This is a genomic window from Flavobacterium sp. LC2016-12, assembly GCF_015351595.1.
Classification (GTDB): Bacteria; Bacteroidota; Bacteroidia; order Flavobacteriales; family Flavobacteriaceae; genus Flavobacterium.
This window is the reverse complement of sequence record NZ_JADKPT010000013.1, coordinates 1-57,671: the sequence shown is the minus strand read 5'-3', so window position 1 is coordinate 57,671 and position 57,671 is coordinate 1. Positions and strand designations below refer to the sequence as shown.

Genomic DNA, 57,671 nt, shown 5'->3' with positions numbered 1-57,671 from the left:
CTCAAATATGTTTCTTGTTCGTCAACTGGAACCTGAGCAATTTCTCCCGGAAGATTTCTTGCTACAACTTTTCCGTTACTTAAAGTATCATATTTAATATTAGCAGTTGAAACGATTTCAATTTTACCGTCTTTACCAATTTTGTTTTTAGCATATTGATTTCCTCTGTAGTAGTTAAAATCATTTGCTTCATTATCAATAATAGGTCTGTAAACATCGGCTACCCATTCTGCAACGTTACCAGCCATATCGTATAATCCGAAATCATTTGGCGCATAACTTTTTACAGAGTTTGTAATATCAGCTCCATCATCAGACCAACCTGCAATTCCACCGTAATCACCGTTTCCTTGTTTAAAGTTAGCCAATTGATCTCCTTTGTTTTTACGTTTAGATGAACGAGTATAATCTCCAGACCAAGGATATTTCTTTTGCCCTTTGTAAATATTATATTCTCTTTGTCCTACATCTGCCGCAGCTGCATACTCCCATTCTGCTTCAGTAGGAAGTCTGTACTCAGGTAGAATAACTCCTGAAGAACGTTGTGCGTACACATTTTTCTCTTCTGGAACGGCACCATCTTTTCCAGCTTTAGGTCTTTTTCCGCTAGGATTTTTCTTTAAAACCAATTCTTCATTTCCACCATAAGTTGTTGATGGAGAAGCAAGATAAGCTTCTGTATTAAACAAACTTTCAGCACTAACGTCTTGCGTTTTAGCCCCTTTTTTAAGGTATCCGTCTTTTTCAAGAACAGCTTCATTTACACGATCTGTTCTCCATTTACTAAATTCAACTGCCTGAATCCAGTTTACACCAACTACAGGGTAGTTTGCATATGAAGGATGTCTCAAGTAGTTGTTAGTCATCGTTTCGTTGTAACCTAAACGATTTCTCCATACTAAAGTATCTGGCGATGCTCCTTCGTAAATATTCTTGTAATTTTCTTCTGTTGGAGGAAAAACTTTCTTCAACCACTCCAGGTATTCTAAGTACATACCATTCGTAACTTCGGTTTCATCCATGTAGAATGACTGAACGTGTTGTTGAGTCGGCGTGTTATTCCAATCGTGCATAACATCATCCTGTACTTTACCCATAGTAAATGTACCTCCTTCAACAAAAACTAAACCAGGACCAGCCTGTTGTTTTTTCCCTGCATTTCTGGCAGAAGTTCCATTCTGACTATCTACGTCCCAACCTGTTGCTCGAGAAGCGTGACTGGAACTCGATTTTTTGCTACAACTAGCCGTGCCCAACATCAATACCATTGACATCATTAATTGCAAGGCTACAATTTTGTTTACTTTCATACTCATTCTTAGGTGATAAATTTAGGTGCTGCAATATAATAATTAACATTTAATTAGCAACATCTGTTCTAATAATTTTATTTCACTGTTTTTTTACCAGAAAATAACCTATAGTTACGAACGCAAAAATATACTTTTTATTATTTACTGTAACATGAAATACTATATTTTTACTTAGTAAAATAATTTAAAAATAATCTCTACTTTTCAACTTATGAAACAGCGCCTAATCTTATATCTTTTTCTCATTCCAATTTTGACATTTTCTCAGATAAATGGGGACTTCACAATAGATTGGAAAACTAAAAAAGAAATGGGCTTTGGCGATTTAAAAATCATCATACCTTATTTTTCAGGCAATGGTTTTAGGTACGATAATTCAAAAAAAAGCATAACATTATTGCTCAATTTGAACCAAACCGAACATTCTTCCTTCTCTTCTGTTCAAATTTCTAACATTATCTATGAAGCAGTCTCGACATCAGACTTAGGTGATTTATCAATCGAAAATATACCGGCAAAACCAAATGAAACGTTAAAAATCGCTTCGTCGAGAGATAAAAAGCAACTTTTCCTTTCTCTTTCACCTCTTATCAAAGAAGGAAATAGTGTTAAACGTATTAAGTCATTTTCGTATAATTTAAACAATAACACATCAAAAAACACCAATACTTCTTTCACACAAAAATCAAATGCCATTCAAAATTCAATATTAGCAAATGGAGACTGGTACCGTTTTTATATAGAAAAATCAGGTGTATATAAAATTTCAAAAACCTTTTTACAAAGTTTAGGGTTTGATGCCTCTAAAACCGACCCAAAAAGAATCAAAATCTATGGAAATGGAGGCAAAATGCTCCCATTAATGAACAACACTTATTACCCAGATGACTTAACAGAGAATGCCATTCAAATTGTTGGTGAATCCGATGGCGCTTTCAACAACGAAGATTATATACTTTTTTATGCCGAAGGAACAGACAACTGGAGCTCTGAAAGTCAGACAAACCTCAATTTGTTTGACAACAAATCTTATTATTACATCACTGTAAACGGTGGAGATGGCAAAAGAATTTCTAACCTGAATCAGCCTTCTGCAAACACTACACTTGAACTGAACACGTTTGATGACTATCAATTTCACGAAATTGACCAAACAAACATTGCACACTTAGGCCGTCAATGGTTAGGAGAATCATTTGATATTAATCAGGAACAGGAATTTACATTCGCATTTCCAAACCTCGAAACCTCAGTACCAGTAAAAATTGAAGTCAACACCGCTTCAGCCGCTTACACTCCTACTTCATTTGCAATTGCCGCCAACGGACAAAATATCGGTACTATTAACTTCAATGCATTGGTACAAAGTTCAGAAACCAAATTTTACACCGGAAAACTACCTGCAAACACTACGTTTACCGGAGCTGAAAGCGTAAAAATAAAACTTACCTATAACAACAATGGCGTTCCAGGATCGAAAGGATATTTGGATTACATCAATATAATTGCTAAAAGAAAACTTCTGGGAACCGGAAAACAATTCAAGTTTCAATACGATTTAGCCGGCTCTACAGCTGGAATCGTAAATTATACTATTGGAAACGCTGTAGGAATTTCTCAGATTTGGGACGTTACAGACCTATATAATGTATCAAAAGTAGAAAATCCGAATCAGGCAACCTTTAGCTTTAAAGCTTCTTTAGGAGAAATTCGAAAATATATCGCTATTGATCAGGCAGATTACTATACTCCTTTAAAAGAGAACCAATCAAAAATTGCCAATCAAAACTTAAAAGGAACTCTTTTTAACAATACACAAAATAGTTTTCAGGATATAGACTATATCATTATTACTCCAAAATCTTTAGCTTCTCAAGCCGAAAAACTAGCTAATTTTCATCGTTCTTATTCTAATTTAAATACAAAAGTAATTACATTAGAAAATATCTATCAGGAATTTTCTTCCGGAAAGCAGGATATTGCTGCCGTTCGAAATTGCATAAAATACATTTATGAAAATGCATCTTCCCCGGAGAAAAGAATAAAATATGTAAATCTTTTTGGCGACGCCTCATATGATTATAAAGACCGAATTCCAAACAACACGAATATTGTACCTATATATCACTCCTTAAATAGCAATACAATTGGAGAGTCTTCGTTTGCCTCTGATGACTTTTACGGACTTATGGATCCAGATGAAGGAAATATTATCTCCTTTTTTGGAGGAATTGACATAGCCGTTGGAAGAATGCTTGTTTCAGATAATGCCCAGGCTGGAGAAATGGTCAATAAAGTATTGGAATACCATGATATAAAATCGTATGGAAACTGGAGAAATAATTTTGTTTTGATCAGTGATGATTCCGACCAAAGTTCTGATGCATCTTTACAATCGCGTCAAAATAGTCTAGCTGACAATATCGCTGCTGAAAAACCATTTTTCAATATAGATAAAATTATTTTAGACTCTTATACACAAGAAGCTTCAGCGGGAGGATCAAGATATCCAAAAGCAAGAAGTGACTTTTTTGATGCTTTTGAGAAAGGCGCTTTAGTCTTTAATTATTTAGGACATGGTGGCGAAGACGGTTTGGCGAGTGAAAGAATTTGGGAAAAATCAGATGGTCAAAACTTAAACAATCAATATAAATATCCTCTATTCATCACTATTACATGTGAGTTTTCAAGATTTGACGACCCAACAAGACCAACAGCCGGTGAATATACTTTTTGGAATCCAAAAGGAGGCGCTATTTCTATGTTAACTACGATTCGTGCAATCGGTCAGTTTAATGCTGAAAATTTCAATGATAATTTAAGTAAAAATCTGCTATCATACGGTTCAAACCAATATACAACAATTGCAGAAGCACTTCGAATTTCAAAAAATGAAAATCCAAGTTATTCAAGTAATGTAATTTTTTACATTGGAGATCCTGCTTTGATGCTAGCGATTCCTAAACCACGAATAAATTTAACAAAAGTAAACGATATTGTGATCTCACAACCAATTCCTGACCTTAAATCACTTTCAAAAGTCAAAATATCCGGAGAAATCACAGATGAAAACAACACCTTATTAAGCAATTATAATGGTGAATTAGCCACCGCTATTTTCGATAAATTAATCACGACTTCAACCTTAAATAATGATGGATATAGCCCTGCAATGTCATTTAAAACTCTTGGAGAGACTATTTTTAGAGGAAATGCAACCATTACCAACGGTCAGTTTGAATTTAGCTTTGTTGTTCCAAGGGACATTAGGATCGCTGTTGACTATGGAAAAATTAGTTTTTATTCGAAAAAAAATCAGCTTTTAGAAAACCAAGCGGGCTATAGCAGCGTAATTAAAATAGGCGGAATAAATGAAAATGCACCTCAGGACAATATTAGTCCAAAAGTGAAGTTATATATGAACGATGAAACTTTTGTTTCGGGTGGTATAACAAATAACTCCCCATTTCTTTTGGCGCTATTAGAAGATGAAAATGGTATAAATACTGCCAGTGGAATTGGTCATGACATTGTTGCGATTTTAGATGGAGATGTTAGTAATCCGTATATTTTGAATGATTATTATCAAACAAAATTAGATGATTATACAAACGGAAATCTACGATTTCCATTACGAGATTTAGCACCGGGAATGCATACGATAAGCTTCACAGCGTGGGATGTTTACAACAATCCGGTAACGAGCGAAATACAGTTTATTGTAGTGGGAGATGAATCATTAACATTAACACATGTTCTTAATTACCCAAATCCGTTTTCAACCTACACACAGTTCTGGTTTTCGCATAATAGACCTTACGAACCTTTAGATGTTCAGGTTCAGGTAATGACAATAACTGGAAAAGTAGTATGGACAAAAAATCAAATCATTACTACTGAGGGTTTTTTATCTAGAGAGATAACATGGGACGGCAAAGACGATTTTGGAGACCGAATCGGCAAGGGAGTTTATATTTACAAGCTTACAGTTAAATCTAATTTAACAAATAAAAAGGCAGAAAAATACGAAAAGCTTGTCATCTTATAATAATATATATATTTGTACAATAAATACCATTATTCCCCTAAATGAAAAAAATATCACTTTTACTAATTTGCTTTTTAATTGTTTCATACGCAAAAGCACAAGATATCAATCGACCGATTACAACCGGAGTTCCATTTTTACTGGTTGCCGCTGATGCCAGAGCAGCAGGTTTGGCAGATCAGGGCGTAGCAACTTCTGCCGACGCCTTTTCTCAGCAATGGAATCCCGCAAAATATGCTTTTTCAGAAGACAAACAAGGTCTGTCAATCAGTTATACTCCTTATTTAACAGATTTGGCCAATGATATTTCACTTGGCCAGTTAACATATTATAACAAAATCAACGACAAAAGTGCCTTTGCAGCAAGCTTTCGTTATTTTGGCTTTGGAGATATTGAATTAAGAACAACCGGAGACCCAAATGAAGCCGCAAGAATAGTATCACCTAATGAATTTGCTTTAGACGGATCCTATTCTTTGAAATTAAGTGAGAAATTCTCTATGGCTGTTGCAGGAAGATATATTCGCTCCAATTTAAAAATTGCTTCAGAAGATATTGATGCTTCTGCCGCAGGATCTTTCGCAGTAGATGTAGCCGGATTTTATCAATCAGAAGAAATTGCCTATACTGATTTTAATGGAAGATGGAGAGCAGGTTTCAATATCCAAAATCTGGGACCAAAAATCAGCTATGACAATGATGACATAAGCGCTAACTTTTTACCAGCCAACTTAAGACTTGGTGGAGGTTTTGACTTTATATTAGACGACTATAATAAAGTGAATCTTAGTGTTGAATTTACCAAATTATTAGTTCCGACACCTCCGGGACCCGGAACGCCGGTTGACACAAATGGAGATGGAGATTTTACAGATGCCGAAGATATTAGCCAGGAAGAAGCAAATACTATCAACTACAACAACTATAACGACATAGGCTGGGCTGAAGGTATTTTTAAATCTTTTACAGATGCACCAGACGGTTTTAGTGAAGAATTAAAAGAAGTTACCTACAGTGTTTCAGGAGAATATATGTATCAGGATGCTTTTGCAGTTCGTGCAGGTTATTTTCACGAAAGCCCGGAAAAAGGAGCAAGACAATTCTTTTCATTAGGAGCTGGCTTCAAATACAATATCGTAAAAATTGATGTCTCTTACTTATTCTCAACATCAAAAGTTAAAAATCCGTTAGAAAATACACTTCGTTTTTCTTTAACGTTTAACTTTGGCGACAAATACGAAACTTATTAAAAAGATAAAATAAAAAAACAATAACAATCCAAATTTCTATTTTTTTAGGAGTTTGGATTTTTTTTCCCATAAAAACAATGAAAGAAATAAGCGTTACATCATCATTTGAAGTATATGATAACTTAAAAGAACTTTCGACCGAAATTCAGGATTTAATGAATCAGGCTGTTGAAATTCGTAAAAAAGCCTATGCTCCCTATTCTCAATTTAGAGTTGGTGCTGCATTACTTTTAGATAATGGTAAAATAGTTTTAGGATCAAATCAGGAAAACGCAGCATATCCATCAGGATTATGTGCAGAGCGTGTAGCGATTTTTCATGCCGGAAGTGTTTATCCTGAAGCAAAAATTTTAAAAATGGCAATTACTGCTGCTTCAGATACTAATCAAACAAAAGCTCCAATTCCACCTTGTGGCTCTTGCCGTCAGTCAATTGCAGAATACGAAATCAAACAGGACACCCCTATAGAAATCTATTTTATGGGCGAAATAGGTGAAGTTTACAAATCAGCATCCCTAAAAAATTTACTTCCTTTTATGTTTGATAAAAAGTTCTTGTAAAAAAAAGCCAAAAAGTAGCGTTTAAATTTTAGTTCTTAAATCTAATGTCTTATTTTTGCATCCCGACCTTTCGGGCGCAAATTTGTGGGAGGAAACTATTTTGCGTTATAGGCAACAATTGATAACACAAACAACTTTAGCAAAAGAAAGAATTCAGATGAAAGAAGTTACAAAAGAAGTATATTTAAAGTGGTACGAAGACATGCTGCTTTGGAGAAAGTTTGAAGACAAACTTGCAGCATTATACATTCAACAAAAAGTTAGAGGTTTTCTACACTTATATAATGGTCAGGAAGCTGTATTAGCGGGCGCTTTGCACGCTATGGATTTGACCAAAGACAAAATGATTACTGCTTACAGAAACCACGTACAGCCAATTGGTATGGGGGTTGATCCTAGACGCGTAATGGCCGAACTTTTAGGAAAAGCAACAGGAACTTCTAAAGGTATGGGAGGTTCTATGCACATTTTCTCTAAAGAACACCGTTTTTACGGAGGTCACGGAATCGTAGGCGGACAAATTCCGGTAGGAGCTGGTTTAGCTTTTGCTGATAAATATTTTGAAACTGGCGGAGTTACCATGACTTACTTTGGTGATGGAGCTGCAAGACAAGGTTCATTACACGAAGCTTTCAACATGGCAATGCTATGGAAACTTCCAGTTGTATTTATCGTTGAAAACAACGGTTATGCAATGGGAACTTCTGTTGAAAGAACTGCAAACCACACTGATATCTGGAAACTTGGTTTAGGATACGAAATGCCTTGCGGACCAGTTGACGGAATGAATCCTGTAAAAGTTGCTGAAGCTATGACAGAAGCAATTGACAGAGCTCGTCGTGGAGACGGACCAACTTTCCTTGAAATGAAAACGTACCGTTACAGAGGACACTCTATGTCTGATGCACAATTATACCGTTCTAAAGAAGAGGTTGAAGAGTACAAAAAAATTGACCCTATTACACAAGTTTTAGATGTAATTATGGATCAAAAATATGCTACAGAAGAAGAGATTGAAGTAATTGACCAAAGAGTGAAAGATTTGGTTGAAGAGTGTGTGAAATTCGCTGAAGAATCTCCATATCCTGAATTACAACAATTATACGATGTAGTATACGCACAAGAAGACTATCCATTCACACCTCATAAACTATAATATATTATGGCGATAAAAGTAACAATGCCTCGTTTGAGCGATACTATGACGGAAGGAACGGTAGCGACTTGGTTAAAAAAAGTAGGCGACAAAATTAGCGAAGGAGATATCCTTGCTGAAATTGAAACAGACAAAGCAACAATGGAGTTCGAATCTTTTAACGAAGGAACTCTTTTACATATTGGAATTCAGGCTGGAGAAACTGCTCCTGTTGATTCATTATTAGCAATTATCGGAAACGAAGGAGAAGACATTTCAGCTTTATTGGCTGGTGGTGACGCTCCTGCTACTGAAGCTCCAAAAGCAGAAGCTGCTCCAGCTGCTGAAGCAAAAACTGAAACTGCTCCTGCAAAAACTGCAACTGAATTACCAAAAGGTGTCATAGTTGTAACTATGCCTCGTTTGAGTGATACAATGACAGAAGGAACAGTTGCAACCTGGTTGAAAAAAGTAGGTGATGCTGTTGCTGAAGGTGATATTTTAGCTGAAATTGAAACTGACAAAGCTACTATGGAGTTTGAGTCTTTCAATGCCGGAACATTATTATACATCGGAATCCAGGAAGGAAATACAGCTCCTGTTGACAGTTTATTAGCTATCATTGGGCCTGCTGGAACTGACATTTCCGGAATTGCTGAAAATTATACTGCCGGAGGTACTGCAACTGCAAGTGCTCCTGCAACTGAAGAAAAAGCTGCTCCTGCTGCTGAAAAAGCAACTGAGGCTGTTGCCGAAACTTCATCAAATGGAGGAAGAATTTTAGCTTCGCCTTTAGCGAAAAAAATCGCTTCTGACAAAGGAATCCAATTAACTCAGGTTAAAGGTTCTGGAGAAAACGGACGTATCGTGAAAAGCGATATCGAAAACTTTACTCCATCTGCACAACCTCAGCCTGCTGCAACTTCTGCTGCTAAACCACAAGAAGCTGCTGCTCCTGCTGCGCCAAAAGTATTTGTTCCTGCTGGGGAAGTTTTCACAGAAGAGATCAAAAACTCTCAAATGCGTAAAATTATCGCAAAACGTCTTGCTGAATCATTATTTACTGCACCTCACTATAACTTAGTGATCGAAGTAAGCATGGACGAAGCTATGGGCGCAAGAGCGACAATCAATACTGTTCCTGATACAAAAGTATCTTTCAACGATATGGTAATTAAAGCTTGTGCTTTAGCCTTGAAAAAACATCCAAAAATTAACTCTCAGTGGAAAGAAGATGCTATCATCATCAACCACCACGTTAATATTGGTGTTGCTGTTGCTGTTGAAGACGGATTAGTAGTTCCTGTATTGAAATTTACAGACGCTATGAGTTTATCTCAAATTGGCGCTTCAGTAAGAGATCTTGCGGGAAGAGCTAAAAACAAAAAACTTGGACCACAAGAAATGGAAGGAAGTACTTTTACAGTATCTAACCTTGGAATGTTTGGCATCACTGAATTCAATTCAATTATCAACCAACCAAACTCTGCTATCCTTTCTGTAGGTGCAATTGTTGAGAAACCAGTAGTTAAAAACGGTCAGATTGTAGTTGGAAACACAATGATGTTGTCATTAGCTTGTGACCACAGAACAATTGATGGTGCAACTGGCGCTCAGTTCTTACAAACATTAAAACAATACATCGAAAGCCCAGTTACAATGTTGGCATAATCGCTGTTAATTTTATATTTAAATCCCGTTTTGTTTATTCAAAACGGGATTTTTTATTTAATTTCATCCTCACAATTCAATACTTCATAAAATGAAAAAACTAATCCTTGTAACTTTATTCCTGACAGCAATTGCCTGCCAGAAAAAAGAGCAAACCGAAAAACCAGCAGTTGTTACAGACGAACACAGTTTCTCTAAACCAGAACTTGCTGTAGTAAAACATTTAGACCTCGACATCAAAGTTGATTTTGATACGCAAACTATTTCAGGAAAAGCGTCCTGGACAATTAACAATGTTAGTAAAGGAAATGAAATTATCTTCGATGAAAATACGTTAAATATCACTAAAGTAACTTTAGGAGACGAAGAAAAAGAAACCAAATTTGAACTGGGTACAGCAGTTGAATTCCACGGAAAACCGCTTCATGTTACTATTGAACCAAATACTACTAAAGTTAATATTTACTATAGCACAACCAAAGATGCTGTAGCATTACAATGGCTAAATCCGCAACAAACGGCTGATAAAAAGAAACCATTTGTTTTCTCTCAGGGAGAAAGTATTTGGTCACGTACGTGGATTCCGTGTCAGGATTCTCCTGGAATTCGTTTTACTTATAATGCAAAAGTTACGGTTCCTAAAGATTTAATGGCCGTAATGAGTGCTTCGGTAAATCCGCAGAAAAAGAATGATACCGGAGTTTATACATTTAAACAAGACAAAGCAATTCCGTCTTATTTAATAGCAATTGCAGTTGGAGATATTGAATTTCAAACTATTGATAACAGAACTGGTGTTTATGCAGAACCTTCTTTACTAAAAAAAGCTGCCTGGGAATTTGCTGAATTAGGAAAAATGGTTGGCGCAGCCGAAAAATTATACGGCCCATATCGTTGGGGTCGTTATGATGTTTTGGTTTTACCTCCGAGTTTTCCTTATGGCGGAATGGAAAATCCAAATCTAACTTTCTTAACTCCCGGTGTTATTGCAGGCGATCGTTCCTTAACAAGTTTATTGGCTCACGAATTAGGTCACAGCTGGAGCGGAAATTTAGTTACCAATGCCACTTGGGATGATATTTGGTTAAATGAAGGTTTTACCACTTATGTTGAACACAGAATCGGAGAAGAAATTTTCGGCAAGAAAGAAGCTGAAATGCAGGATGTTTTAACTCGCAAAGATTTAAACGATAATATCGCAGAATATGGCTCAACAAATCCTGATACAAGATTAAAAGTAAGTCTAACTAACAGAAATCCAGATGATGGAATCAGTCAAATTCCTTATGTAAAAGGATATAATTTCTTAAAAGTAATTGAAGCAGCAGTTGGACGTGAAAAATTCGATCCGTTTATTAAAAACTATTTTGATGCACATGCTTTTCAATCAATCACAACAGAAGATTTTGTAAAATATCTAAAAGAGAATCTTATTAAAGATGACAAAGCGCTGGCTGATAAAATCAAGTTAGATGATTGGATTTACAAACCAGGAGTTCCATCAAACATTACTGCTGTTTCTTCTGATGATTTTACAGCAATTGATAATATTCAGAAAAACTGGAGAACGACCGGCGTTAAAGGATTAAGTGAGAAAATAAAATCAACTACAGAAAAACAGCATTTTATAGACTATTTACCTGCTGATATTACTATTGAAGAAATGACAGCAATCGATAATGAATTCAGTTTTACTAAAAATGGAAACTTTGTTATTAAACGTCAATGGTTCATTCAGGCAATTCGTCATCAATATAAAACGGCTTATCCTGCGATCGAACAATTTATGATTGCAACGAGCAGAACCGGATCATTAATATCACTTTATAAAGAATTAGTTAAAACTCCGGAAGGAAAAGTTTGGGCTAAACAGATTTTTGAAAAAGCAAAATCTGGCTATCATGCAACAACTGTTCAGGCTGTTGAAGGTTTATTGAAATAGTTTTCAGTCACAGTGAACAGTAACAATAAACAGTTTGCATTTTTATACTTTACACCCCCGATTATCAGATAGATAATTTGGGGTTTTTTTTTATCCCATAGGGATTACATGTTGGTAGAAAAAATAACATCCATTTTGATCATTGTCCCGTTAGGGACTACACCAATATGTAATAATATGTAGTCCCTAACGGGACAAATAGCTTTAATACTTGACAATTTCTACCAACATGTAATCCTTACGGGATAAATTACAATCGGTTACTCTTTTATTCAAAAAAAACAACTCGGGAAAATTGTCCATCACATAGCGTTAATTCTCCATGTTCTAAATTCTGTAATCGTCGCACCTTTGTAATGTCAAAAGACAACAAATAAATAATAACATAAAAATTAAATAAAATGACACGATTAACAGCATTAAACCCAGAAGAAGTAACAGGAAAAACAAAAGATTTATTCAACGCTGTACAAGCTAAATTAGGAGTTGTTCCGAACATGATGAGAACAATGGGGAATTCTCCAGCAGTACTTGAAGGATATTTAAACCTAAGCGGTGCTTTGAGCCACGGAAAACTAAGCGCAAGAACAGGAGAATTAATCGCATTAGCAGTTTCAGAAAGCAATTCATGTGATTACTGTGTTGCAGCTCACACCTTCATTGGAGGAAAACTATTAAAAACTGACTCACAGGTTTTACAAGATGCAAGAACAGGAAGTTCTGCCGATGCAAAAACGGAAGCGATTCTTCAATTTGCTAAAACATTAATCAGTAAAGGCGGATTAGTAAATAACGAAGATGTAGATACATTAAAAATTGCAGGAGTTTCAGATGCTGAACTTGCAGAAACTGTTGCTCATGTAGCTTTGAATGTTTTAACCAACTATTTCAACAATACAGCCAATACAGAAATTGATTTTCCGGCAGTGCCAAGTTTAGAGTTACAAAACTAAAAATACAAAAAACAGCTTATAAAGATAGTTGTGAATTCATTCATGACTATCTTTATATTTTTAAAAACGCTACAGATTATGAGCAATCAGAATGTTTTTACACTAATAAATCCACAAACGGGAAATCTGGCTTTCAAACTTCTTCCGTTTGGCGACAACAGTCATTTTGATCATTTGCAACGCAATAATTTTTTCTCTTTAATTTGGGTTACCAAAGGAAAAGGAAAGGTAAAAGCAGATTTTGCCGAGCATCATTTTGAAGAAAACTCCCTCCTCGCCTTTTCTCCTTATCAGCCTTTTATGCTTTGCGTAAACGAACCCATCGAAGGAATTGCGATTCACTTTCATCCGGATTTTTATTGTATTCACATGCATCAAAAAGAAGTTTCCTGCAGTGGTGTTTTATTTAATAATGTTTATCAGCCACCGTTTGTCCAAATTACAAACGAGGCTTCTGCCACTTTTAAAATGGTTTTGGATCAGATGAAAGCCGAAATTCAAAACACTGATTTGGCGCAATATGAATCTTTGGTTTCTTATTTAAAGATTTTTTTAATCACAGCTTCCCGATTAAAAAATCAGCAGTTAGAAGAAATGAAATCGGTTCCAAATTCTAAAGAGCCCTTTATTCTTCAGAATCTAAAAGATGCCATTGAAGACAATTTTAAAACCAAACATTCTGCCGGGAACTATGCCGACCTGTTGAATATTTCGGCGAAAGCCTTAGCTAAAATATCCAAAAATTATTTCAACAAAACCTTAACCGATTTAATTGCGGAAAGAATAATCATTGAAGCCAAAAGAGAATTGTACATGACCAATAAAACAGTAAAAGAAATTGCTTATGAATTAGGTTATGACGACGAGCACTACTTTAGTCGATTTTTTAAAACCAATGCTGATGTTTCGCCGCAATTATACAGAGAAACCGTGGGATTTGGAAAAATGGCAGATTAATTTTTATTCTTAGCTTCAATCCATTTTGCCATGTATTTGGTGCTTTTCAAGGTGTGATGCTGAAGCAAACTTCCCATAAAATTTTGTAGACGATGGCTTTCAGAATCATTCAACAGTGAATTAATTTTTGTTATTAAAGCAGTCGAATATTTGCTTAACTGATAACATTCATTCACGATTGCAACTCCATTTTTTTGAGCTTGTTTCCATAAATTTTCATCATGATATAATGCAACCGCTTTTTTCGCAAATGTTTCAATATCATCTGAAATAAAACCATTCCAGGGTAAATTCGCATACATTGCTTCGGAACCAATTATTGTAGTCACGCTTGGAGTTCCGCATTGCATGGCTTCTAATAATTTTCCTTTTAGGCCTGCTCCAAAACGAATCGGTGCCAAAACTATTCTTGCATTTTTTACCACTTCATTTGCATCTACTGCTCTTCCCATGATAAAAAAACCATTTTTAGGCTGGTGCAATTGCAATACTTTTTGCGAAGGATAAGCGCCATAAACCTCTAAAACAGCTTCTGGAAATTGTTTTTTAATTAAAGGCCAGATCGATTCTTTTAAATATTGAACGGTATTCCAATTGGGTTCATGAAGAAAATTTCCGATGAAAACAAAATTCTTGCGTTCTTCAAACAAAGGCAATTTCAAAAGATCCAGATCAGACATTTCATAGACCAAAAATGGTAAATAATACAATAAATCCGAATCAATTTTAAAAACCTCTTTTAAAACTTTCATTTCAAATTCGGAAATAATAAAAGAGAGATCGCATCTTAAAATACTGGCAATTTCACGTTTCGCTACTTCTTCAGTTAATAAATCATTTAACGCAAAAGTTCTGTTTTCTTTGAAAGCTTTTTGCCTTGCGGTTCTTAAACAATGTAAATCTTCAGTATCTAATAATCGAATCGCTTTTGGGCAATTTTCAGCCACACGCCAGCCAAACTGCTCTTCAATCATAAAACGATCAAACAAAACAACATCCGGATTTAATTCGATTACAAAATCATCAAAACTGGAATTATTCAATTCAATTGATTTTTTCTCAACTCCAAATTCAGATAAATCAACCATAAAATCACTGTCTAAGGCCGGACTTGCAAATGTAATTTGAAATCCATTTTGCTTAAAAATAGAAATCAATTGCATCATTCTGCCACCAGCCGCAGACGAATTTGGTTCGGGCCAAACAAAACCTATAATTAAAAGTTTTTTGATCTGATTCATTTTATTTGTTTCAAGTTACAAAATAATACTATTTTGCGCGGATTTGCACCATATTTGCTGACTTTCGGTGATAAAAAAACACTAATTTTGCAGAATACTTTTTTCTATAAAATTATGTTGGGATTAAAATTAGCCACAGACCCTCGTTGGGTAAATATAGTCGAATCGAATATCGAAGAAATTTTGACGGATCATGCCTGGTGCGAGCAGAAAGCAGCTTCAAATGCAATCAGTTTAGTTACTTATAATTCTGAATTAGAGGAATTAGTAACCGAAATGTTAGTTATTGCACGGGAAGAACTGGAGCATTTGCAGATGGTTCACGACATTATTAAGAAAAGAGGACTTACACTGGGGCGCGAACGAAAAGATCATTATGTAAATGAGCTTTTTAAATTCATGAAAAAAGATGGAAGCCGAAAAGACGCACTTTGCGATCGTTTATTGTTTTCGGCAATGATTGAGGCTCGAAGCTGTGAGCGTTTTAAAGTACTTTCTGAAAATATAAAAGATGAAGAATTAGCTAAATTCTATCGCGATTTAATGATTTCTGAAGCTGGACATTATACTACCTTTTTAGGATTTGCAAGAAAGTATGCAGATAATGTTGATGTTGATAAGCGTTGGAAAGAGTGGATAGAATATGAAGGCTCAATCATTACGAATTACGGAAAAAACGAAACAGTTCACGGATAATATTTTCTTATCTGAATCTTATTCTTTATTATTAAACACCTCCATTTGTTATGACAGCAAGTAAAAAGAAATCCGTTTTATTAAAAATAGCTAAATATTTTGGAATAACTTTCGTCGTCATCTTAGGATTACTTTTCTTGCTACCCATAATTTTTGCGGACACCATTAAAGAACAGATTAAAAAAACTGCGAACGAAAAATTAAGTGCTGAACTGAATTATTCAGATGTTTCCGTTTCCTTTTTTCATCATTTCCCTTCGTTGACTTTAACTTTAAGCGATCTGAATCTTAACGGATCAGCTCCCTATAAAAACGAGAAATTCATTACTGCAAAAGAGATTTCTTTTGGAATAAATGTTGCCAGTTTAGTCTTTAGTAAAACAGTAAAAATTGATCAAATATACTTATCTGATTCTTTTATTAATGTAAAAGTCAATGCAAACGGAGAAGCAAATTACAACATTTACAAATCTTCATCCCAAGCTTCAAACCCAAAAGACACCACTGAGACAGCCTTAAAATTAGAACGAATTGAGATTCTAAACAGTAAAATAATTTACGACGATCAATCAACCAAAGTTCATTTTGACGCACTCGGATTTAATTACAAAGGAAAAGGAAATTTAGACAAAGCTGTTTTTGATTTATACTCTGTTGCCAAAATTGAAAAGTTAAATATTATTTACGAAGGCGAACCTTATTTAATGAACAAAAAAGTTGATGCCGATTTAATTACTAAAGTAAATGTAAATTCCTTATCCTTCTTCTTCCAACAAAACAACCTTAAAATCAACCAACTTTTGGTCGATTTTAAAGGGAAATTTGACTTCCTGAAAGATGGCTATAATATGGATTTTGTTATAAAATCGACCAACAGCCACCTGAATGATGTATTTACGGCTTTTCCTCCAAAATATGTAACCTGGCTATCTAAAACCGAATTAAAAGGAAACACCAACTTACTTTTGACTTTAAAAGGAGACTACATTGCTTCGCAAAAAATAGCACCAGACCTTAATTTAGACGTCAAAATTGATAGCGGGTTTGTGAATTATAATAAAAGCGCTTTTCCTGTTTCGAACTTATATCTGGATATAAAAACAAAAGTTCCTTCTTTAAATCCGGATCTTGTAATCGTTGACGCGAGAAATTTGTCTTTAAACATAAATAAAGATTATTTAAAATCTAAATTTCACGTACAAGGCGTAAACAGGCCAGATATTAACGGAGAATTTAAAGCTCAAATTGATCTTGAAAAATTAATGAAAGCACTTGGAATTCCAAATGTAGAGTTAAAAGGAAATTTAGCTGGTGATATAAAAACAAACGGAAAATTTGATACTAAAAACAGACTTTTTCCAGTTACAAAAGGAAGTATTGATTTAGAAAATGGTTATTTAAAAACGCCTTATTATCCAAATCCAATTACCAATATTACCATTAAATCTAAAATTGAAAACAACAAAGGAACTTTTGATGATTTGAAAGTAAGCCTAAAGCCTACTCAATTTACATTTGAAGGAAAACCGGTTTTCGTAGAAGCTGATTTAAGCAACTTTGATGATTTAACATATGATATCAAAGCAAAAGGAGAATTGGATGTCAACAAAATCTATAAAGTTTTCTCTCAGAAAGGACTGGATTTAGATGGTTTTGTAAAAGCCGATTTGGTTTTGAAAGGAAAACAGAGTGACGCCGAAAAAGGAAACTACAGCAAATTACACAACAAAGGAACTCTTGAACTAAGAAATATTGGTATTACATCAGAGTATCTTCCAAAGAAATTCATCATTAAAGAAGGAATTTTCAAAATCAATCAGGATAAAATGTCGTTCAATAACTTCTTGGCTGCGTACGGCCAATCTGATTTTAGAATGAATGGTTATTTACAGAATGTTTTCAATTATGCAACCACAAATACAGGCGTTTTAAGAGGCTCTTTTAAAGTTACGGCAAAATACATCAACATAGATGAATTCATGTCGAGCACACCGGCTAACACATCAGTTACACAAACAAAAACAGAAACTCCAGCTCCAACCGAAGCAAAACAAACAGGAGTCATTATCATTCCGTCTAATTTGAATTTACAATTGATAGCAAATGCACAAAAAGTGTATTTTGACAAATTGATCCTTCAAAACGCGACAGGAAACTTAAACATGAACAAAGGCAAGCTGAGCATGCAGAATACCGGATTCAATTTAATAGGATGCAATGTGGTTATGAATGCCAATTATCAAGCAGTGACGACTCAAAAAGCAAATTTCGACTACAATATTAAGGCCTCTGATTTTGATATTAAAAGAGCTTATAATGAAATTGAAGTTTTCAGAAAAATGGCCAGTGCCGCTGAAAAAGCACAAGGTATTGTTTCTCTGGATTATCAATTAAAAGGTCGTTTAAACGGAAATATGGAACCCGTTTATCCATCATTAACTGGTGGCGGAACACTTTCTGTAAAAGATGTAAAAGTTAGAGGATTAAAAATGTTCAATGCCGTGAGTAAGGAAACAAGCTCTGAAGCCATGAAAAATCCTGATCTTTCTAAAGTTGACATTAAAACAACCATCAAAAACAATATTATGACGGTTGACCGTTTTAAATTTAAGTTTGCCGGCTTTAGACCAAGAATTGAAGGCACAACAAGTTTAGACGGAAAATTGAACTTAAAAATGCGTTTAGGACTTCCTCCTCTTGGCATCTTTGGAATTCCGCTGACCGTTACCGGAACACAGGATAATCCGAAAATTAAAGTGGGACGAAAATCGCAAGATTTAGAAGAAACAAAAGATACCGAAGAATAAAATTATAAAAATCTGCTTATTCTAAGCAGTTTTTTTTATTGCAAACTATAACATATAGGAAACGAATTTATAATTTTCGACAGTCATTCCTTTGGCAATAATTATCATTCAAAAACTTGCAATAAGTTTATTTATGAAACTCCTCAAGTCGAAAAAATAGCAATTGCTCATACATCCTCAATAATAAATCAATAAATTTTACCGTTTATTAGTTTATATACGCCGATAAATCATTTCAATTTTATAGTAAAACAAAAAACCCGATCTTTTCAGAACGGGTTTTTTATAATAAGTAATCTAATGATTATGCTTCGAATGGAAGAATAGATACATAAGATTTGTTATCTTTTTTCTTTTGGAACTTAACAACTCCAGCTACTCTTGCGTGTAGTGTGTGATCTTTACTGATGTAAACGTTCTCACCTGGATTATGTTTTGAACCTCTTTGTCTAACGATGATGTTCCCAGCAATAGCAGCTTGTCCACCAAAAATCTTAACGCCTAGACGTTTTGATTCTGATTCTCTACCATTCTTCGAACTACCGACACCTTTCTTGTGAGCCATGACGTATGAGTTTAAATATTGTTATTATTCTTTAGTAGCTTCTTTTTTTGCTTTTGGAGCTGCTTTTTTAGCTTTAGGAGCTTCTACTTCTTCAGTAGCTACTTCTTCTGCCACAACCGCTTTTTTAGCTGCTGCTTTTTTAGTTCCTCCTGCTGCAGTAATACCTTCAATTACAATTTGAGTAAGATATTGTCTGTGACCATTTCTCTTTTTGTATCCTTTTCTTCTTTTCTTTTTGAAAACGATAACTTTGTCTCCTTTTAAGTGTTGTAACACTTTAGCTTCTACTGAAGCACCTTCTATAGCTGGGGCGCCTAAAGTTACATTTCCATTATCGTCTAATAAAAGAACTTTGTCAAAAGAAACTTTTGAACCTTCTTCATTAGTCAAACGGTTAACATAAACCTTTAAGTCTTTGCTTACTTTAAATTGTTGCCCTGCTATCTCTACGATTGCATACATACCAAATTGATTTATTGATTTTTAAGGTTGCAAATATACAATTAATAATTTACTGTGCAATCTCTTATTTCAAAAATATTTATTTAACCTTAAAGTCTGTTTTTCAAGGTGTTTTAGCCGCATTAAAAACCAATTTTAAAGTAAAAGACTGTTAAAGTATTATGAAAACAGGAACAGATTTCCATTTCATAATTAAAAAAACTTATTTTTGATGTAACTATAAACAAGTCTTGGCTACCTATTATTTAGGTAAATATAAATTATTAATCTCTATGAAAAATTCAATAATGATGTTAAGTGCTGCATTAATGCTCGGCGGAGTTGCTCATGCCCAAAAAGTAGCTTTTGAAGAATATAATCTGGATAACGGCATGCACGTAATATTGCATAACGATCCTTCTGCTCCTGTTGTCATTACATCGGTAATGTATCATGTTGGCTCAAAAGACGAACGCCCTGACCGAACGGGTTTTGCACATTTCTTTGAACATTTATTATTTGAAGGAACTCAAAATATAAAACGTGGCGAATGGATGAAAATTGTTACCGCAAATGGTGGAGTCAACAATGCAAATACATCAGATGACAGAACTTATTATTACGAAGTTTTTCCATCAAACAGTTTAGAATTGGGTCTATGGATGGAATCTGAAAGATTAATGCATCCAATTATCAATAAAATCGGCGTTGATACTCAGAATGAAGTTGTTAAGGAAGAAAAAAGAATGCGTTACGACAATCAGCCTTATGGAAACATTTTGCCGGTTGTTAAAGAGAATATGTTCAAAAATCATCCTTATCGCTGGACAACTATCGGTTCTATGAAAGATTTGGATGCTGCAACTTTAGAAGAATTCCAGGCTTTTAATAAAAAATTCTATACGCCAAACAATGCCGTTTTAGTAGTTGCCGGAGATTTTGACAAAACCAAAACAAAAGAATGGATTCAGAAATATTTTGGGCCAATTCCGAAAGGCGAGGTAGTTAAAAAACAAACTTTTACCGAAGAACCTATCAATAAAACAATAAAAGCAACTTACGAAGATCCAAATATTCAGATTCCGATGGTAGTTGCCTCTTACAGAACCCCATCAATGAAAACAAGAGATGCAAGAGTTTTAGATTTGATCTCTTCTTATTTAAGTGATGGAAAAAGTTCAAAATTGTACAAAAAAATAGTTGATGATAAAAAAATGGCGCTTCAAATTGGCGCTGTAGGTTTTAGTCAGGAAGATTACGGAATGTACATTTTATATGGCTTACCAATGGGAACGTATACAATGGATGACATTTTAAAAGAAATGGATGAAGAAATTGTAAAAATCCAAACCGATTTGATTTCTGAAAAAGACTATGAAAAATTGCAGAATAAATTCGATAATAACTTTGTAAATGCAAATGCAACCGTTGAAGGAATTGCTGAAAATCTGGCTTCTTATTACCTACTTTATGGAGATGTAAATTTGATAAATACAGAAATTGATTTATATCATTCTATTACAAGAGAAGAAATCAGAGAAGTTGCTAAGAAGTATCTAAACCCAAATCAACGTTTAGTTTTAGAATATATTCCTTCAACAAAAGTTCAAAATTAAGAGCCGCCAAGTCATGAAAAAAATACATACAGTTTTAATCCTTTTATTCCTAACTGGAATTATGCAAGCACAAGATCGTCCACAACCAAAACCAGGCAATTCACCAGTAGTCAATATCAAAAAACCGCAAACTTTTGTTTTGGCAAACGGCATGAAGGTCCTGATAGTTGAAAATCATAAATTGCCAAGAGTAAGTTTCAATCTTACTTTAGACAATGCTCCTTTTACAGAAGGAAATAAAAAAGGTGTTGACGAATTAACAAGCAGCTTAATTGGAAATGGCACTAAAAAAACAGCCAAAGAAGCTTTTAATGAGGAAATTGATTTTTATGGTGCTAACATCAATTTCACCTCTCAAGGCGCTTATGCAAGTTCGCTTTCTAAATATTCAGGACGTGTTTTAGAGCTTTTGGCCGAAGGTGCTTTGCAACCAAATTTCACACAAGCCGAATTTGATAAAGAAAAAGCAAAATTACTTGAAGGCCTTAAAGCCGATGAAAAAAGTGTTCCTGCTATTGCCAATCGTGTTGTTGATGTTTTAGCTTTTGGAAAAAATCATCCTGCCGGTGAATATCTTTCTGAAGAAACAGTGAAAAACGTTACCCTTGCAGATGTTCAGACGAATTATGCAACTTATTTCGTCCCTGAAAATGCTTATTTAGTAATTATTGGAGACATTAAGTTTAAAGAAACAAAAGAAGCTGTGGAAAAACTTTTTGGCGGCTGGAAAAAACAAGCAGCTCCAAAAAATACTTACCCGGATCCTGTGAATGTTTCTAAACTTCAAATTGATTTTGTTGATGTTCCAAATGCGGTTCAATCTGAAATTTCATTGGTAAATACGGTAAATTTAAAAATGAGCGATCCTGATTTTTTCCCAGCTGTAATTGCAAATCAAATTTTAGGTGGTGATTTCAATAGTTATTTAAACATGAATTTACGTGAAAAACATGCCTGGACGTACGGTGCAAGTTCAAGTATTGGAAGCGGAAAATATGTAACCAAATTCAAAGCATCATCTGCCGTTAGAAATACCGTGACAGATAGTGCTGTTGTACAATTTGTAGAAGAAATTAAAAGAATCAGAACTCAAAAAGTTTCTGAAGATGTTTTAAAAAATGTAAAAGCAGGTTACATTGGACGCTTTGTAATGCAGGTTGAAAAACCACAAGCTGTTGCACGTTACGCATTGAACATCGAAACCGAAAAACTTCCGGCCGATTTCTACGAAAAATACATTCAGACTATAAATAATGTTACCCCGGATGATATTTATCGCGTAGCCAATAAATATTTCCTTTTGGATAATATGCGAATTATAATTGCCGGAAAAGGTTCTGATGTTATTCCTGGTTTAGAAAAACTTCAAATTCCGATTTATTATTTTGATAAATACGGAAATCCGGTTGAAAAACCAGTTACTAAAAAAGAAGCTCCAGCGGGAATTACCGCGAAAACAGTTTTTGAAAATTACCTTAAGGCTATTGGTGGAGAAAAAGCAGTTTCGACTGTAAAAACATTAGCTATGAACGGAACAACTACTGTTCCACAAGCTCCTGAACCTTTGACTTTTACATCTAAATTAGATTCAAAAGGAAAAATGATGGTTTCACTTGCTATGGGAACAATGAATTTAATGAAACAAGTGGTAAATGAAAAAGGTGCTTATATAGAACAACAAGGGCAACGAAAAAACCTTGAAGGCAATGATCTTACTGAAATGAAAGCAAACGCTGCTCCTTTTGAAGAATTGCAATTACAAAAAAGAACAGATTTAAAAGTAGATTCAATCGAACCAATTAATGGTAGCGACGCATATGCTATTAAAGACGGAAAAACTACTTATTTCTACGATGTAAAATCAGGTTTAAAAGTAGCAGAATCTAAAGTTCGCGAACAAGATGGGAAATCATCCACACAAATAACAAACTTCAATGATTATAAAGAAGTAAAAGGTATAAAAGTTCCTTTCAATTTAATTCAGAATGTTGGTTTTGAATTGGATATCAAGATGTCTGACATTAAGATCAACGAAGGAGTTTCTGATGCTGATTTTCTTTAGAAAAAAGGTGCTAAGGTGCTGAGATAATAAGATTTTTATAGGCTTTGTCAAAGTTTAAAACTTTGACAAAGCTTTTTTTATACCTAAATTTTATTAAGCCCAATCCAACATTTCACCTCTCACAAAAACCATTTCGCAGTATTACTTTTTAGCAGACAAATAAACTCCAATTAAAATAATAAATGCTCCAAAAAACTGAATTGGCGTCAGCATTTCATTATCTAATAATCCCCAGAAAAAGGCGACTATCGGAATTAAATACGTTACCGATGTTGCAAATACTGGAGATGACATTTGAATCAGTTTAAAGAATAGAACATTCGCGATTCCGGTTCCTAAAACCCCTAAAATCATTACGAAGAAAATCGAATGCTGCGTGGCATCAAAATTTATCCTTTGCGGAATATCGGTTGTACTTAAAATGATTAACGCTGGTAAAAGCAAAACCGCAAAGTTTCCAGTTGTAATACTAACCGAATTCAAATCAGACAAATATTTTTTAATTAAATTGACATTTATAGCATAACAAAGTGTTGCAATCACCACCAAAAGAACATAGTAATAATTCTGCCCCGGATGTGCGGATGCTCCGCTTAAAACCAATAACAAACAGCCAATCAAACCCACAAAAACGCCTAAAACCTGGCGCTTTTGAAATTGAATTCCAAAAATAAGAATTCCCAATACCAAAGTATTCAAAGGCGTTAAAGAATTTAAAATAGCCACAATTGAACTATCAACTTCAGTCTCTGCAATGGCAAAAAGATAAGCGGGAGTAAAAGTTCCAAAAAGTGATGTTATGGCAACAAATTTCCATTGGCGACGCGAAATCTTCTTCAGGCTTTTAAAGCCGATAATCAATAGAAATAAGGCTGCAAAAATAATTCGGAATGAACCTACCTGAACCGCCGTTAATCCAACTAATCCTCTTTTAATTAAAATGAAAGAACTTCCCCAGATTAGCGAAAGAACCAATAAATAAGCCCACTTTAATTGTTTTGCATCCATAAAATGTATTTTACTGCAAATTTGTAATAATTTTACGAACCAACCTCTTGAATTTTATTAATTTTGCAATGAACTTATTGACAAATTTAAAATCTATATAGAATGAAATTCACAAAAATAATAGCAACACTAGCAATCGCTGGTTTAGTATTGGTAAGCTGTAAAAAAGAAGAAGATAAAAATTTGGCGAATATCAAAGACATAGAAACAGCTCCAAAAAAACACAAAGCAATTGCTGCTGAAAATGTACAAACTGCCAGTTTCGAAATCGAAGGAATGACTTGCGCAATGGGATGTGCAAAAACAATCGAAAAAGAACTAACAAATCTTGACGGAGTAGAAAAAGCTACTGTAGATTTTGATAAAAAAACAGCTACTGTTGTATTTGACAAAACGGTTCAAAACCAGAAAAACTTAACAAAAGTTGTACAGGCAACCGGAGACGGAAAAACTTATAAAGTTTCAAATATTAAATCGTAAGGATTAAAAATTCAACATTTAAAAAGGCGTTCAAATTTGAACGCCTTTTTAAATTATATTTGTTGAGAAGCACTTACCCACACAAGCGCGACGTAAAAAATAAATGAAGAATAATGGATTTAATAGAAATAATAGCAGGACGATATCTCATTGAGTTTCTTGGAGCATGCATAAGATTCACTTATTTAAATACCATGGTTCTTTTCAAAGAAGATGACTTTATTATCTTCTCAGAAATATGGTCTCCTAAAGGGAATAACAATAAAAAAAATGCTAATAGCGAAAGAAATCACATGATAGGGGTAATTTTCTTAGGAGTAACCGTCTTTCTTTTGATAATCTTTACAACATAAAAAAGGAGTTCAATTGAACTCCTTTTTTATGTTTTTTTTTATTTCCACTTTAGTGTCTCCATCAATCGCTGCATATCATTTTTAATATAACTCGCAGCTGGCATAACCGAATCAAAATTAGGTTTAGCATAAAAATAAACCGATCCTGTTATAAAGTGTTTTGTACTATCCGTCACATAAAATTGCGAGTTTGTTGCAGCGTTTCCATCAACCTGATAAAACATCCCGTAAACCTTTTTATGCGGATTTAAATACGGTTGTTCTAAAATATCATCTGCTTTAATAACATGCTCATAAGTTAGCTTCTGAGCATCTTTCAGTAATTTTTCGATATCACCATTTACCGGTTTATAGGTCAGGTAAATAGTGGCTTTCATTTTTGGATATGTAATGGCAAAACCACAATTTTTTTCAGCCTTTATAATAGCCGCTTCATTCATTTCAAAAGAAAAAGGGCAATTGTTTTCAAACTGTGCATAAGTTGCTTCCGGATAATCTAAACGCAAAAAACTCGCCGGTTTAGGCAACACATCGTCTTTACAGCTTACAACTGTTAATGTCAGCAAAATGGTTGTTATTAAAATTATTCTTTTAAACATTTTATTCTATTGTTACTTTTATTTGTTTTATGCGCTTCTTGTCAACCGTTTCTATTGTAAACAGACAGTTTTCAAAAGCTATTTTTTGTTCTTTTTTAGGGAAGTTACCCAGAATTTCTAAAATAAAACCAGCTAATGTTTCAGCTTCGCCTTTATGTGATTCAAAAACATCTTCATTAACATCAACAATTCTGTAAAAATCTTTCATGTTAATTTTTCCTTCAAAAAGGAAATTCTTTTCATCAATTTGTGAAAAGTTCAAATTCTCATCATCAAACTCATCACTTATATCCCCCACTATTTCCTCAATAACATCTTCTAAAGAAACTAATCCTGATGTTCCGCCGTATTCATCAACCACAATCGCCAAATGGCTTTTAAGGCTCTGAAAATCCTTTAATAAATTATCGAGTTTTTTATTCTCAGGAACAAAAAAAGCTTCTCTCATTAAAGTCGTCCAGTCAAATTCTTTTTTGTCAATATGCGGCAATAAATCTTTAACAAACAAAACGCCTTCGATCTGATCGATATTGTCGCGATAAACAGGAATTCTCGAAAATCCTTTTTCGATTATCTTCGGATAAATAGCTTCAAATGATTCTGATATTTCCAAACCAAAAATATCAATCCTCGGACTCATAACTTGTTTTGTATCTGTATTTCCAAAGGAAACAATTCCCTCTAATATTTTTTGTTCATCTTTTGATGTCCCTTCAGAATCTGTAAGTTCAAGAGCCTGAGAAAGCTGATTTATTGAAAAACTGTTTTTCTGCTTCCCTAATTTATGCTGCAAATATAACGTAACGCTACGCATCGGCAAGCTAATTGGAGATAGTAATTTATCTAAAAAAGAAATTGGATAGGCCACCCATTTAGCGAATTTTATATTGTTTCGGCTCGCGTAAACTTTTGGTAAAACTTCAGCAAAAAATAAAATCAAAAATGTAACAAGAATAACTTCAAGAATAAATTTTAAAACCGGTGAAGTAATATTGTCAAATATATTTTGTCCGATAAAGGAGAACAGAATCACAACACCAATGTTTAAAAAGTTATTGGCGACTAATAAGGTAGCTAAAAGTTTTTTGGGCTTATCCAAAAGATTAGAAATGATTTTCCCTTTTGGAAGATTCTCTTGTAAAGTCTCATCAATATCTTTTTGAGATAAAGAAAAAAGTGCTACTTCGGCACCTGAAACAATTGCCGACAGAAACAGCAAAATAAATATTCCGACAAAACCAATAATTAAATTGATGTCTAAAGTTGTAGTAAAAAATAAACTGGGCTCTGGGTCCAAATTAAAAAAGATTAGTTAAACAATCAGAAAGGCAAGTCGTTTATAGGCAAGCTTTCGTTCGACGCATCAAAGTTAGTATTTTTTGCGGATTCCTGATCTTGATGTGGCTTATGATTTCCTGTCTCTTTTTTGGTAGTCAAGAAAGTAAACTCAGTAACCTGAATTTCGGTTGTATATTTTGTAGTACCATCTTCGGCTTGCCATTGACGGGATTTTATACGTCCTTCAACATATATTTTATCGCCTTTAGATAAATATTTCTCACAGATTTCGGCGGCTTTATTGCGCACAACTAAATTATGCCATTCTGTAGAAGTTATTTTTTCGTTGGTCGTTTTATTGATATATACTTCATTTGTAGCCAACTGAAAACGACCGATGCAGTTTCCTCCATCAAAATAATGCATTTTCACATCATCGCCCAAATGGCCAATCAGCATCACCTTATTTAAAGTTCCGTTCATAGTTTTTAGTGGTATTTATCCCAAAGATACATTTTTTTAGCAAATTATTTCCTGCTTTTCTATAAAATTATAAATCACAATTGGAAAAGGAAAAGTTTTTAAATCACTGGTATTCACACCGTTCACTATTTTTTCTTTAATTTTAACTTTCCAGAACTGAATATGAAGATGTTGATGTGAAAGTTTATGAATTACAATTGTTTCCGCACATTCCTCTATACCTATTATAGTATAGGAAGAAAAAACATCAAACTGTACCGCTTTTGAGACAAAATCAAAACCAACAATTTCGTCTGTTTCTAAAAGAGGAAATTCATATAAATTATGCCAAATTCCTTTTGAAGTCCTTTTTTGAATTAAAGTATTCCCTAAAGCATCTTCTAAAACCAAATAATTAAAGAAACGATTTGTGACTTTTACCTTTTTTGATTTCACTGGCAAAGCATCTACTTTCTTTTTTTGCAAAGCCGCACAACTTTCGTTAAAAATACAAATCATACAATTTGGACTTTTAGGAACACATTGCAAAGCACCAAACTCCATTATCGCCTGATTAAAGATTGCCGGGCTATCTTTTGGCATTATTTCATAAGCCAGTGCAGTAAACTCTTTTTTGGTTGCCGGCAAGCCAATATCCGATTCAATATCAAAATATCTCGAAAGCACTCTAAAAACATTTCCATCAACAACCGGAACCGCTTCATTATATGAAAAAGAAGCAATCGCAGCAGCGGTATATTCACCAACACCTTTCAATTTTAATAACGCTTCATAGTTTTCCGGAAAAACTCCATTTAGTTCATTTGCCACATATTGAGCCGTTTTATGCAGATTTCGGGCACGAGAATAGTATCCTAATCCCTGCCAAAGTTTCAAAACCTGTTCTTCTGACGCATTTGCCAAATCAAACACTGTAGGAAATTCTTGCGTAAAATTGAAAAAATAAGGCATTCCCTGAGCAACTCGCGTTTGCTGAAGCATAATTTCTGAGAGCCAAATTAGGTAAGGATCCGTCGTTTTTCGCCATGGCAAATCACGCTTGTTCTGTAAATACCAACTTATCAATATGTTATGAAAATCCATTGTAAAATACTTAGAAAACAAAAGTAAATGTTTATGTAATTAAAATTTAACGAATTAGCTTGATTAATTATTTTTTTAATTCCTATATTTGCAAACTCAAAAAAATAGTACATCATTTATAAAATAAAATAGGAAAGAAAATGACGAAAGCAGATATCGTAGCGAAAATTTCAGAGAAACTAGGTCTTGAAAAAGGAGATGTTCAAGCAACAGTAGAAACTTTTATGGAAGAAGTTAAAACTTCACTAGAAACTGGAGACAATGTTTACCTAAGAGGTTTTGGAAGTTTTATCGTAAAAACTAGAGCTGAAAAGACAGGAAGAAACATTTCAAAAAACACAACTATTAAAATTCCTGCACACAACATTCCTGCGTTTAAACCTGCAAAAGTATTTGTAGAAGGAGTTAAAACAAACAACGAAGCAAAATAATACTATTAATTAATCATAAAATCGACACGATATGCCAAGTGGTAAAAAAAGAAAGAGACATAAGGTAGCTACTCACAAACGTAAAAAAAGAGCGAGAGCTAACCGTCACAAAAAGAAAAAGTAGTTTTAAACTACTTTTTTCTTTTTAAACGTTCATTGAAATTGAGAATTAGTGTTTAGTCATCAGATTTTAGTATTCAGTTTACTGATTACTTACAACTGCAAACTGCCTGCTGATTTTCCCCGGGTTCAATACCTGTTAAAAATATTGTTTAATCCATCTGTAGATAAGATTTTAGACTTTAGACTTAAGATTTTAGATTTTTTTGAATCTATACTCTTCTCTCTTTTTTCTATTTTCTGAAAAAACAGATAAAAATTTACAGTGTGAATAAAGAATTAATCATTAGATCTAGTTCTGAAGCCGTAGATTTTGCCTTATTAAAAGATGGAAAACTAATTGAATTACATAAAGAAGAAGAGAAAAGCAACTTTCAGGTTGGTGATATTTTTATTGCCAAAATACGAAAACCAGTTGCCGGACTTAATGCTGCTTTTGTAAATGTAGGCTTCGAAAAAGATGCCTTTTTACATTATCACGATTTAGGACCTAACTTAGCTTCCCAACTGAAATTCATAAAACTTGTAAGCGCAGGTAAAATAAAAGATTTCTCCCTAAAAACCTTTCAGTTTGAAAAAGAGATTGACAAAGATGGCATCATTACTGATATTTTAAGTGCCAATCAATCTGTTTTAGTTCAAGTTGTTAAAGAACCTATATCGACCAAAGGTCCAAGGATAAGCGCTGAGCTTTCATTGGCAGGAAGATTTATTGTTCTCGTTCCATTTTCTGACCGCGTTTCTATTTCTCAAAAAATAGAAGACAAAAAAGAAAAGGATCGTCTAAAAAAACTTGTTCTATCGATCAAACCTAAAGGATTTGGTGTTATTGTTCGCACAGTAGCCGAAGGCAAAAACGTAGCCGAATTAGAAAAAGATTTGCAGAACCTGCTTGGCAGATGGACTGCAATGTGTAAAAAATTACCAACTGCTCATCATCCATCAAAAGTATTAGGAGAGCTTAACAGAGCTTCTTCGATATTAAGAGATGTATTTAATGATACCTTCAGCGGTATTCAGATAGATGACGAAGAGTTGTACCATCAAACGAAGGAATATCTGCAAGAAATTGCACCTTCAAAACAATCGATTGTAAAGTTTTATCAATCAAACGACACTCCAATTTTCGAGAAATACAATATAGAGAGACAAATCAAAACTTCATTTGGACGTACCGTTTCCATGAGTAAAGGCGCGTATCTTATTATTGAACATACTGAAGCTCTTCACGTTATAGACGTAAATAGCGGAAATCGTTCAAATAAGGCGACCAACCAGGAAGATACTGCCATGGAAGTAAATATGATTGCTGCCGCTGAAATTGCCAGACAACTTCGTTTGCGTGATATGGGCGGAATAATCGTAGTTGATTTTATCGATATGTCTAATCCTGAAAACAGGAAAGTCTTGTTCGACTTCTTGCGAGAAGAAATGAGCGACGATAAAGCAAAACATAAAATCTTACCGCCTAGTAAATTTGGTTTAGTTCAAATTACCAGACAACGCGTAAGACCAGAAGTTAATATTAAAACCAGAGAAGAAGATCCAAACAATGAGCATGGCGAAATTGAAGCGCCAATTTTAATCATTGATAAAATCGCATCTGATCTGGACAGAATTTTAAAAATCCGCAAAGACGTTGTGCTTAATGTACATCCGTTTGTGGCTGCTTACCTCAGTAAAGGTTTTCCATCCTTACGTTCAAAATGGTTTTTTGAACATAAGAAATGGGTGAAAATCATACCTCGTGACGCTTACACGTACTTAGAATACCATTTCTATGATAAAAAAGGAAATGTTATTTCAGAATAAAATAAAAACCGCCTCTCGAAAGATTGGCGGTTTTTTTATGTCTTTTTTTTCAGGAGCTATTTCCTGCTGTCCTTCCAATCTTTTGTGCCGAACCCCAGCACAAAAGGATTTTCCCTCCCATCAGGGCTAGGGAACTCATTTTCATAAGACTATTATTCCCTCACAATTTCAATTTTTCTTCTAATTTCATTTCCAAAAGCATCCACAACCGTAATATAATGAGTTCCCGAAGTTGGCGTAATTGGCAATTCATGAAACGTTTTGGTGGTCGCTTTATAAACATCATCAACATACCAAAAAAGTTCTTTATCTCTTTCTGAATAAGCAACTTTCAAAATTACAGGCTGTACTTCGCTATTAAAATTCTTCGTTAAATAAATTTTACTATTCGTTTTCGGATAAATAAAATCCATTGTGGTGGTTTGCGTTCCCTGACAATCTTCCTTAAATGGCGGCAAAGGCAAATATTCAATATGCTGACTTTTGTAATACCACGCCATAACCGGAGGCAAAACAAACCAGCTTTTAGTCACAATATTATCAACGCTTTCACAACTGCTATTGACCTGGAATTGCTCCGATTTATCTAAATGAACCTTTTTATGATACGGACAAACTGCCGTAGATTTTCCTTTTTTAGAAACCCACTGTTTGATTTTTGGACAATCTTCTTTCGCCAGATAACCACTTAAACGGCAAACCTCAACTTCTTCTAAATCCTTATAAGGCGTTGCGAACCACTTTTGTCTCGGCAATAAATTAAAAACATCAAATAAAATAGGTGCCGCGCTAGTTACTCCGGTTAAAGTTGGTCTTCCTTCTCCAGTAGCATTTCCAACCCATATTCCAACTACATATTTTGAATTGGTACCAATTGCCCAGGCATCTCTATTTCCAAAACTGGTTCCCGTTTTCCAGGCAATTTTTAATGAACTGTCATAAAACTTCCAGGCTTCGTCTCCTTCTGGTCGGTTCACTTCTTCCATTGCGTTATAAGTTAGCCAAATTGCTCCCGCTCCAATTATATTCTTCTGATCCGTTTCAGATCCAAAATCGGGTTCAAAATCATTTTTATAATTTAATTCTACAAATTCCTTAGTTCGATACTTTGCCTGATTTTTAGTATAATAATTAACTGTGGACGATAATCCTGCATATGTTCGGCATAAATCCCATAAATTACTTTCGGCACCACCCAAAATAAGCGACAATCCGTAATGATCTGGTGTTTTATTAATATCTCTTAATTTGAATTTTTGCAATTCTTCATAAAACTTATTTACACCAAAATCCTGAAGCATCAAAACGGCCGGAATATTCAGTGATCGCGACAATGCGCGATGCGCCGGCACCGCTCCGTCAAATGTGAGATTAAAATTTTGCGGGGTGTAACCCGCAATTTGAGTAGGTACATCAGCCACTAAAGTATTCGGTAGCAATTCGCCGTCGTCCAGCATTCCGGCGTATAAAAGCGGTTTTAGAATACTTCCGGTACTTCTTGGTGCATCAATAATATCGACATCTTTTTGATGTTCTTTATCTGTTGGAGCATTTCCAACATAACTCATAACGTTTCTGTTCGAAACATCAATTACTAAAATCGCCAGATTATTTACTTCATTCTGTCTATACTGATTGTAATAATACTTCGCAATTTGATTGACTCTATTCTGTAGAGTATAATCAATCGTAGTTTTTACGCGAGTTCCTTCTTCATTCTTAGCCACGCGCTGCAATAAATGAGGAGCAATTTGAGGTAAATCATAAGGTTTTTGTGGTAATGGTTCTTCTATTGACAATTCGTAAGTCTGTTTATCAATAATACCTTCCTGATGTAATTTCAACAAAAGCCGGTTACGTTTATTCAATAGTTTTATTTGATTTTTCCCGGGATAAATTAAACTTGGAGCATTGGGCAAAACGGCTAAAGTTGCATTCTCCGCCCATGACAATTGATTCGATTGTACTCCAAAATAACGCCAGGAAGCCATTTCTAAGCCCACAACATTCCCACCAAATGGCGCATGAGCCGCATACATTTCCAAAATTTCATTTTTAGAATATCCTAATTCTAATCGCGTCGCAAGAATAATTTCGATTAATTTTTCAAAATAGGTTCTTCCTTTTCCTTTTCGGGATAAACGAATAACCTGCTGTGTTAATGTACTTCCACCTCGGACAACTTTTCCAGCCTTTTTATTTTGCTTAATAGCATTTACCATCGCAACGGGATTAAATCCGGGATGTTTGTAGAAGTATTCATCTTCAAAATAGACAATACATTTTTTGAATTTATCTGGTACGCTGTCTTGCGAAGGAAATCGCCATTGTCCGTCATCGGCGATTTTCGCGCCAAGCAATTCTCCTTCTTTACTTTCAATTACCGTAGAATAAGGTTCTTGAAATAATGTTCGCGGTATAGAAAAATAATAAATCAGCAAGAGCATAAATGCAATTGCCGATTTTATTTTATTCTTTTTTATCCAATTTATAATGCGTTGTGAGAACGCTATTAATTTATTTTTCAAAGTAATTCGAAAGTTTTTAGTATCCTAACAGGTTTCCAAAACCTGTTAGGTATCTTTTTAATACAACTATAAGGAAATCAACTTCCTCTCAATATAATACCTAACAGGTTTTGGAAACCTGTTAGGAGAGTAATAGTTGTCCTATCCATCACTTAAACTAACATCATTAAGCACTCCTTCATAAACAATCCTTCTTTCATCATGACAAAACTTAAAATTTCCTACATCATCAAATAAGTCAAGAATAAATTGTCTATCAATACTACTTTGTTTATCTGACAAATAGGAACGATACGATGAATGTAAATAATTCTCGAAGTGTTCAGTAAATTTATGCTTAATCGGATTCAAATGAACATAAATGATTAATTGCTTTAAATAATTTTCATTTTCAATTCTATTGCGTTGCAGATGTTCTTGAAATAGGCTCCCAGTTCTATTATATGCTTTATTGATACTTTTAGAATAGGCATTAAACAAATTCGAAAATGGTAAATGAATTTTTTCTTTAAATTTTTCCGGTATATCTTTTCTATCCTTAATTCGTAAAACTATATGAAAATGATTCTTAAGTAAACAATAGGCATAAATATCTGCAACTGGCACAATATATTTCTTTAATTTTTCTAGAAAATAACTGTAATTCTTCTCTTCAATAAAAATATTCTCTTTGTTATTTCCTCTATTATAGATATGATAATATTGTCCTTCTTCAAAAATATCCTTCTTCAACTTTTATAATTTTCTTAATTTTTTATTTTCCACTTTAATTATCCTAACAGGTTTCAAAAACCTGTTAGGTATCTTTCTTAGACCCTTAATCTTCAATATAAATACCTAACAGGTTTTGGAAACCTGTTAGGATACGAAAATATTCAAAACATTACTTCACAACCTCAACCCAAAATCCTTTTGTTCTGGCTAAGAAAGTATTATCATACATAGCCTCACATTGCAATCCAGGCAAATAATAATTTCCAAGATAAGAAGCGTTCAACAAAATTCGGAATACTTTTGTTTCTCCGGCTTTCATTCCAAAATAGAAATTAGTTCGGTCATCTCGAATATCAATACAATCAGCAATATTGTTTGTTGCGTCTCCGTAATCGGTAAAACGAGTATTTACAATTTCGAATCCTGAAGGCAGAATTTGCGACAATGCTACATTTTCAACGTGTTCATTTCTTTGATTTCTAATCGTCACTTCAGCGATAAATTCAGTTCCCTGACTAATTTTAGAAACATTAATAACACTTCCTTTTCTGTTTTTGAAAACAATAGAAGCCGAAACATCACTCGCAATTGCTTTCTCTTGTCCGATTGGCAATATTCCAGTATTCAAAACACGAACGTAAACCGTATTATTTTTAATGTTTTTCAGTGTTATGCTATTAGCCCCCGTTTGAGCAACCAAACTTCTGTCTGCGATTGTTTTTTGAGTATTTATCGTCTCGCCTTTTCCATTTTTGCTAAACTGAATATTGATTCCTTTTGGACCGTTACTTACAGCAAATTTCGACATAGCATATAAACAATAAGCCGTTGTCTGCGTACTCATCCATTGATTATTTGACATTTGTTTAGCTAATTTTGAAGCCATATCAAATGCTTTTTGTTTTTGTCCTAACAGTAACATTGTTTCCAAAGCCATTGCTCTGTTTCTTTCGCTTGAACCGTAATAATAATAATTGTAGTTACTAGATTCGTCTTCAATTTTGCTATGTAAAAACAAGTTCAGTCCAGCCGATTTTTGTCCGGCCAAAACATATGCTGCAGCCAAACGCAGTTTACTTTCGTTTGAAATTCCTTTAGTTTCTCTTAATCTGTTCATTGAAGATAAATCGGCATTTCCAGCTAAAGCCAACGTGTATAATCTGTACGCCTGAGCCAAATCATTTCCGTATTTCGCTTCAAAACGCCATTGTTTCGCTTCGCGTTGTTGATAGGAAATCCATTTTGATTTGAAATTAATTGGTAAAACGTAACCTTTTTTCTCTGCTTCAATCAGGAAATGTCCGGCATATGAAGTTCCCCAATCATCTGCAATTGTATTTCCTTGCCAGTAAGCCACACCTCCATTTGATAATTGAAAACTTCCTAATCTCGTAATTCCGGCTGTAATATTCTTTTGGATAATTCCTTTTCTCGTTGCATCTAAATCGACAACGTCATTTAAATACAATTGTGGAAAGACAGAAGAAGTTGTTTGTTCCACACAGCCATGAGGATATTGAATAAGATATTGTAATCTTCCATTCAAATTCATCGTTGGCATTGACGAAACTTCCAATCTTGCTTTATTGCTTCCTGAAACTCCAAAAGTTTTCCATGAAATCGTTTTGGTACTGTTTGGAGGCAGAATTACATCCGTAAAAGTATTCGTAACCGGATTTGGATTTGTCATATCGATTTCGACATCGTAAACCGATTTCTCTTTTCCTGAAGTCGCAACAACCTGAACTTTGGCAATTCCTGTCGTAGAACCTACAACCAAATTAAAATATGCCATTTTTTCGTCAGGCGAAGCAAAAGTCAAGGATTGTGTTGCGCTTCCCATTACTTTTAAACCATTGCTCGTTTTAATCTGAATCGAAACATTTTTGATATTATTCTCCGTTGCAAAAACCGTAACCGGAATCGTTACTTTTTCTGAAGGCGAAATTTTTCGTGGTAACGAAGCCAAAACCATCAACGGGCTTTTTACGGGAGTTGCTTTTTCGACACTTCCGTAAGCACTAGTATTCGCATCTCCCGCAACCACCATAGTTCGAACTGAACCAATATATTTTGGTAATTTTAATTGGTGTGATTTCGTTTGTCCTTTTTCTAATTTAAACGGACCATAATAAAGTACCACAGGTTTAAAACGATTTGCTTTCTTAGCTTTTCCACCGCCTAAATCCTGATCTCCACCAATACTGAAAATCTGATTTATTTTTCCGCCATACGCTCCAATTACATCATCGTAAATATCCCAGGTCTTAACACCCAAAGCTTCACGAACGTAAAAACTATCCCATGCATTTGGTGTTTTAAATCGGGTTAAATCCAATAAACCTTCATCAACAACCGCAATGGTATAAGTCATTTCTTTTCCGGTTTTTTCTCCCACTTTTACCGTAAAGGTCTGTTCTGGTTTTAATACATCCGGCATTGATAATGTTGGTGCCAAAATGGTGTTTTTATCCACCACTTCAATCGGAACAATTCCGTACATACGAATTGGCGAGTCATTTTTAGTTGACGCATGAGGCTGTAATAAGGTAATATTAAAATAGACATTTGGAGCCATTGCCGAAGTTATCGGAACCTCAACTTTAGTTTCTCCTTTTTGTGTTTTTGCCCAAATAGTCTGTACCACTTTTGATCCGTTTTCGATAGAAATCAAAGCTCTTCCGCCTTCACTTGAAGGAAAAGAAATCTGTGCTTTTTCTCCAACAGCATAGTTTTTCTTATCTGTCGAAAAAACCAACATATTGGCTGTTGAAGCATCTCTGTTACGCGTTTTTCCAGACCAAATTGGCCAGTCAATATTAACCGTTAAAGCTGTTGCATGACCGTCTGCATTATCTGAAACACGAATCAAATAACGTCCCCATTCTTCATCGGTTAAAGAAAACTGAACCGTGCCTTTTCCGCTAGAATCGGTATTGATTACAAATGTTTTATATGAAGTTGTCGCATTCGAAGAATTATAATTTGATAAATTATCACTCGAAGCGTCCCACCACCAGCGCCATTCTACTTTATATACTTTTACTTCAAGGTTTCTTACCGCTTTTGGTCTTCCATTTTCATCAACCGTTACTATATCAAAACGATTGTTGGTTCTGGTTTCCAGCATGCCGTATTTGTTAGGTTCCGGCGATTTAATTCCGACATAGGTTTTATATGGAGAATAAGTCGTTGAAATGACGTCGGTGCTAAAATCTCCACCTTCTTCATACACTTTTGTGATGAACGAAGCACGAAGCATTCCCGGGGCCTGACCTTGTAATTTTGGCTGAATATTTACTGAAGCCTTTCCGCTTTCATTTAATTTTCCGGAGAAAACATTAATTTCTTCTGTGCTGAATTGACGTACTAAATCATCAAAACTAAATTTCTCATACCCTTTAAAAGTAGTTGTTTGCTGGGAAAATTTCGCCTGCATTTCTACATTCAGATTTTTAGCAATAGCACCATGAAGCCAGGTTACCTCTAGATTATCAGTATTTGGATAAGATGATGAAAGTGTTTTTCTGGTAAATGTATTTTTGATTTTTAAACGATTGGGTTTAATCGTTTCAATTTTAATGCTCTTATAAAATTTAGCGCCACCAACGCTTACCATTGCTTCCCAGTTTCCTGTTGGTGCGTCCTGGCTTGTTGGAACGGTAAAAGCATAGTGATTCAGTTCATTTGTTTTCTGAACGGTCTGATAAACGGTTTTACCATTCGGATCATTCAATCTAAATTTGATTGGATGTGATTTCGGAAGTTTATTTGATGCGTCATTCAAGATGAAAGACAAATACAGATTATCACCCGGACGCCATACGCCACGTTCCCCATAAATAAAGCCTTTTAGACCTTTTTGAAGAGTTTCTCCCGCAACATCAAAATTACTCACAGACAACGAAAGTCCATCATCCAGCTTCACATAAGTCGATTGATTTCCTAAGGAAACGATAGCAAAATAGGCAAATTTATTCAGCTGAAAAGAAGCAATTCCTTCGCTGCTAGTAGTCGCAGTTGCTATTTTTTGCTGCTGATAGGTATATAAATCCACTCTTGCATTTGAAACTGGTTCTGTTGTTACAATATTGTTTACAGCGAATACATACGATTTATTCTCGCCTCTTTTTGCAATTACCCCTAAATCTGTCGCTAAAATGTTAGTGGCAATCTTAGCATTGTAATAATAAGAGCTGGTACAAGGATCCTGACTTTCTCTCCATTCGTAATCGTCATAATAGTAATCATCGTAAGAGTTCTCGCTATAGTTCACATCATTTTCATCGACTTCTTCTTCCTCTTCTTCATTTTGATCAGCCTCTGAAGTTTCGCATTTGTATAGAGAATATTTCTTTTTGTAGACAAATTCTACTCTGTAAATGGCGCCGGGTTCCGGTGTGATGATTTTAGATAAATCCAAAGCAAAAGTGTTCCACTTAGCCGGATTTATCAGTTTACTTTCAATTAAATTCAGTGTTGTTTTTGCAATGGGCTGAGCTACTTTCTTGAGATTTTGAGCTCCGTTTAATTCATTGTATTGAAGAAATTGCAGTATATTATTCTTGTAAATTTTATAGACTTTTACATCAACCGCACTTAAGTTTACGGCTTCGAAATTCAGTTTTAAATTATTGGAACTTGGTAAAATAGTTCCATTTTTAATAAATTTAATACTTGGTTTGATTTGGTCAAAAGAGATTTTCTCGGTGTAATTCGAGTCCATTTTTTTGCCGTACTGACTTTCGATTCCCTGAAAAACTTCAATCAATAAATCTCCGGCCAAAATTTGTTCGGGTTCAGACTGTGGTTCTTCTTCCTGAACCACTTCAACTGCATCGTCTACAACCGCCGCAGCACTATCAACTACAACTGCAGCCGAATCTACTAACGAAACCGCAGTTTCTTCTACTGGTACTGAAACCTCAACTTCTTTTTGAACTGGTGCTTTTTCATTGTTGAAATATACTTTTAGCAAATTCCCCTGAGTGGAGAATTTCAGATTATTAGTATTCTGAATTGACACTAGTCCTGCAAAATCCTGTCCTTTTTCTAAAGGCTCAGAAAAGTTAATTAAAACGGATTGATTGCTTCCATCAGGAACTTCAACTTTGACAATTTTAAATTCGTTTATATTCGTAATCGGAACATCAATTTGTCCTTTCTGGTCAATATCAAAATCGCTTCCGTCATAAATAATCTCCAGATTTGTGGCTTCAGAATAACGCTGAATACTGTCAATTATAAAATTGAATTCTTTTGCAGAACCCGATTTTGCATCAAATTTAATTTTAAGATTATTCCCTTTTTGCTTGGCCTCAACCAACTTTTTAGCAGTTTCAACATCAATATTGTCTGCTGTTTTAAGAACACAGTTCAGGTATTGGTATTCTTTACTGTACGATTGAATATCAGCCGTATTTATGGTAAAATCCTGCTTGATGGTTTTGACTGTAAAATTGAAATCAGAGAGCTCTTTTTCTTTCTCTTTTGGAAGTGTGATGATTTTATCTAAGTTTAAAGTAACCTGATATTCTGTTCCCGGTTTCAGCTTTTTTTCCGGGATAAAAGCAATGGTGTTAGGAGAAAGCGCCACCACTTTTCCGTCGACACTTGGAGAAATATCAAACAAATCGTTGTCTAAAACCTGACCGGCTTTCCAATCTTTTTTATCGAAAGCCAAAACCACCCGAATATCAGATTCCGACGAGACTATTCCCCCCGTGAAACTGACTATATACTCTTTAAATAATGAAAAATCAGAATTGAAATCGGCTGCTGATTTTCTGCCGCAAGATTGAAAAATAAAAAACACACAAAACACGAGAACTAATCCTTTTGCTTTCACTTTTATTTAGAGTTAATGGGTTACGAATTTTAAGAAATGACAGAACGTTTTAACATTTTACTATTAAAACCATAACTAGCCAAATGCCAATTATATTGTAGTAAATGTAAAGTATTTTCTGAAATATTTTAAGAGGAAAATTCGCTACTCTAACTATTTAACTTTTGTTGAAGATTTTAGAAAATGAATTAGTAAAATACTATATTTCACAACGTTTAATACTATAGAAAATGGCAGACCAAAGACATAGATATTCTACTGAAAATGAATTTTTATAATATGCTTTATTCCTTTATGGCATTTGTGCGTCTTTAAGTGACTTACTTGTTCTGATACAATAAAAACAGCTTTTTACCAGAATTTTTAAAGCTCTCTTCCAAGTTCAGACAAAACATTATCCATTTCGGCAAAATGTTCTTTTGTATTGGCGGCATAAAATAATTGATTGTCCTCTATGATTATAATTACATCGTCCTTGTAATTACCATAAAAACTTATTCCGCCAAGCCATTGCTTAAAAGAGAATCCTTTATTTTGAAAATTTTCAGCAGTAAACTTTAATTCATGTGGTTCTAATTCGTAAAATGTATTACAAGGATATTCCAATGCATAACCTGCCTGAAGAAAAGCCATTGCAGTAAAAAACTCAGTTAATGTGTCCGTCTCCAATTTCCATTCCTTTCCATCTTCACTTATGTAAACGGGCGGATTAGCTTTTGACAAATCATTTTTATGGATTCCCCAAACGCAAGCTCTCTGATTTTCAGAATAAAATATCAAATGATCAATTTGTTTATAATACTGAAAACGTTCCGGTACAATTAGTAAATCTTGTGTATGATTTAAGTTTTCAATTTTGCCCAATTCAGTATAATAATCAACAAATACCTGTGGAAGTTTGCCAAAAATATCTTTAACTATTTGAATCTCATCACTAGTAAAACCTTTAGGTTCTGTAATGTGATATAGCTCTTTTATTATTGAAAAATCAGTCATTATTTATCTTACCAAAAATTTTACTTTCGCCTTTCTATAAAAAAACGTTTCATTAAATCAGCAGCTTCATTAGCCATAATCCCTGAAGCGACGGTAGTTTTGGGATGTAGTTTTGTTCCCATAACCATAAAACCGCGTTGCTCATCTCGCGCACCAAAAACAATTTTCGAAATCTGACTCCAGTACAAAGCGCCGGCACACATTTGGCAGGGTTCGAGCGTCACATATAAGGTACAATCTTTTAGATATTTTCCACCAAGAAAATTTGCTGCAGCTGTAATGGATTGCATTTCGGCATGAGCCGTAACATCGTTCAGTAATTCGGTTAAATTATGACTGCTTGCTATTACTTTATTGGCTACTACGATTACAGCTCCAACAGGAATTTCACCTTTATCAAAGGCTATTTCAGCTTCCTGTAAAGCTTTTTTCATAAAATATTCGTCGGTGAAAGGATTTATCATAGTTGCAAAAGTACATTTTTGAAATAATTATTTCTGGGTTACAAATCAAAAAACATCAATGAAAACCTTAAATTTTTTCTCTCCTTAACTTCTTATCAAAAATTAATCGCCTCAAATAAAGCGTTTTTTTGAGGCGATTAATACAATTAATTGCCTCATTCTTTTTGAAAGTGATTTTCATATCTATTTTTTATTACATTTAAATATTGAAATTCAAACATGGAAAGAAAATACAAATTAACAATACCGGAACCTTGTACAGAGAACTGGGATAAAATGACGCCAAATGAAAATGGTCGTTATTGTATTAGTTGTTCAAAAACCGTTGTTGACTTCACATCGATGTTACCTAATGAAGTACAGCATTTTTTCATCCAAAATCAAAACAAAAAGATCTGCGGAAGATTTAAGAATTCTCAATTGGATACGATTAATATTCAAATTCCGAGTCGCATTTTGCATAATCAAACGTATTATCACAAAATGTTTTTACTGGCGTTGTTTATAGCAATGGGAACAACCTTGTTTAGCTGTCAGGATAAAAATGGAAACAAGCAAAAAATTAATAAAGTAGAAGTTGTTCAAGATGATGTTCCGGTAGAACATATTTCTGTTGGTGACCCGAAAATTAATAATTTACACGATACTATTGTACCACCACCTCCACCTCCAAAAGTTGATCAGGTTAAATTTGTAAAACCAAAAGAAAATGATAATCTAAAATCTGAGAAAACAGAAAATAAGAGAAATAGCGCTGCAAAAGTGGCAATTTATGCTAGTACTAATGGTGAAGTTTTGTCTGAAACCAATGCGGAATTTCCAGGTGGAATTGAACAGTTCTACAATTTTTTTGAAAAGGAATTTAAAAAACCTGAAAATATAAACACCAAAAATCTCAAAATCAATCTTTCTTTTGCAGTAGAAAAAAACGGATCTGTATCTTATCTTCAATGTGTTCCGTCAATTGACATTCTTATAGAAAAAGAAATCATTAGAGTTTTAAGCACATGTCCTAAATGGCTGCCTGGAGCAATTAATGGTAAAAAAGTAAAGCGACAATATTCTTTACCAATTGTATTACAATAGATGGCACAATAAAATTAAATTTAAAACCGTAAATTTGCTTTTTACCTTACAATGAAAAGCAATTTACTCTCCAACATATTCAATCCTGCAGATTTACGCTTACTTTCTGAAGAACAGCTTCCAGAAGTTGCGAAAGAATTACGTCAATTTATTATTGATGTTGTTTCTGTAAAAGAAGGCCATTTGGGCGCCAGTTTAGGTGTAATTGAATTGACAATCGCCTTGCATTATGTTTTTAATACGCCTGAAGATTTATTGGTTTGGGATGTGGGCCATCAGGCTTACGGTCATAAAATTTTGACCGAAAGAAGAGAAAATTTCCATACTAACAGACAAATCGGAGGTATTTCGGGTTTTCCGAAAAGAAGTGAAAGTGTTTACGATACTTTTGGAGTTGGACATTCTTCAACATCAATTTCTGCTGCACTCGGAATGGCGATTGCTTCCCAATTAAAAGGCGATTTTAATAAACAACATATTGCAGTTATTGGCGATGCTTCGATTGCAAGCGGAATGGCTTTTGAAGGTTTGAATCATGCTGGAGTTACCGATGCTAACTTACTGGTTATTCTGAATGACAATGCTATCGGAATTGACCCTAGCGTTGGTGCTCTTAAAAAATATCTTACCGCCGTAAAAGAAGGAAAAAATCCGAAGAAAAATAATATGATCAAGTCTCTGAATTTTGACTATTCAGGTCCAATTGATGGTCATGATCTTCCCAATTTAATAAAAGAATTAAACCGATTAAAAAACATAAAAGGCCCTAAATTCCTTCATATTGTCACTACCAAAGGAAAAGGTTTACAGCAGGCCGAAGAAAATCAGGTAAAATATCACGCTCCTGGAAAATTTGATGCTACAACAGGGGAACTGCTTTTAAAATCGGAAGAAAATTTACCTCCAAAATATCAGGATGTTTTTGGTCTGACTATTTTGGATTTAGCCAAAAAGAACGAAAAAATAATTGGAATTACGCCTGCAATGCCATCTGGTAGCTCTCTAAAGTTTATGATGGATGAAATTCCAGAACGTGCTTTTGATGTTGGAATTGCAGAACAACACGCCGTAACGCTTGCTGCCGGAATGGCGACACAAGGCATGATCGTATATTGCAATATTTATTCGACATTTTTACAGCGCGCCTACGATCAGGTTATCCACGATGTCGCTTTACAAAATCTACCCGTTATTTTTTGTTTAGACAGAGCAGGTTTGGTTGGCGAAGACGGCGCAACCCATCATGGCGTTTTTGATATTGCTTATTTGCGAGCAATTCCGAACATGATTATCTACGCACCAATCAACGAAATTGCACTTCAAAATATTCTATATACTGCTCAATTGGGATTAAATCATCCTATTGCAATTCGATATCCTCGCGGAAGAGGTGTTTTGCCAAACTGGGAAGTAGAAAATTTCGGACATTATGAGAAAATTAAAATTGGGGAGGCGAGCTGCCTAAAAAACGGCACAAAAATTGCGGTTTTGTCAACAGGAAGTATAGGTAATAATGTTATTGAAGCACTGGATGAATGTTCAAATTCTGACGAGATTGCCCACTATGACTTCCCTTTTATTAAACCATTAGACAACAATATATTACACTCTGTTTTTTCCGACTTCAACAGTATAATTACTATCGAAGAAGCTACAATAAATGGAGGATTTGGAAGTGCTGTTTTAGAGTTTGCTGCCGCAAATAAATACAAAAATAATATTCAAATTTTGGGTATTCCTGACATATTTATTGAGCATGGAACTGTAAATCAATTGCAACAATTGTGTAAAATTGACGTTAAAAGTTTGGTAAATCTTTTTTCTAACGATTCAAAATAATTATTTTGCACAACCGAAATATTAAAACCAACCTAATGAAATTATTGCGTTCTACCCTTTTGTTGCTGTTGCTTTTGTGTACTTCAAATAACTTCGCTCAAATTATTCAAACCACTTTAGATCCAAATCAATTACCAAAATTGCCTTCTAACTGGACCAAAAAAAATCAAGTAGGTTTTGACATTTCAGAAATTGCTTTTGTGAACTGGAGTGCCGGGGGAACAAGTTCTATTTCAGGTTTATTTAAGGGTGAATTTGGAAGAACTTATGTAAAAGGAAATCATAAATGGGTTAACGAACTTATTGTAAAATATGGTTTAAATAAACAGGATGGTACCGAGTTAAGAAAAACAGATGACGCATTTCAGTTAAATTCGACCTATGGATTTAGAAAGGACACCATATCAAATTGGTACTATTCAGCGAAATTTAATTTCAATACGCAGTTTTCAAACGGTTACAATTATCCAAATAAAGACATTGAGATCTCGAAACCTTTTGCACCAGCCTATATCTTTTTAGGAGCCGGAGCTGAAAATTCAAATAAGGCGAAAAACAGAACGTTTTATTTCTCACCAATCACTTTAAAGACAACTTTGGTATTAGATGATTATTTAGCTAATCAGGGATCTTTTGGTGTGAGAAAAGCAGTTTACGCACCAGACCCTCTTGATCCTACAGCTCAGATATTAGTTGAAGAAGGACAAAAAGTAAAAGCCGAATTTGGTATTTTGTTTACTGCATATATGAAAAGTGAGGTTTTTAAAAATATATTTTACGAAAACAGATTAAGCCTTTATACCGATTATTTAAACAAATTCGGAAACGTTGATGTCGATTATGACACACGTTTAGATCTTGTTGTTAATGCTTATGTAAAAGCAAATATTGGTATACATTTAGTTTATGACGATGATATCAAAACTAAAAAAGATGTTGTTGATCCAACTACCGGAGCAACATCTCAGGTTAACGATGGCCCTCGAGCACAGTTAAGACAGGTTTTAGGCGTTGGTTTAGTATATGCTTTCCAATAATAAAAATCTACTTTAATAGTAAGAAAATAAAATCACCCCGTAAAATGATCATTTTATGGGGTGATTTTTTATTAGTTAAACTGAAGATTCTAATTAATTATTTTTTCTTCCGTTGATTGTTTCAAACAATTCTAACGCATTTCCGTCAGTTAAAAGCGAAACATAATGACAAATATGAAGCAAACGCTCATATAAATTACCTTTGTCTAAATGATGCTTTTCCGGCAACATTTTCAAAATCAATTTGTCGTAGTTTGAAGCAGTTCCATCATATTTGTTGTTGAATGCTGTTATAAATTTATCCAGTAAGGTTTGAATAATTTGATAACCCACAATTTCTTTCTCAATTACTTCACGGCTTTGATAGATTTTCTCAACACTTAAATTGATAATATCATTCATCTGAGCTTTATACTTGCTTTTATCGGTTAAAGCAAATGGAAATTCTCCACGCAGAATTGCTTCTTCATTTTCAATAAAAACATCAACGGCATCATTAATTAAAGCCCCAATTGCCAAAGCACGTAAATAACTGATTCGGTCTTCTTTGGTCTCTAATAATTTATATTTAGCAACTCCGATATTGTCTTTGACCAATTTTATAAGATATTCCAAAGCATAATCTTCAGAAACCAATCCTAAATTTATTCCATCTTCAAAATCGATAATAGTGTAGCAAATATCATCTGCAGCTTCAACTAAATAAGCTAAAGGATGTCTTTCAAAGCCAATATCACCATCCTCTTTATTGGCTATCATTCCCATATCATTGGCTACTTCTTCAAAGAATGATTTATCAGTCTGAAAGAAACCGTATTTTTTGTCTGCAATATTATTTGTTGGTTTTTTAGGCAAACTTTCTTTTGGATATTTCATAAAAGCTCCCAAAGTTGCGTATGAAATTCTAAGTCCGCCCTCTATTCCAGGACGACTTGCCGTTAATACCGAAAATCCGTTGGCGTTTCCTTCAAAATCTATTAAATCCTGCCATTGTTTTGCAGTCAGTTTATCTTTGTACTTCAATCCTTTTCCTATTGAAAAATATTCTCCAATTGCTTTTTCACCTGAATGTCCAAAAGGTGGATTCCCAATATCGTGCGCCAAAGATGCTGCGGCAACAATGGCTCCAAAATCATTCATATGATACCCGTGAATTTCTTTCAAATAAGGATATTTCTCAAGAATTTTTTTTCCAACCAAACGTCCTAAAGAACGCCCAACAACCGAAACTTCTAAACTATGTGTTAATCTCGTGTGTACGAAATCAGTTTTAGAAAGTGGAATAACCTGGGTTTTATCCTGCAAAGAGCGAAACGCAGCCGAAAATATAATTCGGTCATAATCTACCTCAAAACCTAATCGTGTATCATCTTGTTCTACACGTAATCTTTTGCTAGTATCGCCTTGGCGTTTTAGTGATAAAAGTTGTTCCCAGTTCATTTCTTATTTTAGATTTGTGATTTTATATTTTAGATTGAGGATCTAAAACGTCAAAAATACATTTTATTTTATGATTTTTTAAGCATTAAAACTCCAATGCTGTGCTGTGTTTTATTTCTCCCATGACAAAAATGCTATTTGTATTTCCGATGTTTTCAATCGTTGATAATTTATTCATTACAAAATCCTGATAACTAGCCATATCCTTGACTAAAATTTTCAGCATAAAATCATAGTCGCCTGCAATGTTATAACATTCAATAATTTCAGGAAGCGCTACAATATCTTTTACAAAATTACTTCCCACATTTTTTGCGTGCTCTTTTAAACGCACATTACAAAAAACCGTCATGCCGCGATTCATTTTATTCTTGTCAAGCAAGGCAACATATTTGGTAATATATCCATCGCGTTCTAATCTTTTGATACGCTCATAAACTGGCGTAACAGTAAGAAATAATTTACTGGCAAGGTCTTTTGTGTTAATATTTGAGTTTTCCTGAAGGTGTTTCAGAATCAATAAGTCGGTTTTATCCAGGTTTTCCATAGTAATTTTTACGGCTAAAGGTTCTTTAAAAAGAGTTTTACAGTATTATAATCTTTAAAAATTCATTTTTTAAAGATTATTTACTTAAATAATGATCAAATATAAGTTATAAAATCTAATACAATAAATTTGTTCAGTAAAAAATACTGAATTAAAAATGAAAACAAATAATTTAGGTTACCCAAGAATCGGCAGCAACAGAGAATTAAAAAAAGCCTCTGAATTGTATTGGGCAGGAAAAATTTCTGCAGATGAATTAATCGAAACCGGAAAAGACATTCGCCGTAGAAACTGGCATTTGCAATTAGAAGCGGGAGTTGATTTGATTCCGTCTAATGATTTTTCTTTTTATGACCAGGTTCTGGATTTGACTTTGACTGTGGGAGCAATTCCACAACGTTATCAGGAATTTGCCAAAACAAATTCGGCTATCGATTTGTATTTTGCAATGGCAAGAGGAGCGCAAAAAGACGGTCAGGATGTTGTAGCAATGGAAATGACAAAATGGTTTGACACCAACTATCACTACATTGTTCCCGAATTCACGAAGGACCAAAAATTCGAATTGTTTTCTGAAAAAATAATCAATGAATTCAAAGAAGCAAATACCTTAAAAATTGCTACAAAACCAGTTTTAATTGGACCAATTTCTTATTTGTTATTAGGAAAAGAAAAAGAAGAAGGTTTTCACCGAATCGACCTTATTGACAAATTACTCCCTGTTTACTTGGAGATTTTCGAAAAATTACAAGCCGAAAATGTAGAGTACATTCAATTAGACGAGCCGTTTTTAGCTTTGAATTTAACGGACAAAGAACGTAATACTTTCACGGAAGTGTACAATGAAATCAACATTCGTTTTCCAAAAATTAAAATCATTTTAGCGAATTATTTTGATTGTTTTGGAGAAAATTTGGCAACTGCATTGACTTTGCCAGTTGATACTTTCCATTTAGATTTGGTACGTTGTCCTTCTCAATTAGATGATATTTTAGAATCCGGAAAATTAGCTTCAAATGTAAAGCTGTCTTTGGGGGTTGTTGACGGAAGAAATATCTGGAAAAATGATTTCAAAAAATCATTAGAATTGATCCAAAAAGCAATTGATGCTTTGGGTGAAAACAGAATTTTAGTGGCACCGTCTTGTTCTTTAATTCACAGTCCGTGCGATTTGGATTTAGAAACTAACGATGCAACTTTAACTCCGGAAATCAAACAATGGCTGGCTTTTGCCAAACAAAAAATCAACGAAATTGTCATATTAAAACAATTAGCTTCCGGTGAAATCGATGTTAAAAACTCTGTTGATTTTGAAAGAAACGTAATCGCAAATGACAATCGTAAAACTTCAAAATTAATTCACAATAATGAAGTAAAAGCGCGTGTTGCCGGAATTACAGCTTCTGATGACCAACGTAAAAGCACTTTTGCAACAAGAAGAAAAAGCCAGATTGAAGCTTTAGATTTACCGCTGTTCCCAACGACAACAATTGGCTCTTTTCCGCAAACAGCTGAAGTGAGAAGCTGGAGAGCGAAATTCAAAAAAGGAGAATTAACCACAGAACAATACAACGATTTGATCGAACAAGAAACCGAAGCTACGATTCGTTTTCAGGAAGAAACCGGAATCGATGTTTTGGTTCACGGAGAGTTCGAGCGTAATGATATGGTGGAATATTTTGGCGAGCAATTGGCTGGATTTACGTTCACCAAAAATGGCTGGGTTCAAAGTTACGGAAGCCGTTGCGTGAAACCTCCTGTTATCTATGGCGACGTTTCAAGACCAAACCCTATGACGGTAAAATGGTCGAAATATGCACAATCCTTAACTCCAAAATGGGTAAAAGGAATGTTGACCGGCCCGGTAACTATTTTACAATGGTCGTTTGTTCGTAACGATCAGCCACGTTCTGAAACTTGTACGCAAATTGCTTTGGCGATTCGTGATGAAGTCGTAGATCTTGAAAAAGCGGGAATCAAAATTATTCAGATTGATGAACCTGCTATCCGTGAAGGTTTGCCTTTAAGAAAAGAAGAATGGGCAAATTATTTAGACTGGGCTGTAAAAGCATTCAGAATTTCTGCATCTGGTGTTCAGGACGACACGCAGATTCATACCCATATGTGTTACAGTGAATTCAACGATATCATTCAAAATATCGCCGATATGGATGCTGATGTAATAACAATTGAATGTTCACGTTCGCAAATGGAACTTTTAGATGCTTTTGCCAACTTTAAATATCCAAACGAAATTGGACCTGGAGTTTACGATATTCATTCGCCACGTGTGCCTTCAAGTGCCGAAATGGTTCGTTTATTAGAAAAAGCTTCAGCTGTTATTCCGGTAGATCAATTATGGGTAAATCCGGATTGCGGTTTAAAAACACGTCATTGGGATGAAACCAAAAAAGCTTTGATCGAAATGGTTGCCGCTGCCCAGGAAATGCGAGCTGCCGTTGAAAACGGAGTGACAGCCTAATTTTATCTTATTATATTTTTGTTTTTTAGTGTCAACAAGTGGAATCGAAAATTCTTGTAGTTATGATTTAATTTCGATTTCAATTCTGTTGGCATTATTTTTTTTAGAAGCAGAAATTTTCGTTTTCAAAACACTTCCTGTCCCGCTATCCGCTATATCTTTTGTGGCGAACCCCGCCACAAAAGGATATCACTTCTATCGGGGCTAAATAAGAATATTTAATTTTCATAAGATTTCAGCCAGAAAACAAAAAGCATCCGCCGCGGCGGATGCTTTTTCAAAATTGAATATAAATCTAAGATTAAAAATTTTTAGAAATTCCGATGTTAAATGTTTGACCAAAGTTGAAGTAGAAACTGCTATTATCTCCACCGTTGTTCTCAACGTCCATCGTTTCGTAACCTAAACCACCAATGCTAAAGTTTAAACCAAAACCTTTTTTCATATTAATGAAAAGTGCTGGAGTAATACCTACGTACATACCATCTGCTTTAGTTTTTGAGTAACTATCATCAGAACCATAAACTTTTCTTTTTGCATTTTGAAAACCTGCACCCATATCTGCAAAAACAGAAAATGTTTGGCTCAATGGCACTGAGTAACGAACAAATGCTCCAATTTTGAAAGCATTAGCTTTTATTTCTCTAACAGTATTCTCATCATTAGATGAAGCTACTGTAAATTCACCCCCAACAGTCCAGTTATCATTAAATTGGTAACCTACTCTAGGAGAAAAGCTAAAAGTATTTGTTTTTTCTTCGCTAAACTGATATTCAGTTTTATCAGAAGTATATCCGATATTACCACCTACTAAAATTGTTCCTTTTTGAGCGTTTGCAAAACTGCAGATAGCCAATGCAGCCATCACTAAAATTTTTTTCATAATTTGGGTTTTATTTTATTTAGCAATCCTTTAACAATAACAATGCCGTCAATACTGGGATTTTTATTTTTTTTAGCAATACTTTAAAAGATAAATTTTAGCAATCAAGACTATTTCTGTTTACTTTTGTAACAAATAAAAAGTCATGTCGATAGAAGTAAACAGTATATCAAAAAGTTACGGAGAGCAAAAAGCTTTAAACGAAATTTCCTTTAAAATTGAGAAGGGAGAAATCGTTGGATTTCTTGGTCCAAATGGAGCAGGAAAATCTACTTTAATGAAAATTTTGACTACTTATTTATTGGCAGATAGCGGCTCAGCCCTTGTAAATAGCCACGATGTCATGACAAATGCAAAAGCAGTGCAGCAATCTATAGGCTACCTGCCGGAGCATAATCCGTTGTATTTAGATTTGTATGTTCGTGAGTATTTGGCTTTTAATGCCGATGTTTACAAAGTGCCAAAGTCAAGAATTGAAGAAGTAATTCAACTGACAGGACTGTCAGCTGAAAGTCATAAAAAAATAGGACAATTGTCTAAAGGATATCGTCAGCGTGTGGGACTTGCCAACGCCTTATTGCACAATCCTGACGTTTTAATTTTGGATGAACCAACTACAGGTCTGGATCCTAACCAGTTAATGGAAATTCGAAATGTGATTAAAAATGTTGGAAAAGATAAAACGGTTTTTCTGTCAACACATATCATGCAGGAAGTAGAAGCCATTTGTGATCGTGTCATTATTATTGACAAAGGACAAATCGTTGCCGATAAAAAATTAGATCATTTAGTGTCTGAAGATAAGGAACAAGTTATCGAAGTTGAATTCGATTATCAGGTTGAAGAACAGCTTTTAGCAAAACTGGAGAATATCACTTCATACAAAAATACCCACGATATGACTTGGGAACTAACCTTTGTAGCTGATAAAGATATGCGTCCTGCTATTTTTGATTTTGCCAACGAAAATGGTTTAAAAACACTACAATTGAATCAGAAAAATAAAAACTTAGAAGCCGTTTTTAGAGAAATTACTAAGTAAGGTTTCAGGTTTCAGGTTTATATTAAAAGCTCGTTTAAATAAAATTTAAACGAGCTTTCTTATTTCATTAAATTCTTCAGATAGATAGTAAACAATAAAGAAAGTAATATAGCTGAAAGGCGTAAAATATTTTTCAACAAAAATCCACTGCTTTGTAATGATTGTATATTTGATTTTGTTTTAAGGAAAAAGGCAATCAATCTTTCTGAATCCAAGGTAATCAAATATAAAACGCCAACCGTTAACAATATTGACTGCAACAAAGCACCGGCATTCATGTGATAAAAAATATTGATTAAAGTCAGATTAAACAACAATGAGAACAATAGTATTGATCCAATTAACAATGTTCTTCTAAACAGTAACAAATAGCCACCAATAATTTGAGTTACTGCTATTATAATTCCGAAAGTATGAGAATATCCAAAGTAAAACCAAGTCAGCCATTCTCCTGTCTGCTGATTCATAGGCATATTTGAGATTTCTATAGGAACAATAAATTGCAGTCCATAAAATTTTTTCCAGCCAAAACTAGCGATATTAAAAGCGATACAATACCGGATTCCGCTATATATTATTCCATAAACTTTATCCGAATCTATCTTTTGTTTTTGTTCCAAATAATACCAGATAAATGGAAACAAGACTGAAGTTAATAACGAAATCCCAACGACCGAAAAAACTAAAACAGGAGGCAGCCGGGGCACATTTCCTCCGTTGCCAAGCAACAATAATAAAGCTGAAAACTCAAGGCCGAGAATTAAAGAAGCACCAATTTTTTTAAAAATTGAATTTGAAATTTCTAAAGATTGTTCTAACATGGTTTTTATTTTTGAGTTAATATCCTGCAAATTTGAATATTAATTAAAAACCAAATGTTCCGATGTACACTTTCGAACCGATTTTAAGCTTCTTTTTTAATCAAAGAAATATTAGATTTTACAAATTCCGTTGGAGACAAGCCAACATATTTTTTAAATGTAGTATTAAAGGTGGTTTTAGAATTAAAGCCAGATTCATAAGCTATTCCTAATATATTTAATTGGCTATATCTATCAGATAATAATAAGGTTTTCGCCTCTTCAATGCGGTATTTGTTTATGAAATTATAGAAATTATCCTGGTATAATTCATTGATTGCAAATGACGTTTCGTTACAGCTCGCCGATATTTTTTTAGCCAATTTAGGCAGACTTAAATCATTTTCAAGATATACTTTTTCATGATCAATAAGTAATCTAATCTTTGTATCGATTTCATTCAGCCGAATATCAGATACTCTTTTCGGACCGTTCTTCTTATATATTCTTATTGATGACAATTCATTTAGTTCGCTTTCGCTAAAGTCAAAAATTTCTCGTTGTTGCAATGAAAAATAAGCCAAGAAAAAAATACTTGTCAAATACAAAAATGGTGTCAAATCAATTAGATATTTTAAGTCAAAAAAAACAAGATTTAACCAGGTTACTATAATAATCAATAAAATCAACAGAAAATATTTTAACCACTGTAAATCATTTTTTTCAATAGAGGATGAAAATTGTTTTATGCTTTTTAAATGTTTTTGAAGTGTTACAAAAGATAAAACCCAATAAATTAATACCTGCAACGGCAAAGCTGTCCTCAAAATAAAAAAAACTATTTTTCGTTCTTCCTCATCAAATTCAAAATTTTTTCCAATAACAAAAAATGGAATTCTGAAGATGAAAAATAATATAAAAGGTAAAAAATGCCATAAATTTTTAGGCTCAAATTTTTTACAAATCGAAGTAAAATACAAAATACTGATATAAAGAAAAGGTGCAGTAAGAAATCGAGACAAGCCGATCATTTCAAAAAGATTTGGATGACTTAAATGAAAATTTTTATAAAATAGTGGTATTTCGAGCATTGCAAAACCTACTGTGATAATAAATAATCCTAAAAATCTATTTGCAACCACATTTACTTTACGAGGATGAGCAATCAATAAGAATTCCAAAAGGAATGCTGCACCACTTGTAATACCCATTATAATTGGAAAGTTTATCATGTCAAAAAATAATATAGATTTTTTATGAATTGTAAATTCATTATTCCTTCGTTTTCAAACTGTTATATTTTTTTTTCGTAAATTGTTATTGTTTTTATTTAGACTTAATATAAATAATATTATATTTGCCTCATGAATTACAAAATATACTCACGATGACGAATATAATTGTTCTCATAATTTCGATTTTAATTTATAAAGCAAGCCAATTTTTTAATTGCCCTTAATTATAAATATTAAATCAGAATATTTTTTTGTTTTTAAATCCTTGTTTTTTTGTTTTTTTTGATGTTAGTAAAGAGCCTGTCTGTTCAACAGGCTCTTTTCATTTTAGATCTGTAAATCCAAAATAGTTTCTTTCATTTCTTCAATTACAATTCTAATATCCTCTTCTGTTGTACGCCAATTCACAAATGAAGCTCTGATTCCTTTACGATTTTGATAAACTGTTGGTGTCATGAATACTTTTCCTTTATCATTTAGGAGCGTTAAAAACTCACTTACTTTTTCCTGATTGTGGCTGCCTTTCAAAGTAAAGCAAACATTGTTTAACCGAATTGGAGCCAGCAATTCGAAATTACCATCTTCAATAAGTTCATTGGCAAATTGAAACGCCATCGAAGCACTATTTTCTACAATATCACAAAAACCTTCTTTACCATACGCCAATAAAGAAAACCAAACAGGCAACGCTCTTAAACGTCTTGAATTTTCCGGTAATACATTCAGATAATTAAAATTCTCTAACGGATTCCCTAAATAAGGTGCATTTGAATTCTGAAAAGTTTCTATTTGTAAACTTGTATGTTCTTTCTTGATCAAATAAAAAGCACTTTCATAAGGTACATTAAGCCATTTATGACAATCTATTGTAATACTGTCCGCTCCTTCCCAACCTTCAACAAAATGTTTATATTTATCTGAAACTGCAGCAAATCCACCAAAAGCAGCATCAATATGCCACCAGAAATTGTATTTTTTTTTCAACTTTGAAATTGCCTTAAAATCATCAAAATCAGCTGTATTGACAGTTCCTGCACTTGAAATCAAGATAAAAGGTTTTCCGTTTAAACTTTCAATGTTTTTCTCTAAATCGGCAATATCAATAGCTTCACGGTTTCCTACAATTGTTTTAAGCGTCGTATAATTATTACTTCCAATTCCCAACATTGCCAAAGATTTTATTGATGAGGAATGTGGAGTTGCAGTCAGAATATTGATTGTTTCTGAAATTCCGTTTTTTGCAAAATCTTTTCCAAATTGCTTTCCAAACCATTGTCTCGCTACTCCCAAACAAGTGAAGTTTGACATGGTCGCTCCCGTCACAAAGCCGCCTAAAAAAGTATCTGGTAATTCTACTAATTGCAACAATAAATTAATCGTTTCAAATTCTATTAAAGCAGAAACTCCCCCTTGTGCTTTTATAGCCTGTGTATTTTGGTCATAAACTGTAGCCAGCCAATCACCCACAATTGAAGCCGGCGTTGATCCGCCAGTCACAAATCCCCAATATCTCGGTCCTGGTGAACTGACCAATAAAGGAGCTAATCTTTCATTAAATTCTTCTAATGCAGCCAATGAACCCAAACCTAATTCGTTTAGTTCTCTCGTTGGATCAATTGAATTTTTAGTAGAAGTTGGAACATTTTCAAGATTGCTCAAAAAATCTATTCCCTGTTGTTTTGTTCGGTCAAGGATAGTTGACAGATTATTTAAATCGTTTTTTAGTACTGTATTCATTACTTGTAATTTGAAATAATTGTAGTTTTATTTTACCATTTGGTCTTTTCAGAAAACCGCGAAATCATCATCGAACAAATCAAATCGCCGTTTACATTTAATAAAGTCGCAATTGGATCAACTAATGTTCCTAAAATCATAGCAACTGGCAAAGCTTGCTCCATTGGTAATCCGTATACGGTTATCGCTAAAACTTCTCCAATATAACCTCCATTCGGAATTCCTCCTTCAACAATCGATACGATTACGGTAATTCCTAAAGCCAGAAGTATCGTTGAAGGTTCTGTAAAATCTTTTCCAAACATGGCAAAAAGAACCGTTATTTTTAAAATAGAAGACATACTCGATCCGTCTTTATGCAAAGGAGCCCCAAGCGGAATAACCAGATTCCGAACATGTTTTGGTATGTTCATTTTTTCGGCCGCTTCCAAATTTGCAGGAATGGTGGCAATACTGCTGCAGGTCCCAACTGCCGTTAAAGCCGGCGTAATGTTGTTGCTCCAAAATACCTTAAAAGCTCTTTTTCCTCCGGCAACCAAAGCGTACAAACTAAAAAACACAAAGAAGTAAAAAGTGCAGGCACCGTAATAAACGCCTAACGGTTTCGCATAAACACCAAATAACTGCGGTCCAAAAACCCCAACCTGATACGCAAAATAAGCACCCAAACCTATTGGTGCCAATTTCATAATCATGTTCAAAAGCTGTTTCATAACTTCATTTCCTGAATCCAAAAAACTTCTGAAAGCGCTTCCTTTTTCGCCCGACTGCAAACTGGCAAATCCAATCAAAAAAGAAAATATAATCAACGCCAACATACTTTTTCGGGACAATAATTCGAAGAAATCGTTTACGGTCAGCAATTGCGCTATCTGATCTCCGATACTTCCTGATTGAATATTTTCTATCGGAACTTTAGAAATGATGATATTTTGATGAATAGGAAAAAGATAAACTGCAAAAATCATGACAATTGCAGAAATAAGGATGGTCGCAAGAAAAACAGCGATCATAATAATAAACAATTTTCCTAATTTTTCTGTTCGTTCTAAATTGGCAATAGAAGAAGCAATTGTAAAAAATATGAGTGGGATAATGGCTGTAAAAAGTAAGTTTAGGAAAATATCTCCGAGTGGTTTTATGACCAAGACATCTTTACCATAAAATAACCCTAAAATACTTCCAAGAATAATACCGACTAGAAGTAATAAAATGCTACTATAACTTTTGAGAAAATTGATTTTTTTAACCTCCATATTATAAAAAGTATTATGATTTGCCGAAATAGAAACCTGAAATAAAAATCAATTAAATTACTCAAAAAAAGAGTTCAAAAACTATTTTTCCAAAACAATCGTAGTAAAATCGCGATCAACTAATTCTCCGGTTCTGGTTTTTACCTTTTCGGTTAAAGTCTCTTTGTATAAGATTTTAAAAGCTGTTTTTTGAACTAATTGCTCTACTTTTTCGGTGCTGTAAAGTTCAAATTCGAATTTTGTAAAAGGCAATTGTTTCATAAAACTTTCTTCTGCAAAAGTGATGCAGAAAACTCCATTGGGTTTTAAAATCCTGTAGATTTCTGAAAGTAATTTTTCTGGTTCCTGCCAGAAATAAATAGTATTTACCGTAAATATTTTGTCGAAAAAGGCATCTTGAAACGGAACTGCATCTCCGTCATAAAGCGAAAAGAAAGCTTGTTTTTGAGAAACAAAATTTCTGTTGATCTGGCGCGCTTCCTGAAACATCAATTCAGACATTTCGAGTCCGTAGTATTTAAGGTTTTCGGCTTGTTCGAATATAAATTCGACATGTCCTGCATTTCCATGACCTAATTCTAAAATAGAATTCCCGTCTTTTATATTTAGATTTTGAACAGAATGACGCGTCATGTTGATGTTAGTTTCATGCATCATGTTGGCCATTTCTATCCCTTTTTCTCCTGTTGGATGTTTTAACTGAGCCGCGATTGCTTGTAATTCTTCTTTTTCCATAATACAAAAATTAAATTTCAATTAAAAAATTCCAAATTCCAAGCTTGCTCGTCATTGCGAGGAACGAAGCAACCACACTAACTGTCTCAACATCATGT

Annotated in this window: 42 protein-coding genes (1 of these 42 running past the window's edge); 20 read left to right on the top strand and 22 right to left on the bottom strand. The window is 34.1% G+C overall.

Features of this window, described 5'->3' with window-relative positions:
* A protein-coding gene (gene gldJ / locus IRZ99_RS17800) for a gliding motility lipoprotein GldJ (RefSeq protein ID WP_194658530.1) crosses the window boundary here: on the bottom strand, positions 1 to 1,310 show its 5' portion. Its footprint begins 376 nt before the window's first position; the window shows 1,310 of its 1,686 coding nt (coding positions 1-1,310); its start codon is at positions 1,308 to 1,310; the stop codon falls past the left edge of the window.
* 214 nt (positions 1,311 to 1,524) lie between these two features.
* On the opposite strand from gldJ, the gene porU reads away from it, so the two are divergent.
* The 8 genes from porU to IRZ99_RS17760 all read left to right on the top strand — a co-directional run bounded on the left by porU (position 1,525) and on the right by IRZ99_RS17760 (position 13,829).
* On the top strand, positions 1,525 to 5,361 hold the full coding sequence (porU, locus tag IRZ99_RS17795) for a type IX secretion system sortase PorU (protein WP_194658529.1): 3,837 nt from the start codon (positions 1,525 to 1,527) through the stop codon (positions 5,359 to 5,361).
* A 41-nt stretch (positions 5,362 to 5,402) separates the two neighbouring features.
* On the top strand, positions 5,403 to 6,611 hold the full coding sequence (gene porV, locus IRZ99_RS17790; protein WP_194658528.1) for a type IX secretion system outer membrane channel protein PorV: 1,209 nt from the start codon (positions 5,403 to 5,405) through the stop codon (positions 6,609 to 6,611).
* 77 nt (positions 6,612 to 6,688) lie between these two features.
* Entirely contained in the window at positions 6,689 to 7,171 is a 483-nt protein-coding gene (cdd, locus tag IRZ99_RS17785; RefSeq protein WP_194658527.1) for a cytidine deaminase, read from the top strand.
* A gap of 157 nt (positions 7,172 to 7,328) precedes the next feature.
* On the top strand, positions 7,329 to 8,327 hold the full coding sequence (gene pdhA, locus IRZ99_RS17780) for a pyruvate dehydrogenase (acetyl-transferring) E1 component subunit alpha (RefSeq protein ID WP_056190513.1): 999 nt from the start codon (positions 7,329 to 7,331) through the stop codon (positions 8,325 to 8,327).
* 6 nt (positions 8,328 to 8,333) lie between these two features.
* Complete coding sequence (locus IRZ99_RS17775; RefSeq protein WP_194658526.1) at positions 8,334 to 9,977, top strand: pyruvate dehydrogenase complex dihydrolipoamide acetyltransferase; 1,644 nt, start codon at positions 8,334 to 8,336, stop codon at positions 9,975 to 9,977.
* Positions 9,978 to 10,068: 91 nt separating this feature from the next.
* Complete coding sequence (locus IRZ99_RS17770) at positions 10,069 to 11,919, top strand: hydrolase/aminopeptidase (protein WP_194658525.1); 1,851 nt, start codon at positions 10,069 to 10,071, stop codon at positions 11,917 to 11,919.
* A 401-nt stretch (positions 11,920 to 12,320) separates the two neighbouring features.
* Positions 12,321 to 12,872, top strand: coding sequence for a carboxymuconolactone decarboxylase family protein (locus tag IRZ99_RS17765; RefSeq protein WP_194658524.1), 552 nt, complete (start codon positions 12,321 to 12,323; stop codon positions 12,870 to 12,872).
* Positions 12,873 to 12,950: 78 nt separating this feature from the next.
* Positions 12,951 to 13,829, top strand: coding sequence for a helix-turn-helix domain-containing protein (locus tag IRZ99_RS17760; RefSeq protein WP_194658523.1), 879 nt, complete (start codon positions 12,951 to 12,953; stop codon positions 13,827 to 13,829).
* Here the strand turns inward: IRZ99_RS17760 and IRZ99_RS17755 are convergent.
* Positions 13,826 to 15,070, bottom strand: coding sequence for a glycosyltransferase family 4 protein (locus IRZ99_RS17755; RefSeq protein WP_194658522.1), 1,245 nt, complete (start codon positions 15,068 to 15,070; stop codon positions 13,826 to 13,828). The two genes, IRZ99_RS17760 and IRZ99_RS17755, sit on opposite strands and share 4 nt — an antisense overlap.
* Before the next feature lie 114 nt (positions 15,071 to 15,184).
* Here IRZ99_RS17755 and IRZ99_RS17750 point away from each other — a divergent pair, with 114 nt between their 5' ends.
* Positions 15,185 to 15,766, top strand: a complete 582-nt coding sequence (locus tag IRZ99_RS17750; RefSeq protein ID WP_194658605.1) for a tRNA-(ms[2]io[6]A)-hydroxylase — start codon at positions 15,185 to 15,187, stop codon at positions 15,764 to 15,766.
* Positions 15,767 to 15,816: 50 nt separating this feature from the next.
* Positions 15,817 to 18,573 carry an AsmA family protein gene (locus IRZ99_RS17745; RefSeq protein ID WP_194658521.1) on the top strand — a complete coding sequence of 919 codons (2,757 nt, stop codon included), beginning with the start codon at positions 15,817 to 15,819 and terminating at the stop codon, positions 18,571 to 18,573.
* Between the two features lie 304 nt (positions 18,574 to 18,877).
* Here the strand turns inward: IRZ99_RS17745 and rpmA are convergent, their stop codons facing one another.
* Positions 18,878 to 19,138, bottom strand: coding sequence for a 50S ribosomal protein L27 (gene rpmA, locus IRZ99_RS17740; RefSeq protein ID WP_017497241.1), 261 nt, complete (start codon positions 19,136 to 19,138; stop codon positions 18,878 to 18,880).
* 24 nt (positions 19,139 to 19,162) lie between these two features.
* A complete protein-coding gene (gene rplU / locus IRZ99_RS17735; protein WP_194658520.1) occupies positions 19,163 to 19,600 on the bottom strand; it encodes a 50S ribosomal protein L21 in 438 nt (145 codons plus the stop codon).
* A gap of 272 nt (positions 19,601 to 19,872) precedes the next feature.
* Between rplU and IRZ99_RS17730 the strand changes: the two genes are divergently transcribed.
* Entirely contained in the window at positions 19,873 to 21,195 is a 1,323-nt protein-coding gene (locus IRZ99_RS17730) for a pitrilysin family protein (protein WP_194658519.1), read from the top strand.
* A 13-nt stretch (positions 21,196 to 21,208) separates the two neighbouring features.
* Positions 21,209 to 23,257: a pitrilysin family protein gene (locus tag IRZ99_RS17725; RefSeq protein ID WP_194658518.1), complete on the top strand. Its 2,049-nt coding sequence runs from the start codon at positions 21,209 to 21,211 to the stop codon at positions 23,255 to 23,257.
* 141 nt (positions 23,258 to 23,398) lie between these two features.
* Here the strand turns inward: IRZ99_RS17725 and IRZ99_RS17720 are convergent, their stop codons facing one another.
* Positions 23,399 to 24,265: a DMT family transporter gene (locus IRZ99_RS17720; RefSeq protein WP_194658517.1), complete on the bottom strand. Its 867-nt coding sequence runs from the start codon at positions 24,263 to 24,265 to the stop codon at positions 23,399 to 23,401.
* A 102-nt stretch (positions 24,266 to 24,367) separates the two neighbouring features.
* On the opposite strand from IRZ99_RS17720, the gene IRZ99_RS17715 reads away from it, so the two are divergent.
* Positions 24,368 to 24,745: a heavy-metal-associated domain-containing protein gene (locus IRZ99_RS17715; protein ID WP_194658516.1), complete on the top strand. Its 378-nt coding sequence runs from the start codon at positions 24,368 to 24,370 to the stop codon at positions 24,743 to 24,745.
* A gap of 391 nt (positions 24,746 to 25,136) precedes the next feature.
* On the opposite strand, the gene gldD is transcribed toward IRZ99_RS17715, so the two are convergent.
* The 4 genes from gldD to mutY are packed head-to-tail and all read right to left on the bottom strand — an operon-like array spanning position 25,137 to position 28,541.
* Positions 25,137 to 25,697 (bottom strand): gliding motility lipoprotein GldD, encoded by a 561-nt coding sequence (gldD, locus tag IRZ99_RS17710; protein WP_194658515.1) that lies wholly within the window; start codon positions 25,695 to 25,697, stop codon positions 25,137 to 25,139.
* Position 25,698: 1 nt separating this feature from the next.
* Positions 25,699 to 26,994, bottom strand: a complete 1,296-nt coding sequence (locus IRZ99_RS17705; protein ID WP_194658514.1) for a gliding motility-associated protein GldE — start codon at positions 26,992 to 26,994, stop codon at positions 25,699 to 25,701.
* Between the two features lie 23 nt (positions 26,995 to 27,017).
* Complete coding sequence (locus IRZ99_RS17700; RefSeq protein ID WP_026983816.1) at positions 27,018 to 27,458, bottom strand: single-stranded DNA-binding protein; 441 nt, start codon at positions 27,456 to 27,458, stop codon at positions 27,018 to 27,020.
* Between the two features lie 36 nt (positions 27,459 to 27,494).
* Complete coding sequence (gene mutY / locus IRZ99_RS17695; protein ID WP_194658513.1) at positions 27,495 to 28,541, bottom strand: A/G-specific adenine glycosylase; 1,047 nt, start codon at positions 28,539 to 28,541, stop codon at positions 27,495 to 27,497.
* Between the two features lie 140 nt (positions 28,542 to 28,681).
* Here mutY and IRZ99_RS17690 point away from each other — a divergent pair, with 140 nt between their 5' ends.
* Positions 28,682 to 28,972, top strand: a complete 291-nt coding sequence (locus tag IRZ99_RS17690) for an HU family DNA-binding protein (RefSeq protein ID WP_007805026.1) — start codon at positions 28,682 to 28,684, stop codon at positions 28,970 to 28,972.
* Positions 28,973 to 29,359: 387 nt separating this feature from the next.
* Positions 29,360 to 30,904, top strand: coding sequence for a ribonuclease E/G (locus tag IRZ99_RS17685; RefSeq protein ID WP_026983818.1), 1,545 nt, complete (start codon positions 29,360 to 29,362; stop codon positions 30,902 to 30,904).
* 152 nt (positions 30,905 to 31,056) lie between these two features.
* On the opposite strand, the gene pbpC is transcribed toward IRZ99_RS17685, so the two are convergent.
* The 5 genes from pbpC to IRZ99_RS17660 all read right to left on the bottom strand — a co-directional run bounded on the left by pbpC (position 31,057) and on the right by IRZ99_RS17660 (position 41,454).
* The gene (pbpC, locus tag IRZ99_RS17680) at positions 31,057 to 33,432 is read right to left on the bottom strand and encodes a penicillin-binding protein 1C (protein WP_194658512.1); all 2,376 of its coding nucleotides are present in this window, start codon (positions 33,430 to 33,432) and stop codon (positions 31,057 to 31,059) included.
* Positions 33,433 to 33,573: 141 nt separating this feature from the next.
* On the bottom strand, positions 33,574 to 34,164 hold the full coding sequence (locus IRZ99_RS17675; protein ID WP_194658511.1) for a transposase: 591 nt from the start codon (positions 34,162 to 34,164) through the stop codon (positions 33,574 to 33,576).
* A 151-nt stretch (positions 34,165 to 34,315) separates the two neighbouring features.
* Positions 34,316 to 39,994: an MG2 domain-containing protein gene (locus tag IRZ99_RS17670; RefSeq protein ID WP_194658510.1), complete on the bottom strand. Its 5,679-nt coding sequence runs from the start codon at positions 39,992 to 39,994 to the stop codon at positions 34,316 to 34,318.
* Positions 39,995 to 40,357: 363 nt separating this feature from the next.
* Entirely contained in the window at positions 40,358 to 40,990 is a 633-nt protein-coding gene (locus IRZ99_RS17665; RefSeq protein WP_194658509.1) for a hypothetical protein, read from the bottom strand.
* Between the two features lie 20 nt (positions 40,991 to 41,010).
* Positions 41,011 to 41,454, bottom strand: coding sequence for a nucleoside deaminase (locus IRZ99_RS17660; RefSeq protein WP_194658508.1), 444 nt, complete (start codon positions 41,452 to 41,454; stop codon positions 41,011 to 41,013).
* A 219-nt stretch (positions 41,455 to 41,673) separates the two neighbouring features.
* Between IRZ99_RS17660 and IRZ99_RS17655 the strand changes: the two genes are divergently transcribed.
* Genes IRZ99_RS17655 through IRZ99_RS17645 form a run of 3 tightly spaced genes read left to right on the top strand, consistent with a single transcriptional unit; the run spans position 41,674 to position 45,416 of the window.
* Positions 41,674 to 42,540, top strand: coding sequence for a hypothetical protein (locus IRZ99_RS17655; protein WP_194658507.1), 867 nt, complete (start codon positions 41,674 to 41,676; stop codon positions 42,538 to 42,540).
* Between the two features lie 51 nt (positions 42,541 to 42,591).
* The gene (locus tag IRZ99_RS17650; protein ID WP_194658506.1) at positions 42,592 to 44,379 is read left to right on the top strand and encodes a 1-deoxy-D-xylulose-5-phosphate synthase; all 1,788 of its coding nucleotides are present in this window, start codon (positions 42,592 to 42,594) and stop codon (positions 44,377 to 44,379) included.
* A gap of 35 nt (positions 44,380 to 44,414) precedes the next feature.
* A complete protein-coding gene (locus IRZ99_RS17645) occupies positions 44,415 to 45,416 on the top strand; it encodes a DUF3078 domain-containing protein (protein WP_194658505.1) in 1,002 nt (333 codons plus the stop codon).
* 93 nt (positions 45,417 to 45,509) lie between these two features.
* Here the strand turns inward: IRZ99_RS17645 and IRZ99_RS17640 are convergent, their stop codons facing one another.
* Together IRZ99_RS17640 and IRZ99_RS17635 are read right to left on the bottom strand one after the other, a co-directional pair.
* Positions 45,510 to 46,856 carry a deoxyguanosinetriphosphate triphosphohydrolase gene (locus tag IRZ99_RS17640; RefSeq protein WP_194658504.1) on the bottom strand — a complete coding sequence of 449 codons (1,347 nt, stop codon included), beginning with the start codon at positions 46,854 to 46,856 and terminating at the stop codon, positions 45,510 to 45,512.
* Between the two features lie 85 nt (positions 46,857 to 46,941).
* Complete coding sequence (locus tag IRZ99_RS17635) at positions 46,942 to 47,403, bottom strand: Lrp/AsnC family transcriptional regulator (protein WP_056190279.1); 462 nt, start codon at positions 47,401 to 47,403, stop codon at positions 46,942 to 46,944.
* A gap of 157 nt (positions 47,404 to 47,560) precedes the next feature.
* Here IRZ99_RS17635 and metE point away from each other — a divergent pair, with 157 nt between their 5' ends.
* The gene (gene metE, locus IRZ99_RS17630; RefSeq protein WP_194658503.1) at positions 47,561 to 49,885 is read left to right on the top strand and encodes a 5-methyltetrahydropteroyltriglutamate--homocysteine S-methyltransferase; all 2,325 of its coding nucleotides are present in this window, start codon (positions 47,561 to 47,563) and stop codon (positions 49,883 to 49,885) included.
* A 301-nt stretch (positions 49,886 to 50,186) separates the two neighbouring features.
* Here metE and IRZ99_RS17625 read toward each other — a convergent pair whose 3' ends face one another.
* A complete protein-coding gene (locus IRZ99_RS17625; protein WP_194658502.1) occupies positions 50,187 to 50,768 on the bottom strand; it encodes an outer membrane beta-barrel protein in 582 nt (193 codons plus the stop codon).
* 145 nt (positions 50,769 to 50,913) lie between these two features.
* Between IRZ99_RS17625 and gldA the strand changes: the two genes are divergently transcribed.
* Positions 50,914 to 51,810 (top strand): gliding motility-associated ABC transporter ATP-binding subunit GldA, encoded by an 897-nt coding sequence (gldA, locus tag IRZ99_RS17620; protein ID WP_072970431.1) that lies wholly within the window; start codon positions 50,914 to 50,916, stop codon positions 51,808 to 51,810.
* Positions 51,811 to 51,869: 59 nt separating this feature from the next.
* Here the strand turns inward: gldA and IRZ99_RS17615 are convergent, their stop codons facing one another.
* From IRZ99_RS17615 to IRZ99_RS17595, 5 genes are all read right to left on the bottom strand, one after another.
* Positions 51,870 to 52,631 (bottom strand): hypothetical protein, encoded by a 762-nt coding sequence (locus tag IRZ99_RS17615; RefSeq protein WP_194658501.1) that lies wholly within the window; start codon positions 52,629 to 52,631, stop codon positions 51,870 to 51,872.
* Between the two features lie 83 nt (positions 52,632 to 52,714).
* Positions 52,715 to 53,821: an AraC family transcriptional regulator gene (locus IRZ99_RS17610; RefSeq protein WP_194658500.1), complete on the bottom strand. Its 1,107-nt coding sequence runs from the start codon at positions 53,819 to 53,821 to the stop codon at positions 52,715 to 52,717.
* Positions 53,822 to 54,172: 351 nt separating this feature from the next.
* Positions 54,173 to 55,582 carry a pyridoxal-dependent decarboxylase gene (locus IRZ99_RS17605; RefSeq protein ID WP_194658499.1) on the bottom strand — a complete coding sequence of 470 codons (1,410 nt, stop codon included), beginning with the start codon at positions 55,580 to 55,582 and terminating at the stop codon, positions 54,173 to 54,175.
* Between the two features lie 32 nt (positions 55,583 to 55,614).
* Positions 55,615 to 56,838, bottom strand: coding sequence for a dicarboxylate/amino acid:cation symporter (locus IRZ99_RS17600; protein ID WP_194658498.1), 1,224 nt, complete (start codon positions 56,836 to 56,838; stop codon positions 55,615 to 55,617).
* Between the two features lie 81 nt (positions 56,839 to 56,919).
* Entirely contained in the window at positions 56,920 to 57,573 is a 654-nt protein-coding gene (locus IRZ99_RS17595; RefSeq protein ID WP_194658497.1) for a class I SAM-dependent methyltransferase, read from the bottom strand.
* Between the last annotated feature and the right edge of the window lie 98 nt (positions 57,574 to 57,671).

What these genes read in the sequence shown, in the direction of transcription:
- rplU (WP_194658520.1), bottom strand. Translation starts at nt 19,600, where the DNA reads ATGTATGCAATCGTAGAGATAGCAGGGCAACAATTTAAAGTAAGCAAA.
- IRZ99_RS17595 (WP_194658497.1), bottom strand. Translation starts at nt 57,573, where the DNA reads ATGGAAAAAGAAGAATTACAAGCAATCGCGGCTCAGTTAAAACATCCA.
- IRZ99_RS17605 (WP_194658499.1), bottom strand. Translation starts at nt 55,582, where the DNA reads ATGAATACAGTACTAAAAAACGATTTAAATAATCTGTCAACTATCCTT.
- IRZ99_RS17645 (WP_194658505.1), top strand. Translation starts at nt 44,415, where the DNA reads ATGAAATTATTGCGTTCTACCCTTTTGTTGCTGTTGCTTTTGTGTACT.
- IRZ99_RS17745 (WP_194658521.1), top strand. Translation starts at nt 15,817, where the DNA reads ATGACAGCAAGTAAAAAGAAATCCGTTTTATTAAAAATAGCTAAATAT.
- IRZ99_RS17725 (WP_194658518.1), top strand. Translation starts at nt 21,209, where the DNA reads ATGAAAAAAATACATACAGTTTTAATCCTTTTATTCCTAACTGGAATT.
- pdhA (WP_056190513.1), top strand. Translation starts at nt 7,329, where the DNA reads ATGAAAGAAGTTACAAAAGAAGTATATTTAAAGTGGTACGAAGACATG.
- IRZ99_RS17660 (WP_194658508.1), bottom strand. Translation starts at nt 41,454, where the DNA reads ATGATAAATCCTTTCACCGACGAATATTTTATGAAAAAAGCTTTACAG.
- IRZ99_RS17715 (WP_194658516.1), top strand. Translation starts at nt 24,368, where the DNA reads ATGAAATTCACAAAAATAATAGCAACACTAGCAATCGCTGGTTTAGTA.
- mutY (WP_194658513.1), bottom strand. Translation starts at nt 28,541, where the DNA reads ATGGATTTTCATAACATATTGATAAGTTGGTATTTACAGAACAAGCGT.
- IRZ99_RS17615 (WP_194658501.1), bottom strand. Translation starts at nt 52,631, where the DNA reads ATGTTAGAACAATCTTTAGAAATTTCAAATTCAATTTTTAAAAAAATT.
- IRZ99_RS17665 (WP_194658509.1), bottom strand. Translation starts at nt 40,990, where the DNA reads ATGACTGATTTTTCAATAATAAAAGAGCTATATCACATTACAGAACCT.
- gldD (WP_194658515.1), bottom strand. Translation starts at nt 25,697, where the DNA reads ATGTTTAAAAGAATAATTTTAATAACAACCATTTTGCTGACATTAACA.
- IRZ99_RS17730 (WP_194658519.1), top strand. Translation starts at nt 19,873, where the DNA reads ATGAAAAATTCAATAATGATGTTAAGTGCTGCATTAATGCTCGGCGGA.
- gldA (WP_072970431.1), top strand. Translation starts at nt 50,914, where the DNA reads ATGTCGATAGAAGTAAACAGTATATCAAAAAGTTACGGAGAGCAAAAA.
- rpmA (WP_017497241.1), bottom strand. Translation starts at nt 19,138, where the DNA reads ATGGCTCACAAGAAAGGTGTCGGTAGTTCGAAGAATGGTAGAGAATCA.
- porV (WP_194658528.1), top strand. Translation starts at nt 5,403, where the DNA reads ATGAAAAAAATATCACTTTTACTAATTTGCTTTTTAATTGTTTCATAC.
- IRZ99_RS17690 (WP_007805026.1), top strand. Translation starts at nt 28,682, where the DNA reads ATGACGAAAGCAGATATCGTAGCGAAAATTTCAGAGAAACTAGGTCTT.
- IRZ99_RS17775 (WP_194658526.1), top strand. Translation starts at nt 8,334, where the DNA reads ATGGCGATAAAAGTAACAATGCCTCGTTTGAGCGATACTATGACGGAA.
- metE (WP_194658503.1), top strand. Translation starts at nt 47,561, where the DNA reads ATGAAAACAAATAATTTAGGTTACCCAAGAATCGGCAGCAACAGAGAA.
- cdd (WP_194658527.1), top strand. Translation starts at nt 6,689, where the DNA reads ATGAAAGAAATAAGCGTTACATCATCATTTGAAGTATATGATAACTTA.
- IRZ99_RS17655 (WP_194658507.1), top strand. Translation starts at nt 41,674, where the DNA reads ATGGAAAGAAAATACAAATTAACAATACCGGAACCTTGTACAGAGAAC.
- IRZ99_RS17600 (WP_194658498.1), bottom strand. Translation starts at nt 56,838, where the DNA reads ATGGAGGTTAAAAAAATCAATTTTCTCAAAAGTTATAGTAGCATTTTA.
- porU (WP_194658529.1), top strand. Translation starts at nt 1,525, where the DNA reads ATGAAACAGCGCCTAATCTTATATCTTTTTCTCATTCCAATTTTGACA.
- IRZ99_RS17750 (WP_194658605.1), top strand. Translation starts at nt 15,185, where the DNA reads ATGTTGGGATTAAAATTAGCCACAGACCCTCGTTGGGTAAATATAGTC.
- IRZ99_RS17700 (WP_026983816.1), bottom strand. Translation starts at nt 27,458, where the DNA reads ATGAACGGAACTTTAAATAAGGTGATGCTGATTGGCCATTTGGGCGAT.
- IRZ99_RS17640 (WP_194658504.1), bottom strand. Translation starts at nt 46,856, where the DNA reads ATGAACTGGGAACAACTTTTATCACTAAAACGCCAAGGCGATACTAGC.
- IRZ99_RS17650 (WP_194658506.1), top strand. Translation starts at nt 42,592, where the DNA reads ATGAAAAGCAATTTACTCTCCAACATATTCAATCCTGCAGATTTACGC.
- IRZ99_RS17635 (WP_056190279.1), bottom strand. Translation starts at nt 47,403, where the DNA reads ATGGAAAACCTGGATAAAACCGACTTATTGATTCTGAAACACCTTCAG.
- IRZ99_RS17770 (WP_194658525.1), top strand. Translation starts at nt 10,069, where the DNA reads ATGAAAAAACTAATCCTTGTAACTTTATTCCTGACAGCAATTGCCTGC.
- IRZ99_RS17765 (WP_194658524.1), top strand. Translation starts at nt 12,321, where the DNA reads ATGACACGATTAACAGCATTAAACCCAGAAGAAGTAACAGGAAAAACA.
- IRZ99_RS17755 (WP_194658522.1), bottom strand. Translation starts at nt 15,070, where the DNA reads ATGAATCAGATCAAAAAACTTTTAATTATAGGTTTTGTTTGGCCCGAA.
- IRZ99_RS17625 (WP_194658502.1), bottom strand. Translation starts at nt 50,768, where the DNA reads ATGAAAAAAATTTTAGTGATGGCTGCATTGGCTATCTGCAGTTTTGCA.
- IRZ99_RS17610 (WP_194658500.1), bottom strand. Translation starts at nt 53,821, where the DNA reads ATGGGTATTACAAGTGGTGCAGCATTCCTTTTGGAATTCTTATTGATT.
- IRZ99_RS17720 (WP_194658517.1), bottom strand. Translation starts at nt 24,265, where the DNA reads ATGGATGCAAAACAATTAAAGTGGGCTTATTTATTGGTTCTTTCGCTA.
- IRZ99_RS17760 (WP_194658523.1), top strand. Translation starts at nt 12,951, where the DNA reads ATGAGCAATCAGAATGTTTTTACACTAATAAATCCACAAACGGGAAAT.